Raw genomic sequence first — 57,671 nt, 5'->3', positions numbered from 1 at the left:
ATCGATCCGGAAGTTACGTCATAGAATCTCATCAAAAGTTTAACAATCGTTGTCTTTCCAGCGCCCGTTGGACCTACAATCGCAATCTTTTGACCTGGCTTAACGTCGGCACTGAAATCATTAATAATCGTTACATCTGGATCATATCCAAAATTAACATTTTCAAAGGAAACATGACCTTCTACCTTACTTACATCAATAACGGTATCTGCATCTTCAACTTCTTCAGGTTCTTCTAAATAGTTAAAGACACGTTCCGCAGCAGCAAGAGATTGTTGGAACGTAGAAGATAAGTTACCCAATTGCGCAATCGGGTTCATAAAACTTCTCATATATTGAATGAAAGACTGAATATCCCCTACACTAATAATTCCGCCGGAAGCAAAATAACCACCAAGAATACTTACCACAACATAACCGAAGTTCCCAACAAAGTTCATAATTGGGTGAATCATCCCGGAAAAGAAACTACTCTTCCAAGCTGCATCGTAAAGATTATTATTGTGATCATCAAATTCTGCAATTGACCGTGCTTCACCATTGTATGCTTTCACTACAACATGGCTTCCATACATTTCTTCAATATGACCATTAAGGGATCCTAGATATTTTTGTTGATTTCTAAAGAACACTTGTGATTTCGACATAATGAAGAAGATAAGTCCAAAGGAGAGTGGTAAGACCAATAATGCCGCTAAGGTCATTTGCCAGTTAATCGAGAACATCATGTAGAGAATCCCTACAATCGTCGTGATGGATGTAATAACTTGAGTAATACTGCTTGTTAAGTTCTGATCGATGACATCGATGTCATTGGTAACAAGGGAGAGCACTTCTCCTGTTGTCGTTCCATCAAAATATTTTAACGGTAGTTTCTCGATTTTTTCATGCATACGTTTACGAAGGTTGTATGTTAAGTCACGTGATACACGTGCCATAATCCACCCTTGAATATAACTAAAGAGTAAACTTGCAAGATAGATACCAAGTAGCCATAACACGATTCCTTTGATTTTATCAAAATCAACCGAGCCAACTCCCTGTACTTTCGCCATTAATCCCTCAAATAAAACGGTCGTTGCTTGACCCATTACTTTTGGACCCACAATCGCGAAGATTGTGGATAACAACGCAAAGATAATCACAACAATCATTTTTACACTGTATGGTTTAATGAGTGCAATCATTTTTTTAAGAACTGCTTTAGAATTTTCTGGTTTCGAAGGTTTTACTGAAGCTTTATTTTGATTCATAGTTTAATTCCTCCTCCGATAATTGTGATGATGCGATTTCATAGTAAGTTGGACAGGTTTTCAATAACTCGTTATGAGTCCCCTTACCAACAATTCGTCCCTCATCTAAAACGATTATTTGGTCTGCATCCATAATTGTGTTGACACGTTGGGCAACAATAAGCAGGGTCGCATGATTTAAGTTTTCATGAATTGATTTACGTAGAAGTTGATCTGTTTTAAAGTCTAAAGCTGAGAAGCTGTCATCAAAAATAAAGATTGATGCATCTTTTACAAGTGCTCTCGCAATACTTAGACGTTGTTTTTGACCACCTGATACGTTTGTACCACCTTGGGCAATTTCATAATCAAGTCCATCTTTTTTATCAAGGATGAAATTTGCTTGCGCAATTTCAAGTGCCTTCGTTACTTCTTCATCTGTTGCATCTTCTTTACCGTAGACAAGATTTGATTTTGCGGTCCCTGTAAGAAGCACACCTTTTTGAGGTACATATCCGATTTCTTCACGTAAATCATGGGTTGATACATCTTTAACATCGACTCCATTCACCTTAACGGTACCCGAAGTGACATCATAGAATCGTGGTACTAGGTTAATTAAGGTAGATTTACCGGATCCGGTTGAACCGATAAATGCAGTTGTCTCTCCTGGTTTTGCCACGAAGTTTATATCATGAAGTACATATTCATCCGCATCACCATATTTAAAGTCTACATTCTCAAATTCAACGAGTCCACGTTCTGAAGCGTTAAATGTTTTTGCTTCAATTGGCTCATGAATTGTATTTTCTGTATTAAGCAATTCATTAATACGATTCAATGATACAACAGCACGTGGTACAAAAATAAACATCATTGCGATCATTAAGAATGACATAATAATTTGCATTGAATATTGCATGAACGCCATCATATCCCCAATTTGAAGGATTCCTTCAGAGATTTGATGTGAACCAAACCAAATGATGGCAAGCATTGTCGCATTCATAAGGAAGTTCATCAGCGGCATCATCAATGACATCACACGGTTGATGAAGAGCGCAAGATCAGCACGTTCCGAGTTTGCTTTATCAAAGCGTTTATTTTCAAAATCTTTGTTTCCAAATGCACGAATAACCATAACACCACTTAGATTTTCTCTAAAAACTAAGTTCAATCGATCTACAAATTTTTGCATAACCTTAAACTTAGGTACCGCCACAAAGTAAATAACAACTAAAAATGCGAGGAGGGCAGCACATGTTACGACGATAATCCATGTCATCGATGTATCTCGTTGAGAAATCATAATAATTCCACCAATTGCCATAATTGGCGCGTAGAAGAACATCCGAATTCCCATTGTTATCATCTGTTGAACTTGTGTTACATCATTGACAGTTCGAACGACCATCGATGATGATGAAAACTTATCAAACTCTTCCGAAGAAAAGCTTTGAACTTTCTCAAAAATTTCTTTACGGAGATTTTTAGAAAAACCAGATCCGATTTTAGCAGATACGAATGCTACCGCAATGGTTGCAATCATACCGATAATCGTAATTCCGATCATTCCGCCACCTTTTTTTAAGATATATTGATTTTGCATTGTTGGAATGTCTTTTCCGAGTTCTTCATAGAACATTTTCGCGAAAACGACACCCGTTTGTTCTTTCAAACTGTCTTCCATCCCGGCAGCCTTTTCATATGCTAATGCTTTGGTTGCAGGATCCATGTATTGAAACATTGGTGTTAAAGCATACATTTGTTTGATGTCAAAATCATCTGTGATTTGACCACTCAATGCAGGCATTTCTGATCCTGAACCTTCGCCAAGATTCATTAAGGTCCAAACACTCTCACCTACAAGAATATCTGTTGCTTCGCGATCAATATTTTGTTTAATAACATATCGATCACCACTCATCTCATATGATGATGAGAATGCTTTACCTTGTTCTTGTGGCAATATCGCTACAATTAAGTCATGACCATCTTTGCTTATTTCATCGGGACTTGCATGTTCAACACCATTTTGTTGAATACCAACATTAACGATATGAGACATGTAATTTGGTAACTTCAAATCCGCGAAAGCTTGGACAAACAAGAACGCAATTGAAATGAGTATTGCACCTAAGAATGGTTTTAAATTTTTTAGGACTCGTTTCATATACTAACCTCTTTCTTATCTATGCATATCTTAGCACATCAAAGTTTAGGTTATTTTATTAAACCCTCACATTAAAGATGTTTCAAAAATATTACATATTGTAGTTCATTATCGATATAATGAACAATGTTCATTTATTAGTATATTCCTATTTTTTTTATTGTGCAATACATTTACTTAAAAAAATATATAAATATTTATACAAATCCGACTTTCATAAATTGATAAAAAAAATAGACGGCTTTACCGTCTATTTTAAACTTCCATCACTTTTAAATGTATACTTTTTCCCATTAATGGTCTTTGAACCTGTAACCATCATTCCTGAGTTATCAAGGTAGTACCATTTGTTTGAGACTTTCTTCCAACCTGTTGCCATTGCACCGGATTTCTCAAGGTAGTACCATTTGTTTGAGACTTTCTTCCAGCCTGTTGCCATTGCGCCGGATTTCTCAAGGTAGTACCACTTGTTTGAGACTTTCTTCCAGCCTGTTGCCATTGCGCCGGATTTCTCAAGGTAGTACCACTTGTTTGAGACTTTCTTCCAACCTGTTACCATTGCCCCGGATTTCTCAAGGTAGTACCACTTGTTTGAGACTTTCTTCCAACCCGTTACCATTGCACCAGATTCATCAAGATAGTACCATTTATTCGAGACTTTCTTCCAACCTTTCGCAACCGCTCCGGATTTCTCAACATAGTACCACTTATCGTCTTTCTTATTCCAGCCTTCTTTTAGCGTTTGATTTTTTTCTGGTTTTGCTTCATCCACCGGTTTTTTCTGATCTATTGGTTTCTTCTGATCTATTGGTTTCTTCTGATCACCCGGTTTCTTCTGATCACCCGGTTTCTTCTGATCACCCGGTTTCTTCTGATCACCCGGTTTCTTCTGATCACCCGGTTTTTCTACTTTAATAGGACTTTCAGGTTCAACCTTGCCATCTCCCTCCCCTTTTTGGAAAGATTTAGCGATTGAATCAAGTTCTAACTGAATGCCTTTAATTTCCACCATCGTTCGAGCATTTTGAATCATATTTAAAAAGGCGTCTCGATTCACGAGTTTTACTTCTTTATTCTTTACTTTTTCTCCTTGTACGAATTGAGAATCAAAGATATTAGATTCTAAGTAATCGCGAAGATTTTCTTTTTCTGCCTCAACTACGGTTTGATACGTTCTATAAAATCTCTGAAACACATCTTGTTTTCGAATATCACCTCCCCTTTGAATATACAACTCAAGAAGTTCGTGGAATTTTTTATATTTTTCTTTCGAATCTTGAGTTGTTTTTAGAGATTCAACTAATTCATTAGCTTGTTCAAAATCTGGATAAACATCGCGTAGCATTTGAATTTGTCGATTTCTTCTCAATGTAGAGAGTTCTAAGAGTAATGGATTTACTTCTTTTTCCATAAGATTTTCAAGGCGTTTGTAATCAATAAACTCGCTCACACCTTGTGCTAGCACACGGCTCACTTCCACAATTTTATCTTGAATGTTTGAAGCTTGGTATTCTAAGAATGACTCGTGGGTCTCTGGAAGGAGACTCACTTCAAAAGAAAGGTCATGAATCGTTCTCAATCGACTTCTTAACGGGACGATGAGCGCTTCAAGTGGTGCTCTTCCTTCAACCTTATTCTCGTACTTAACAAGTGTACGGTGTGATGTTTTATGGTTCACGAGCAAATCAATATAAGCTTCATCCAATTCCGGAAATGTTAATTTCCCAGAATCTTCAAGATACTTTGCCTCTTGCGTAAACTTATAGTAGCTCAACTCTGCAGCAATACGCTGAATTTCTTGTTTGAGTGCTAAATGGATTCCGTACAATCCATTTTCTTCAGATTCAATCTCTTCAATCAATGAATTAATGTCATTGTTGATTGACTCAACATCACGATGATATTGTGCCTCATTGATTAAAAAGGGCTTTATTTTTTGAATCACTAATTTTTTAGTTTGTTCTTTATATACTTCGATCATTTCTTGAATCATATCATCATGAATTCCAGGTATGATTGGAAGTGTTCCGATTTGAGTTCCTGCTATAGGCTCAACTAAAAAATTGGGCGCATCTGCAAACGCTGTTTGTAATGGCATTGCGGTTAAAAGTAAGCATGACATAAGGCTTACTTTCGGAAATAGGTGTTTTTTCTTTTTCATAATTTATCCCCCTCTTGATTTCCACTTGAAGAATAATATATGATGGCATAATTTGTAAATACATTCTGAAATATACTCTTTTCAGTAGTAAATTTAGTACTATAAACAATACTTTTTGAAAGAAAAACCACCCTTTCGGATGGTTTTTAATTAGAGATTATAGATTATATTCATTAATTTCAATTCAGTCTCTGTAAGATGTAACGCGTATTGACTCTCACGATACGGTGTCCCAAATGCACAATCTGATACCATTACAATCGGCGGCATTTGTACACGTTTATAGACTGCCGTATTCATCGTCTTAAGAACCCATTTTAAATCATCGATAAACATTTTACCATTTTCTAAACCGTATGATGTTAAATACTTCCCGAGTTCCGACTTATAAATCGATTGATCGAGATATGATTTAAGTATGGCTTCCAACTGTCCATGCATGAGGGCATTGACCAACGCATCATGGTATCCCCATTTCATGGGATCAAATTGATCTTGCGCAAGTTCCGCACTCGGTGCAAACTCCCAATCGACACAATCTTCCATTTCGGTAGGAATCAGATTTTGAGGAACAATTTCTGTACCTGCAATACGATTTAAAGTACGACCAATCATACCGACTTCCATTTTTGTGAGATCACCTAAAATGGCGAGTGCACCGATTGCATCTCCATAAAGGGTTGCATATCCAAGTGCCACTTCAATCTTATTACCATTATTCATCACAACACCATTTTCAAGACTTGAGATGGTCATGAGCGTATGGCCTCTAAGTCGTGCTTGAACATTTTCAAATGCGAGTCCTTGTACATCTTTGTAGCCACCAAACGCCATACTCTCAACCGTTGCATCGGTCATTGCAGCAATTGGGATTTCCAAGAACTTAAATCCTAAAACGTTACTGAGATGATATGCATTATTTTTGGTTATGTCGCGATTGAACTGGCTAGGCATTGTTACCCCCACCACACGATCTTTCCCTAATGCCTTAACAAGTAACGCAATGGACACACTACTATCCAATCCTCCCGAAACACCAACAATCCACTTTGGTCCATAGGGTAGTGCTTCTTCATCAAAGTAACGAATTGCTGAAATCAATGCATGATACATCTTATCGTCATCGTCGGGTGTATTTGATGCTTGAGAATTTAAATCGAATAGATCAAGTGTCTGTTTAAAATTAGCATCCAAATATGTCACCGATTCAGGAGATACAATCATACTTCCACCATCAAACAGTACAACATTCTTGCCGTTATTTTGCATCCCTGTCGCATTCACATAAATAAAAGGTATGTCCAAATTCTGTCTTTTAATTTCTGCTAAGCGCATGGATTCCTTATTTTTGTGCCATGGTGAACATGAGATGTTAATCATGAGATCGGGACTGTGTTGCATCATTAACGCGGTAGGTTTTAAATCACTTGCATCATCCCACAAATCTTCACAGATTTGGATACTAATACGATCACCCTTAAAAATGAACGGTTCAAAGTTGTGATTTCCAGGATCAAAATATCTTTTATCGTCAAAAACACCATAGTTAGGTAGAAGGTGCTTTGTATATACACCTTCGGATTCATGGTTTGCACGTTTAACCCATTCGCCTTGATATGCGAAAAAAGCCGCATTATAGAGTTTATCTTCTTTTTGGTAAAGATTTCCCCAAACAATCCCTATCTCTTGTGATAAGCAGCGTATACGGTCGTTATAGACCATCATCTCATCGATACTTGCTTGATTATTCATGCGATCGCCAATGAGATAACCGCCTACCGCTAATTCTGGGAACACAACCAGATCTGCTTTACCAATCGATTCTTCTACAATTGCTTGAATAGCTTCAAAATTTTCCTGTGGTTGATTTGCTTTTACTCTTAATTGTGCAATAGCAATTTTCATTTTCTCGCCTCCAATTGTCGATAGCGTTCATAAGCAAACACACTGCATGCACCAACACTGCTTAATGAAACGCGCGCATCGTAATCAATACGTACATGAACATCACTAATTTCTAACACACTCTTCGAAAGACCTCTTAAAGCACCACCTAAACAGATGCATACACGATCTGGTAAATTATAGTTTAAAAGTGACTCGCTCTCATCTCCGCGATATGCTGCTGCCATTACTACATTCTTAGCTTGGATCGATTTCAAGTCAGAACTTAAATCATCACTTTGAAGCCACCATAACGATTCACTTGCGCCGGCACTGGCACGAATTAGCTTTGCTTCATGTTCATAAAAATCATAATTTGGAGTAATAATACCGTCAAATCCAAGGGATGCGACGGTTCTACAAATTTCTCCAAGGTTAAATGGATCAGTAACGCCTTCAATACACATTAATGAAAGGGTCTGTTTCGGTAGATGACTTAGGGAATCACTGCTTCGCTTCCCACATGAGACAAGATAGCCACCATGCGTTTTATTCGACGCAAGCAAATCCATCTCATCACGAGATAATCGTTTAATTATAATCCCCTCAGCGATACGCTCAACATATCGTGATTCCTTGTCATTGTGTTTATCCAAGATTGCTACATATTCAATCTCACGTTTTCGCTCTTTAAGTATTGCCTTAACACTAATTTTTCCTGATACAATCATAATTTCTCCTTGACGCGTCATAACCACTTGACTACGACTTCTACCTTAATTATACAACAATCCCAATTAGATATACGAATACTTATCCCTGTTGGATAAAAAAAAACAACAAAGATTGCTTTCTTTATTGTTTCTTGACGTATATTAAACTTGAAAAAAAGCCCATCCACAGTAAATGAGGAGTATATCTAAAAAGGTTCCAGTTATACCAATTGCGTTGAGCAATGTCGTAAATTCTGGAATTGATAAAACATTCAAGCGATATCCAAAAACACAAATAATCACAAAGGATAGTACTACTTTTCCCACCCATCGATTATTCTTCTTTTGAAGCGGAGCTAAGAAATAACCAATCACAAGCATCAACACCATCCAAATTGTCGTTGCAATGCCCTCTAATGAGGATGGTAAAACAGAAATAAGAAATTTATAAACAATAGCACTGGCAAGAATCACCAATAAAGCAGACCATGTTCGTTTCATTCCACAACCCCCTCACATTTAAGTCTCAAATACATCCCAATCAGTAAACCAAATGACGGAACCGCTGAGGAAATAATCCATAAAATGGACGACCAATGAATGCGCATTAACTTCTCAGAGAATGTCCCCATTAATGGATTTACAAAACTATAAATCATCCATATGACACGACTTGATTCAAAAAACGATAGAATATAGAGCACGATAAAGGTTATAAAGAGGATCATAAATAAAACGATTAATGCAAAGTCAACACTCTTTAAAATTCGACTCTTATTTTTAATTGCAATGACAATTAGGTATCCAGGAATTGCATATACCAGAAATCCATAGATCGATACAATAATAATTTGAAAAATCATCGGAAGATTTGCCAAAAGTTTTGAGAGTGGATGAAGCGAATTATAGGCAAAAAGATGTATTGTGCCTAAAAGAACATGAATCATTAGAATAATTCCTAAAAACTTATAGTCCCCTTGCTTAAAAAATAATTTAAGTCGCGTAAAACCACTTGGCTTAGCATCCGTTGTTTGTGTTTGTTCCATAAATATCTCCTACTTCGTATTACGTGCTTTTAAAAACATACTATCTCCAAATGAGAAGAATCGGTATTTTGAATCAACTGCATGTTTATAGGCATGATCGATTGCTTCTTTACCCATAAATGCACTTACTAACATAATTAATGTTGATTTTGGTAAGTGAAAATTAGTAATGATTGCATCCACTGCTTTCCATTCATAACCAGGATAAATAAAGATTTCACTATTACCTTGGCATTCTTTGAACGTGCCGTACTTTGACATCACAGTTTCCAATGTTCGAACTGAAGTTGTACCCACTGCAATTATGCGGCGGCCATCTTGTTTCGCATCATTTAAAATCTCTGCTGTTTCTTGAGACATCGTATAGGCTTCACTATGCATTTTATGTTCAAGAACATTATCGACTTTAACCGGTCTAAACGTACCCAGTCCAACATGAAGTGTTACAGGGGCAATTGTAATTCCCTTAGTTTCAATTGCTTCAAGCAACTCCGGTGTAAAATGAAGCCCCGCAGTGGGTGCTGCCGCACTCCCTTGAACGCGAGAATATACCGTTTGATAACGCTCTTTATCTTCCATTCGTTCGTGAATATATGGTGGTAGTGGCATTTGTCCAAGTTCATCTAAGATTTCTAAGAATATTCCGTCAAAGACCAGATCAAAATTTCTTAAACCTTCTTCTCCAACATGTGTACAAACTGCTTTTAATTTTCCATTACCAAAACTTAATTCGGTACCCAACTTAACAACCTTTGCATTTCCGACAAGACACTCCGCCGTCTTTCCCTCAAATTTTAAAATTAAAAGTTCAACATGAGCACCTGTTTCAGGCTTTTCACCAAACAGACGTGCTGCAATAACGCGTGTATCGTTGAGGACTAAAACATCCCCTTCATTTAAATAATCAATAATATTATAGAAATGTTTATCTTCCAAGTTCATACCATCAACAACAAGCAGTCGCGATTCACTTCGCTTTTCAGCAGGAGTTTGCGCAATCAGTTCCTCTGGCAAATCAAAATCAAAATCATTTACATTCATAGTTTACTCCTTGGTTTGTATCGTATTACATCTTCACTATTTTACCATAAAGACCGTGCTCTGACACGATTTTGTGCAATTCACAAAATTGCATAAAAAAACTTGATTCGAATGAATCAAGTTTTTAGTTTGATTACCATCCAGGATGGTCATCGCCTGTAATTCCATAACTTTCATAAACTTGATCACGAAGTTCAAGCAATCGATCTTCTTTAATGGCTTCACGGATATCTTCCATGAGTTTTAATAAGAATCGCAAATTATGAATGGATAAGAGTCGCATACCAAAACCTTCATTACAACGAATTAAATGTCGTAAATAGGATTTCGAATAATTTTGACAGCATTCGCAATCACAGTTTTCATCAAGTGGCGAAAAATCATACTCCCACTTTTTATTTTTAATATTAACACGACCGGTTGAGGTCATTGCAGTACCATGTCGAGCAATTCGTGTAGGCAATACGCAGTCAAACATATCAACACCTCGCAATACACCTTCAAATATCGCATCAACACTTCCGACACCCATTAAATAACGGGGTTTATCTTCCGGTAAGAAATCAATGGTGTGGTCAATCATTTGCCACATAACATCTTTGGGTTCGCCAACACTTGTTCCCCCAATTGAATAACCTGGGAAATCCATTGCAACTAATTCTTTGGCACAATGTTCACGAAGGTCTGCATACTTACCACCTTGAACAATACCAAATAACGCTTGCGTCTCGGGATTTTGATGTGCTGCTTTACCACGAGCAGCCCAACGAATTGTGCGCTCAACCGAATTTTTCATATACTCATAGGTTGCAGGATAGGGAGGACATTCATCAAAACTCATCATAATGTCTGGCCCTAATGCATTTTGAACCTGAATTGCTTTTTCTGGTGTTAAGAACAGTTTTTCACCACTAAGATGGCTTCTAAACTCAACACCCTCTTCAGAAATTGTACGAATCTTACCCAGTGAAAACACTTGGAATCCGCCACTATCTGTTAGAATGGGTCCATTATAATTCATAAATTTATGAAGTCCACCTGCTTGGCGAACTACTTCTTCACCCGGTCTTAGCCAGAGATGGTATGTGTTGCTTAGAATCACTTGAGATCCTATATTTCGTAAATCTTCTGGTGAGAGAAATTTCACACTTGCAAGGGTCCCTACTGGCATAAACATTGGTGTTTCTACTGTTCCATGGTGCGTCTCAATAGTTGTAAGACGCGCCTTGGATTCATTTGATTTTTTAATTAAAGTCAACTTCAATGGTTTATTACCTAAACTCATATTATCGATCTCCTTGATTAATCAATATCTGAACGTCCTGCTCGTTTACGATCGATTGCTTTTAAATAACGTTTGCGTAATCGTAGGAAGTTCGGTGTTACTTCAACAAGTTCATCATCACGAATGAACTCGAGAGCATATTCAAGTGTCAATGGAATCGGTGGTGTTAGCTTCATCGCTTCATCACGTCCTGAACTACGAACAGCTGTTGCTTTTTTATTTTTTGTTGGATTCACATCCATATCAGTATCACGAGCTGCAATACCTAAAATCATTCCTTCATAAACATCTGTTTGTGCGCCAATAAAGAATTGACCACGTTCTTGAAGGTTGAAGATTGAGTATGTCATTGATTTACCTGTTTCAGTTGAAACCATTGAACCATTTGAACGTTGTGAAATTGCACCCTTCATAGGTTCATATCCATGGAATTGACGAATCATCGTTCCTTCACCATGAGTCATATTAATAAAGTCACCACGGAAACCAATCAGACCACGTGTTGGAACATTCCAGAATTGTTTTACCATTCCACGATCTTCTTCCATATTTGTGAGTTCACCTTGTCGCAAACTAATTTGGCTGATCATTGTTCCTGAATATTTTTCTGGCACTTCAACAATAACTTCTTCAATCGGTTCACATTTACGTCCATCAATTTCTTGTGTAATAACACGAGGTTTACTGATTGCAAGCTCATAGCCTTCACGACGCATGTTTTCAATTAAGATTGATAAGTGAAGTTCTCCACGACCTGAAACTTTAAATGAGTCTGCGGATTCCGTTGCTTCAACACGTAACCCCACATTCACTTCAAGTTCTTTTTCAAGACGTTCTTTAATATTACGTGATGTAACATATTTACCATCTTTTCCTGCAAATGGCGAAGCATTAACCATGAAGTTCATGGATAGTGTTGGTTCTTCAATAACAATTGGAGGCAATGGTTCAACATGATTGACATCACATAACGTATTACCAATTGAAATATCATCAATACCTGAAACAAGTACAATATCTCCAGCATAAGCTACGTCTGTTTCGACACGTTTTAACCCATCATATGTAAAGATTTTAGAAATATTTTGACGTTTCGTACTTCCATCATTGTCCGCTACAACGACTGCTTGTCCACGTTTAACTTGACCCTTCGTAATACGGCCAATTCCTAAACGTCCAACATACTCATCGTATGCAAGTGAAGAAATTTGGAATTGTAATGGATCGTTGTCATAATCTGGGTAAAGTGGTGTGTGTTCCACAATGGTATCAAACAACGGTTTAATGTTTGTTCCTTCTTCTTCAAGTGTCTTCTGAACAATATATTTTTTCGCAATACCATAAAGAATTGGGAATTCTAATTGTTCATCCGTAGCATCGAGGTCCATAAAGAGTTCATAAACTTCCTCGATTACTTCTTCAACACGACGATCTGGCTTATCAATTTTATTAATTAATAAGATTGGTTTCAGACCGGCTTCAAGTGATTTTTTAAGTACAAAGCGTGTTTGTGGCATAGGGCCTTCTGCACTATCCACAAGGAGAATAACTGTATCTACGGTTTTAATGATACGCTCGACTTCACTTGAGAAGTCGGCGTGACCTGGTGTATCAACAATATTAATTTTGATGTCACCATAATTTACACTACAGTTTTTGGAATAGATTGTGATACCACGTTCACGTTCGATATCATCGCTGTCCATAACTTGATCTAGAACAACTTGATTTTCATGGAAAACACCAGCTGATTTAAGCATTGCATCAACTAATGTAGATTTTCCCGCATCAACGTGCGCGATAACTGCTATATTTATAATTTTTTTCATATACATCGTCTCTTTTCCTATAACTGTATCATTATACATGAATTGAACATGAAATGACAGAAAATGCACTCTTCATGCTCATTTTTTGCGTATAAGTTCACTTAAACGCTTACATAAAAACACCATGTTAACGATAAACATGGTGTTCATTATTATAAATTAGATTGTGAAACAATCTCTCTTAACATCTCTGCAGATTCTTGGAGTGCTTCAACCTCATTGGAACTGTACGGAACTTCAATAACATGCTTAACACCCGTTCGTCCCACAACTGTTGGGACAGAAATATAAACATCTTCAATACCATATGCCCCGTTTTGAAGGCTTGAAACGGTTAAAATCGAATTCTCATCACGTAAAATCGCATTCACAATACGCGTTATCGCAAGTGCTACGGCATAGTTTGTATAACCTTTACGATCAATAATTTCATAAGCAGCAGTCTTCACATCGTGTGTAACTTTTTGACGTGTTTCTTCCGTAAACTCAATCCCCACATTCTCACAGTATTGATCAATGGTTAGCCCCGCTACAGTCGTTAAGGACCACGTAGCAATTTCACTATCACCGTGTTCTCCAATAATATTTGCGTGAATATTTCGTGCATCCACTTCAAATTTATTCGCTAACATCGATTGGAAACGTGCTGTATCTAAAACCGTTCCCGAACCAATTACGCGCTCTGCTGGAAAACCAGAAAGTTTATAAGTAATATGTGTCAAAATATCGACCGGGTTTGAAACCACAAGTAAAATTGCGTCTGGATTATACTTCACGATATTTGGAACTAATTCTTCATAAATTTTAATGTTACGATTCACAAGATCAATCCGTGTTTCTCCTGGTTTTTGTGCCAGTCCAGCTGTAATAATTACAATATCGGAGCCCTGAGTCTCTGGATAATCCCCAGCAATTATTTTAACTGGAGAAACAAACACACGACCTTGGTCTAAGTCCATTGCCTCACCTTGAGCTTTTTCTTTGTTAATATCAACGATTACGATTTCAGATGCAATATTGCTGTTCATTAACGCAAAAGCTGTTGTCGAACCTACAAAACCTGCACCAATAATAGAAACTTTATTTGTTTTCATCATATCACTCCTTTTTTTATATAATACCACACCTCTCAATTCTACTTGGCATATATAATCAAATTCGGTATGATATTTATAAAAGGAGTGCTCATTATGTACAATAAATTTTATAAAAGGACGATAACAGAACGCCGTAATGTTTTGGAAAATCAAAACCGTTATGACGATGATCTCGATATTCCACTCAGTTCGGAAATTTATGATCATATGATTGAAAATGCAATCACAACTTATGAAATTCCAATGGGTTGTGCTCCAAATTTTTTGATAAATAATCAAGACTATGTAATTCCTATGGTGACCGAAGAACCCTCTGTAATTGCAGCTGCAAGTAATGCCGCCAAAATTATGCAATGTAATGGTGGCATTCATGCTCGTATTTATAAACGCAATATGATCGGACAAATTGCATTCGCAAATCCTCAAAGGCAAACAGAAATGATACAATATTTGGAAGATAATCGTGATCGATTATTTACAATTGCTCGTGATGCTTATCCTTCAATTGTGCAGCGAGGCGGTGGTTTGCGTCACATTCATACCGCGTATCTAAATAAACCCAATAAGACACCTTTTTTGATTGTTTATTGTACCATTGACACGCAAGAAGCAATGGGCGCAAACATGATGAACACAATCTTAGAGGCAATCGGTAATCATCTTGAGTCTGTTTTTGATGAACATCCGTTGATGTCCATCCTTTCAAACCTTGCAACGGAATGTCTGGCTGAGGCCCGTGTCGTTATTGATCCAAAAACGCTTCGTTATCCAGACGATATTGCACTTCGCATTCAACAAGCAAGTCATCTTGCTGAAGTTGATCCTTACCGGGCTACAACACACAACAAAGGCATTATGAATGGTATTGATGCCGTTGTAATCGCAACCGGAAATGATTGGCGAGCCATTGAAGCAGCGGTTCATAGTTATGCATCAATGAGTGGAAGTTATCAACCCCTTGCAACATGGAATATAAATTCAGACAATATGATTGAAGGCATTATTAAACTTCCGCTTCCAATTGGTACCGTTGGAGGTTCTATTGCAATTCATCCCAAAGCTCAATTAAGCCGGAAAATTTTAGGATATAAGAATGCAGAAGAACTGATGATGATTCTTGCCTCTGTCGGTTTAGCACAAAACTTTGCTGCACTTTATGCCCTTACAACCGTAGGAATTCAAAGTGGACATATGAAACTTCAAGCGAAATCACTCGCTTTAGCTGTTGGTTGTCCATCCGAAGATGTTGAACGTCTTGTATCGAAATTACTTCAAGAACCGAAATTAAATCAGGACGTTGCGAAAAAATTACTGCAAGAACTTTAAGAAAAGAAGCTCAATTGTGAGCTTCTTTTTAAATAGGACGTTTTAAGGTAAAAACTGGCTTCATTGCTGCGAATTGATTTCCCGCTAGACGAGCAATCGGACCAAGTTTATTTACATCAAGATACCCTTGCTTCCGATCAAAAATTGAATCATCAAAATCTAAATGGATTACTTTAAGTAAAAACAGATCTGTACATACACCCCTTGCATCTTTTATTTCTTGATGACTAAATAATTCTGTTTCAAGTTTAATTTTTGTATCTTTAAGACTTGGAGTCTCAATCATCACACTTGATTGTGTTTCGAGATTAAGCTTTGTTACTTCACTTTCACCATAAGATAGAATCATCGAACTCTCATTCATTGCTTCCGCATTCTCGTAATTTGCGATATGAACCACGCACTCGCGTGTTTGTAAGATATTCTTACTGGTATCTTTAAGCTCTCCGTTATTCCGATTAATTGCAACGGAAACAATTGGAACTTCGGTTGAAACAAGACTAAAAAAACTGAATGGTGCAAGGTTGATTGAAGCATCGGTGTTTCGGGTTGTAATCCATGCAATAGGACGTGGAACGACACTGCCTGTTAAAAATTTATAACGCTCTTTCGCACTTAAATCTTGTGTTTTAAATTTCATAAAAATCTCGGGCTTGTTTAATTTCTTCTGGAATTAATTGATGGCCATGGTGCGTGTGAAAGTGTGTTGTGAAAATGTTAGATGCGTTCAGTTTTTCAATCATCAATTCAATATCTTGAACATCAGTATACGGATCCCCTTCACCACTGGTTATCAATACTCGGGTTGGTAAATTTTGTGGAAATGGAATCGCGGGTTGTACATGCATTGGATGAAATAACAGTGCATTTTTAAAGAGCGTAAAATTCATTTTTAGTAAGTTTAACGTAATATTCGCACCATTTGAATATCCTACAACGGAAACGCACTCTAATGATCGATCATAATTTTTAAGTAATTTTAGAATCTCATTTCTTAAATTCGTTGTTTCCTGTTCCAAACTTTCGAGATCGAATGTTTTCATATCGATACGTCTGAAATATCGATTCATTCCATCTTCCACAATATTCCCTCGAATGCCGATATATGTAGCTTCTGGATCGATATAACGTGCAATCTGAAACATATCCTCTTCCGTTCCACCCGTTCCATGTAAACCTATAATCGTCCGCTCTGAAGTTCCTGGTATCATCTTATGAATCATACAATCCCTCTTTCCCTATTTTTTTAAGAAGTGTTTGTAATGTCGCCTCTTCCTCGGGCGAAAGTCTGTCGAAACATTTTCGCATTTCCTGTTCATGCGTTCGATAGATAATTTCGATTTCTGAAAGTCCCTTATTGCTTAACATAACATAGTTTATTCTTCGATCACGTTCGTCTTTCAAGCGCATAACGAGACCTTTCTTTTCTAATAGATCCACAACATATGTCATACTACTGCCTGGCACAAGTACGGTATCACAAAGAGCCTGAGTCGTGAGCTTTCCTTTATGATAGAGTGCTTCTAGAGCTTGAAACTCGTTCACATTAATATCAAAATCCTTAATACTCTCCTTAACGTGATCTAAGATATTCTGATGTGTTCGGAAAAGTATGGTAAGTGTTTTAAGCGATGACATTAAAACACCTCTTTCTTGAATTCACGCGTACTGCGTACAGTATCAAAATTTTTAATTTGTGATTCAATATAGTCACGTTTTGGACGAAGACGTGGTGGTAATGTTAACATCTCTCCCAGAACTTCATACGATTCTTCGTCATCAATAAACCCTGGACCATCTGTTGCGAGCTCGAAAAGGATATTTGGAAGAATGCGGATATATAGCGAACCAAAATAGAATCGTTCAACATAACCCGAACTTGGAATCCCCATTTCCGATAACTCACGATACCATTTCATCAAATCTTCTTTCTCATCAACTCTAAAAGCAACATGATGCACCCCACCATAACCTTGAACGGCATTTCCTTGCGTTAAATTCTCGCGGACGATAATTGATCCACCATTGCCGCCATCGCCCATCTCATAAAGCGTTAAGGTATCCTCGGTCTTCATCTTTCGCATCCCAAATACTGTTGAAAGAACTTGATGCGTTAATTCAAGATTAGAAACATCCATAAACATCGGTCCAAGCCCTGTAATTGCATAAGCATCAGGAACTGGTCCTTTATACCATGGCTCTCCGGAAGGAATTCCTATATTTGTTTCATCTGAAACTAAAGCATAGCGTTGACCATCAAAATCTTCGAACGTGATTGATTTTTTACCAAAGAACATTTGGTCTGATTCAAATGGAATTTCATAGTTGGTAAAGCGTTTCTCCCAGTAAGAAAGTGCATCATTCGACGCAACTCTAAAACTCGTTCTTGATAACTCATTCGTTCCCCGTTGGGATTTAGAAATATTTGGAAAATCAAAAAAAGTCATATTTGTCCCGGGATTGCCTCGGTCGTCTGCAAAATATAAATGATAGGTATGAATGTCATCTTGATTAATATTTTTCTTAACAAGTCGCATTCCTAATATATATGTATAAAATTTATAAATCTCTTCAGCACTGCTTGTAATTGCAGTAACATGGTGTAATCCTTTTAACTGTTTCATAACTACCTCCTGGTTGTACTACTATATTATTTCTAATTCGAAATAATATCAATGATAATGCCCAGGTAATAATAAAAAATGAACCCCTAAGGGTTCATTAAACTTCTTTTTTGCGATATATTTCTCTCTTCACCACGATTGATCCTGGCTTATTGAGTAGATTATCAAGATAATCATAATAAGCACCCGGTGTAATAACACCACTCATTTGAAAAAGTTTCATACCCGTCGATTGAATAACATAATCCGCAATTAAGACACAGTTTGTGGTAAAAACATTATAGGTCTTAAATTCACCTTCTTTAAACTTATAATAATCAACAGAAGCTCCCGCATCAATCAAATTCGTAAGATGATGTTCTTTTTTAGTATCCAAATTATAGGGCCACTTAAAATAGTATGCAGACTTAAACAACTCATCCAAACGCTTTTCAACGAATTCACGTTATTCCGTTGACAACTCACAAATAAATCGAAAAACAGTTGTATCGTCATCCACCGCATACTGAACATAATCAACTTCGCTACCCACAATCATAACACCATCGCCATATGCCATAGACTTAGCACGATTAAATGGATCATGTGCACCATAAGAATAAATAACACCGTTATATCCAATATCTAAATGACCCATACGATTATAACCATGATCTTTCGCATAGATATAGATCGAGATATAGTTTCCTTCTGTCTTCACAACCTTATCGATAACGGCATCGGGATTGCTTTGAACTAATTTACGGGTCTCTTTTACAAGAAAATATGGATTCATTGCGGCTAGAAAAACCGGTGCCGATAAACGAACACTTGTTTGATGGCGCCATAAAACGCGAGCCGAAGATAGAATCGATACGATACCAAAAAAGATTACATAAGCACCAATTTGAATATTCATTAAAAATCGATTTGAGACGCCTCGTGTCAATAACACAATCCCCATAACCAAAGACACAATCGACGCAAAGAGCTTGAAGAGTTTATTTTTTTGCTTTTCATGAATTGCGACATAAAACTCAAGACCATGAACCACCGCATTAAACAGAGCCCAAATACCAAAAAACAATGCCATAATTTCGATATAAAGGGCTTCTTTATATATAATTAAACCAAGAAAAACACCCGAACCGAGCGCAATAAGTGCATCTGATATACTGCGATTCTTTACAGATCGATATAAGAATAGTACAAATGTTGCAGCTAACATGGCCACAAACATCCAATAGATTAATGACCATAAAATTTTATCTCTAAATATAAATAAAACACCAACTATGACTGTAAAAACACCTAATAGAAGTTGGAAGATCAACGTTATCTTATCTTTTTTAGAAAGCGATTTAGTATAAGTTTCCATAATTGTCCTCTTCACATTTTTTCCCACGTTTATTATACCATTTATTCTTGATTTCCGCCCTGATTCCGTATATCATATAAGTAACAACTTGGAAAATAATGTAAGTTGTTACCGCAATTCATTGTCTCTCTTGAAATTTACTTCATGATTTCCTTCTTAACCACTTATGAAGTAAATGATAATGAAACGCACTATCTCTCTAAGAAAAGAGCACCGAGCTCTTTTCTTTTTATGTTATCGTGTATACTATCATTATGAACTTTACAGAACGACTCATGGGCTGGTATCACGAACATAAACGTGAATTACCATTTAGATCTCAAAAAGATCCTTATAAAATATGGGTAAGCGAAATCATGGCCCAACAAACACAAATCGCTACCATGATCCCCTACTACGATCGCTGGATTCAACGATATCCGAATGTGGAAAGCCTCGCTAAGGCTGAGATTGATGAAGTCTTAAAAATGTGGGAAGGCCTTGGTTATTATCGACGTGCACGAAATCTCCATGCAGGAGCGCAATTCGTTATGGAACATTACCAAGGTAAACTTCCAGCTGATAAGAAAGAACTCATGAAAATTCCCGGAATCGGTGATTATACCTCTAGTGCCATCGCCTCAATTGCTTTCAGTCTTCCTGAAATTGCAATCGATGGAAACGTAAAGCGTGTAATGGCACGATATCTTAACTATACCGAAAATGTCAATACACGGGCGTGTCATAAGTATTTTGAAGCCTTTCTGAAGGAAGAGTTACTCCTAAACGGAGCTGACCCCAGCGATTTCACGCAAGCCCTTATGGAACTTGGAGCACTTGTTTGTACCCCAAGTAATACGACATGCGAAGGCTGTCCATTTAAAGAAATGTGTGCTTGTTATCGTGGAGAATGTGTGGGTACAATACCCTTCATCCCAAAAGCGAAACCCGTTCCAATTTATGAAAAATCCGTTATTATTTTTACCAAGGATGATAAAATTTTAATTTCTGATGATCATGAAGATGGGCTTATGGAAGGACTGTTACGATTACCTCAAATTGATGGGGTAATGGATTTGAATCCTGTGCTCACTTTGAAGCATAAGTTTTCCCATTTACAGTGGAATATTTCTGTTTTTATCGTTGAGAATATCCAAGACGTAAATCAAAATTGGTACTTTGTTCCACTCGAAGAATTAAAGAATCTAGCAATTATTACAGCTCATAAAAAAATACTCAAAAAACTAAACTTATTATAAAGAAAAGAACACTCATCGCTGTGGAGTAGTAAACTAAAAGTAGACAAGTAAAAAAGACTTGTCTACTTTTTTTGTGTAATAATAAAATCAGAGATAAAACGGAGGTATTAATGATGGGAAGACCCAAAGGTGGATTAAATAATAAATGGACTTATGAGGATCGTATTAAAGTCGTTACACGTCATATTGATGAACATATAAGTGCTGCGAAACTATCACAAGAAACAGGAATACCTAAAGGAACGATTAATGGTTGGATTGATCGATTCATGCGCGATGGTAAAGAGGGTTTAAAAAACAAGAAAAAGACAGGAAATCATTTTTCTGCGCTTCATACGAGTAAATCATTAACTGAGATCGAACGACTTCAACTCGAAATTCTAAAACGAGATATTGAGATTGCACGATTAAAAAAAGGGTACCAGGTGAAAGGAGTTGGTGTAAACAAGGAGTTCGTTACTTTAAAAGACAAGAATTCCAAATAGCACATGACTTATCTTTTAAACATCCGATTACGTTCATTCTTAGATTTATGAATTTGAACCGATCTGGTTATTACAAGTGGTTAAAGCATAAGGATGATCTCAATATTTATGAACAAAAAAGAGCGATTCTTAGCTTTGTGATTAAAGACTGGCATCGCCGTTTTCCAAGTTATGGTTATCATGATATCGCTGCAGTCATGAGAAAGCAAAGTGATTTAGGGATTGAATTTTCCGATAATTTAATCCACAAGTGTTGCAAGTTTTTAAATATTAAATCAAAAGTTAAACACTATTCCTATAAAAAACCTGGAACACAAAGTCGAATTTATCCTAATATTATAAAGAATCAATGGAAGGCAACCAAACCTTTAGAAATTATTGTTTCAGATATGACACATATTCGAAACAAAGGGATTAATTATGAATGGACTTTAATGGTTGATACTTTCAACAATGAAATTATAAGTTCTGCATTATCGCGTACAACTGGTGATCCTAAGCCTTACTACAAGTGTCTCGAGGATCTCCTTGCGCTACTTAAGGATAATAAAAAAACAGCTCCCACGATTCTTCACACAGATCAAGGAGCTGTCTACCACTCTAAAGCTTTCGCTAAAGCGCATGAAAATTATAACATAATTAGATCTATGTCGCGAGCTGGAACACCTACAGATAATCCAATTATCGAATCATTAAATGGATGGATTAAAGCAGAAATGGCGTGTGATTATCAATACTGGTCCGTAGATAACTTTGAAAATTTTATCGAAGAATATGTACATTATTTCAATTTTGAAAGACCTGCTTACTGTTTAAATTACAAAACCCCTATCCAATATAAAATGGATAAGGGTTTCTAGTCTTTTATTAATGTCTACTTTTGTTTGACAACTCCACATCGCTGAGTGTTCTTTTCTTTATAAGGATTGATACTTTTTAACTCATTGCTGTAATTACAAAGTTTAAAATAAATAGAATTGCACTACCATAGACGATTGGATGAACCTTTGATGCACGTTTCATTGAAACTTCTACTACAATGTAAGCAATAAAACCACATGCAATACCATTTGAAATACTATAGGTTAATACAGTCATGATTACTGTAAAGAAAGCTGGTACAGCTTTTTCAAAGTTAGCCCATTCAATATCTGCGAATGAAGCACTCATCAAGATACCAACAACGATTAATGCCGGAGCAGTCGCTGCTGGCGGAATTAAACTAACAACTGGCGCTAGAATAATACTTGCTAAGAAACACGCTGCTGTAACGACAGAGGTTAAGCCAGTGCGTCCACCCGCTCCAATTCCGGCAGAACTTTCAACAAATGTTGTAACATTTGAAGTTCCAAGAACTGCACCTGCTGTTGTCGCAATCATATCTGCAAATAATCCACGTTCCAATTTTGACTTCATACCACTTCCTGATTCTAATGAATCTTGGTCTTCTTGAGAAAAAATTCCTGAACGACGACCTGTACCAATAAAAGTACCAATGGTATCAAATGTATCGGTTAATGAGAATGCAAAGATGATTGGAATAATTTTTGTTAAATTGTAATTTGTGAAGAGGCTAATAAGACCTTCTTGACCTAATGCTTTTCCAAAAATTTCCCCAAATTCTTTAAAAATAACTGAGAATCCAACAGTTGATTGAGCCGCTCCTCCAAGCTGAACAACACCCATTGGAATACCGATAACGGTAGTTGCAAGAATACCGATTAAAATAGCACCCTTAACTTTTTTAAGCATTAACACAATAGTAATAATAAGGCCAATTACTGCCAACACGATACTTGGATCCTTGAATGTTGTGATTGATGGGACTGCTCCAAATTCAATAAATTTGATATTTAATAATCCAATATAAGCGATAAACAATCCAATTCCGGCACTGATTGCAAGTTGTAAAGTTTCAGGAATCGCTTTAATGAGATGCTTACGGATATTTGTAACGGTCATAAACATATTTAATAAACCGCAAATAAATACCATTGCGAGTGCTTCGTATGGTGTAAATCCCCCTACTAAAACAACTGTATACGTAAAGAATGCATTCAATCCCATACCCGGAGCTTGTGCATAAGGGATATTCGCGAATAACCCCATGATGAGTGTTCCAATTACAGATGCAAGAATTGTTGCAATATAAACCCCATTATAAGGCAACCCTGACTCAGATAATATTTGTGGATTCACAAAAAGAATATATGCCATTGCAAAGAATGTTGTTATTCCTGCCAGCACCTCCGTACCCACTGTTGTATTATTTTCCTTGAGCTTAAAGAATTTTTCCATTTTATCTCCTCTCCTTAGCTTTCTTTTGATTAAAAAACCAAATAAAAAAAGATCGGGAGAAAACGATCTTGCGAGTTTTCACCACGATAGTCGATGTGTTTACGGTACATCGGTAGATACTACCCAACCATATTATGGGTATTATATTTGGTTATTAATACATTGATAGTATAGGTTAGTTTAAGTACCAATGTCAACCACCATTTTTAAAAGGCTCCTATCATGGATCATTGATTCAATAAAAAACAACGAATGAACTATCCGTTGTGCGTTTTGTTTCCATTAATCCTGCGCGTTATCTTGAACGTTATCCTCTTTGCGTGCTTTTAGAATTGCAGTTGCAGAGCGTTCTGCCAACTTATCCATATTGGGAACATAGTTACCATTCCTCATTTTTCCTCGATCATCTGCCCCACGATATAATCCATAGAGCGCAACAAATATTCCAAACCACAAAAGCACCTCGTTGTTTTGTAAACCGATTCCTAATAGGAGAATCGCAATTCCTGAAAGTTGTAATCGTATTCCATTGTCCGTCATAGCATCCTCTTTTCTAGTACAATTATACAATTTATTTACATTAATACAAATGTATTCTGCACACGTGATACAATGATATCTATGAGGTGAGTACATGTACGAAATTATACAACTAAATGAGTCTAGCCTAGAAGAATTGGTAGAGGTAATCAATAATTCTTTTTCAGACTATGTTTTAAAAATAAAACTAACCGAGCTACAGCTCAAAAATAAACTGGAAAGCGTCCAAGCGAATCTAACCTATTCGTTTGGAGCTTTATACGAAGGTAAGTTAGTCGGCTTTATTATAAATGCAACAGATGATAGTTTAGCCTATAATGTTATGTCTGGCGTTGTTCCAAGTCACCGCCGTAAAGGTGTCTATACCCAAATGTTTGATGCAACAATTTCTTTTTTCAGTCTTTATGGTATTGACACATACCAACTTGAGGTTCTTCAGTCCAATGAAGAAGCAATTAAACTCTATACAAGAATGGGTTTTGAAAAAACTGTGTCCTACGCATGTTTTAGAGGAAATGTAGCGAATCAAGGAATTTCTGACAATGTGCGGGTTAATCTTGGCTCGAAATCAGATGAACTGAGTTATCTTTGGCACTTTGATCCATCGTTTTCAAATATGCACTATAACGTAAACGAACATAAGACCTATCGTATTGAAAAACAATCAATCGAGGCATTTATAACAGTCTCTACTACTGGCGGTGTACGCCATTTTGGCTATAACGATAAATCTCAATTCGTCGAACTCTTAACGCATGTCAGCTCAATTCATGATACTCTTATTATAAATAATATTGACTGTAATTCACATGAAGTAATTGAGTGCTTAATTGAACTTGGTTTTGATTTATATATGCGGCAATTCCAAATGGAACTTCATGTTTAAAAGATTATGCTTGGATTTGTAACTTAGAGTAGCGCGCGAAGGCGTGCACGACATATTTGGTTATTTATCCATAGTTTTGAATGAGATATTTTCATCAGTAGTTTCTCAGTGGACCATACTAATGGAAATGTCTCTTTTTTTATGGTTTTGTATGGTTATACTAGCCTGTGCCATTCCCATTCTCATTTCTTGCCACCAACGATCCTTTAAAGTTTTATTCTTAAGTTTAGTGTCATTAATTGATTACTTACTGATGCAGACACTATCGTATTTGAATAAAAGCTTGAATGTGAGATGTTTTGAATTGCAGGTGTCCAGTGAATTGGGAACATTACATGACTGTTTGTATAATCTCAATAGGGTCATTGCAAGTTCATCATAGCGTGTAATCACTTATCACAGGTATATTTGCACAGCAATTGCTTTGTGCTCATAGAAGGGCTACAAATATCTCACTTATGGATGCTAAGTACATTAATATGTAAATCTGATTGATCATAAAAAAAAGACACTCTAAATAGAGTGTCAAATTACCTGGCGATGAACTATCTTCACTAGCGCTTGGCTAGATATTGTCGCCGCTAAAGTGCTTAACTTCTGTGTTCGAGATGGGAACAGGTGTGACCACTTCGCTAAAACCACCAGATCTTAGTGCTTTAGAGAGATGAACTCTCAAAACTGAATAACAGAAATTTGATCTTTTTCGAATCGTTGTATCTTTTGTGATTAAAACCTCGACCTATTAGTATCAGTCAGCTCCACATATCACTATGCTTCCACCTCTGACCTATCAACCTGATCGTCTCTCAGGGGTCTTACTACTTACGTATGGGAAATCTCATCTTGGAGTTGGCTTCGTGCTTAGATGCTTTCAGCGCTTATCCAGTCCATACTTAGCTACCCAGCGATGCCCTTGGCAGAACAACTGGTACACCAGCGGTATGTCCATCCCGGTCCTCTCGTACTAGGGACAGCGCTCCTCAAATTTCCTACGCCCACAACAGATAGGGACCGAACTGTCTCACGACGTTCTGAACCCAGCTCGCGTACCGCTTTAATGGGCGGACAGCCCAACCCTTGGAACCTAATTCAGCTCCAGGATGCGATGAGCCGACATCGAGGTGCCAAACCTCGCCGTCGATGTGAACTCTTGGGCGAGATTAGCCTGTTATCCCCAGGGTAGCTTTTATCCGTTAAGCGACGGCCCTTCCACGCGGAACCGCCGGATCACTAAGCCCGACTTTCGTCCCTGCTCGACTTGTAGGTCTCGCAGTCAAGCACCCTTCTGCCTTTACGCTCGTCGATTGATTTCCAACCAATCTGAGGGTACCTTTGGGCGCCTCCGTTACTCTTTAGGAGGCGACCGCCCCAGTCAAACTGCCCACCTGACACTCTCCCGGTACCGGATCACGGTACGCGGTTAGAACTTCAAACATACAAGAGTGGTATCCCAATGGCGACTCCACATATACTAGCGTACATGCTTCATAGTCTCCCACCTATCCTGTACATGTAGGCTCAAAGTTCAATATCAAGCTACAGTAAAGCTCCATGGGGTCTTTCCGTCTAGTTGCGGGTAACCGGCATCTTTACCGGTACTAAGATTTCACCGAGTCTGCTGCCGAGACAGCGCCCAAATCGTTACACCTTTCGTGCGGGTCGGAACTTACCCGACAAGGAATTTCGCTACCTTAGGACCGTTATAGTTACGGCCGCCGTTCACTGGGGCTTCAGTTCAATGCTTCGAACGAATTCTAACATATTCCCTTAACCTTCCAGCACCGGGCAGGTGTCACCCCCTATACTTCGTCTTGCGACTTTGCAGAGAGCTGTGTTTTAGTTAAACAGTCGCTTGGGCCTCTTCACTGCGGCTCTTACGAGCACCCCTTCTCCCGAAGTTACGGGGTCATTTTGCCGAGTTCCTTGGCAACAGTTCTCTCGCTCACCTTAGGATTCTCTCCTTGCCTACCTGTGTCGGTTTTGGTACGGGCCAATACATAATTAACGCTAGAAACTTTTCTTGAGAGCTGGCATCAGTTACTTCGCTACTTCCTCACGGGTTCACTCCTCATAACGCCTTTGCTTTGCATGGCGGATTTGCCTACCATACAGCTCCTTCGCTTAAACCAGCACTTCCAGTCGCTGGCTTAACCTAGCCTTCTCTGTCATTCCTTCACTTATGTATCGGGTACAGGAATATCAACCTGTTGTCCATCGACTACGCTTTTCAGCCTCATCTTAGGTCCCGACTTACCCAGGGAGGACGAGCCTTCCCCTGGAAACCTTAGGCAATCGGTGTGTCAGATTCTCACTGACATCTCGCTACTCACACCGGCATTCTCACTTCTATACACTCCACTGCTCCTTACGGTACAGCTTCAACGCAGTATAGAACGCTCCCCTACCATTTATTGAAACAATAAATCCATAGTTTCGGTATCATACTTAGCCCCGGTACATTTTCGGCGCAGGGTCACTCGACTAGTGAGCTGTTACGCACTCTTTAAAGGATGGCTGCTTCTGAGCCAACCTCCTAGTTGTCTGTGCATCCCCACATCCTTTTCCACTTAGCATAAATTTTGGGACCTTAACTGATGGTCTGGGCTGTTTCCCTTTCGACTACGGACCTTATCACCCATAGTCTGACTGCCAACTACTATCCACTGGCATTCGGAGTTTGATTATATTCAGTACCCCGAGATGGGGCCATCATACATTCAGTGCTCTACCTCCAGTGGCCTTACATTGACGCTAGCCCTAAAGCTATTTCGGGGAGAACCAGCTATATCTGAGTTCGATTGGAATTTCTCCGCTAGCCACAACTCATCCGCCAGCTTTTCAACGATGGTCGGTTCGGTCCTCCATTTGGTTTCACCCAAACTTCAACCTGGTCATGGCTAGATCACTCAGTTTCGGGTCTACCACAATGTACTATATCGCCCTATTAAGACTCGCTTTCGCTTCGGCTCCGTCTCTTCAACTTAACCTCGCACATTATGAGTAACTCGCCGGTTCATTCTACAAAAGGCACGCCATCACCCATTAACGGGCTCTGACTTCTTGTAAGCATACGGTTTCAGGATCTATTTCACTCCGCTTCCGCGGTTCTTTTCACCTTTCCCTCACGGTACTGGTTCACTATCGGTCACTAAGGAGTATTTAGCCTTACCGGGTGGTCCCGGTTGATTCCGACAAGGTTTCACGTGCCTCGCCGTACTCAGGATACCACTAGAGTATCTTACGCTTTCGTCTACAGGGTTTGCACCTTCTTTGACTGGCCTTTCAATGCCATTCGACTAGCTTCGATATCCCACGTTGTGGTCCTACTACCCCATCACGAAGATGGTTTGGGCTTTTCCCGTTTCGCTCGCCACTACTCAGGGAATCACTTTTGTTTTCTTTTCCTCTTGCTACTAAGATGTTTCAGTTCGCAAGGTTGCCTCATCATAAACTATGTATTCATTTATGTGTAATACTGCATAACCAGTATTGGGTTTCCCCATTCGGATACCCCCGGATCGTTGTGTACGTACCACTCCCCGAGGCATTTCGCTGTTAGTCGCGTCCTTCATCAGCTCTTAGTGCCTAGGCATCCACCGTACGCCCTTACATATTTAATCACATGTAATTTCGCGCCCTAATTCTTAAAATCAGGTTTTTTTTACGCTTATCGCTTGATAAGCTGTGTGTTTGCTTTGATTGCTTACTTAATTGCTTAAGTTACTGTTTTTGTTTAACTTGATGTAAATCTAGTTTTATACAACTATTCGAAAAGATCATGTTGATAACATTTATTTCTTTGTCTATCTCTTTTTCTTTTCTGTTATTCAGTTTTCAAAGATCATTTTTCTTGAGATTCCAACGGACTCTCAAAACTAAACAGGAAACTTTAGGTGTCAACTTCACGTCTTTCTAATTACTCCTTAGAAAGGAGGTGATCCATCCCCACCTTCCGGTAGGGATACCTTGTTACGACTTAACCCCAATCATCGATCCTACCTTCGACGGCTCCCTCCTAGTAAACTAGGTTAGGCCACCGGCTTCGGGTATTACCAACTCTCATGGTTTGACGGGCGGTGTGTACAAGGCCCGAGAACGTATTCACCGCGGCATTCTGATCCGCGATTACTAGCGATTCCGACTTCATGGAGTCGAGTTGCAGACTCCAATCCGAACTGAGACGTACTTTCTGAGATTCGCTCCGCATCGCTGCTTCGCTGCCCTCTGTATACGCCATTGTAGTACGTGTGTAGCCCAGATCATAAGGGGCATGATGATTTGACGTCATCCCCACCTTCCTCCGGTTTATCACCGGCAGTCTCTTTAGAGTCCCCAACTTAATGCTGGTAACTAAAGACAAGGGTTGCGCTCGTTGCGGGACTTAACCCAACATCTCACGACACGAGCTGACGACAACCATGCACCACCTGTATCCGCCATAACTATTACACATCTCTGTGCTTTTGCGCGGTATGTCAAGACCTGGTAAGGTTCTTCGCGTTGCTTCGAATTAAACCACATACTCCACCGCTTGTGCGGGCCCCCGTCAATTCCTTTGAGTTTTACGCTTGCGCGCATACTCCCCAGGCGGGATACTTATTGCGTTAACTACAGCACTGAATTTCTCCAACACTTAGTATCCATCGTTTACGGCGTGGACTACTAGGGTATCTAATCCTATTTGCTCCCCACGCTTTCGAGCCTCAGCGTCAGTTACAGGCCAGTTAGCCGCCTTCGCCACTGGTGTTCCTCCATATATCTACGCATTTTACCGCTACACATGGAATTCCACTAACCTCTCCTGCACTCTAGTCTACCAGTTTCTATGGCATCACGGGGTTAAGCCCCGAACTTTAACCATAAACTTGATAAACCGCCTGCGCTCCCTTTACGCCCAATAATTCCGGATAACGCTTGCCACCTACGTATTACCGCGGCTGCTGGCACGTAGTTAGCCGTGGCTTTCTGGTAAGGTACCGTCATATAAGAAGCATTCCCTCTTCCTATCGTTCTTCCCTTACAACAGAGCTTTACAACCCGAAGGCCGTCTTCACTCACGCGGCGTTGCTCGGTCAGGGTTTCCCCCATTGCCGAAAATTCCCTACTGCTGCCTCCCGTAGGAGTCTGGGCCGTGTCTCAGTCCCAGTGTGGCCGGTCACCCTCTCAGGTCGGCTACGCATCATCGTCTTGGTAAGCCGTTACCTTACCAACTAACTAATGCGCCATAAGCCCATCTCGTTGTGATGTATCCCATCTTTAATTAATCTAAGATGTCTTAGATTAACGTATCCGGTATTAGCAGAAGTTTCCCTCTGTTATCCCAGGCATCGAGGCAGGTTGCTTATGTATTACTCACCCGTTCGCCACTAAGTTCCAAGGAGCAAGCTCCTCTTCACTTCGTTCGACTTGCATGTATTAGGCACGCCGCCAGCGTTCATCCTGAGCCAGGATCAAACTCTCCATTTGATTCTTTCTCTTTTTAACTCTGACGAGTTTTGTTTATTTATTTATCCGTATTTCTTTTTGAAATTGACGTTTCCTGTTTAGTTTTCAAAGACCATTTTCTGCACTCGGTTTCCCTTAGCGCTTGTATATAATACCACCCTCTTTATCCACCGTCAACACTATTTTCACTTTATTTTGACATTTCTTCTTTTTTTAGGTCTTTTCCGCCTTTTCGTGATTTTCACGGTTCATTCCACCCGTTTTTACCCCGTTTTTGATTCATTCCTCAGCCCTTTTATCTGCATTTTAATCGATAATTTCGTGATGTTTCTTTCGTGGATCCATACTTTCGAGGCTTTAGTTCATCGAAAACAGACCGACTTTCTACGCATTTATTTTCATCCTTATTTTAAAGAAGCAACGTTTAATAGATTTCATCGTAAATGCATCGCGTGTTGCATGGAGATGCATAAAAAAAAGACACTCTAAATAGAGTGTCAAATTACCTGGCGATGAACTATCTTCACTAGCGCTTGGCTAGATATTGTCGCCGCTAAAGTGCTTAACTTCTGTGTTCGAGATGGGAACAGGTGTGACCACTTCGCTAAAACCACCAGATCTTAGTGCTTTAGAGAGATGAACTCTCAAAACTGAATAACAGAAATTTGATCTTTTTCGAATCGTTGTATCTTTTGTGATTAAAACCTCGACCTATTAGTATCAGTCAGCTCCACATATCACTATGCTTCCACCTCTGACCTATCAACCTGATCGTCTCTCAGGGGTCTTACTACTTACGTATGGGAAATCTCATCTTGGAGTTGGCTTCGTGCTTAGATGCTTTCAGCGCTTATCCAGTCCATACTTAGCTACCCAGCGATGCCCTTGGCAGAACAACTGGTACACCAGCGGTATGTCCATCCCGGTCCTCTCGTACTAGGGACAGCGCTCCTCAAATTTCCTACGCCCACAACAGATAGGGACCGAACTGTCTCACGACGTTCTGAACCCAGCTCGCGTACCGCTTTAATGGGCGGACAGCCCAACCCTTGGAACCTAATTCAGCTCCAGGATGCGATGAGCCGACATCGAGGTGCCAAACCTCGCCGTCGATGTGAACTCTTGGGCGAGATTAGCCTGTTATCCCCAGGGTAGCTTTTATCCGTTAAGCGACGGCCCTTCCACGCGGAACCGCCGGATCACTAAGCCCGACTTTCGTCCCTGCTCGACTTGTAGGTCTCGCAGTCAAGCACCCTTCTGCCTTTACGCTCGTCGATTGATTTCCAACCAATCTGAGGGTACCTTTGGGCGCCTCCGTTACTCTTTAGGAGGCGACCGCCCCAGTCAAACTGCCCACCTGACACTCTCCCGGTACCGGATCACGGTACGCGGTTAGAACTTCAAACATACAAGAGTGGTATCCCAATGGCGACTCCACATATACTAGCGTACATGCTTCATAGTCTCCCACCTATCCTGTACATGTAGGCTCAAAGTTCAATATCAAGCTACAGTAAAGCTCCATGGGGTCTTTCCGTCTAGTTGCGGGTAACCGGCATCTTTACCGGTACTAAGATTTCACCGAGTCTGCTGCCGAGACAGCGCCCAAATCGTTACACCTTTCGTGCGGGTCGGAACTTACCCGACAAGGAATTTCGCTACCTTAGGACCGTTATAGTTACGGCCGCCGTTCACTGGGGCTTCAGTTCAATGCTTCGAACGAATTCTAACATATTCCCTTAACCTTCCAGCACCGGGCAGGTGTCACCCCCTATACTTCGTCTTGCGACTTTGCAGAGAGCTGTGTTTTAGTTAAACAGTCGCTTGGGCCTCTTCACTGCGGCTCTTACGAGCACCCCTTCTCCCGAAGTTACGGGGTCATTTTGCCGAGTTCCTTGGCAACAGTTCTCTCGCTCACCTTAGGATTCTCTCCTTGCCTACCTGTGTCGGTTTTGGTACGGGCCAATACATAATTAACGCTAGAAACTTTTCTTGAGAGCTGGCATCAGTTACTTCGCTACTTCCTCACGGGTTCACTCCTCATAACGCCTTTGCTTTGCATGGCGGATTTGCCTACCATACAGCTCCTTCGCTTAAACCAGCACTTCCAGTCGCTGGCTTAACCTAGCCTTCTCTGTCATTCCTTCACTTATGTATCGGGTACAGGAATATCAACCTGTTGTCCATCGACTACGCTTTTCAGCCTCATCTTAGGTCCCGACTTACCCAGGGAGGACGAGCCTTCCCCTGGAAACCTTAGGCAATCGGTGTGTCAGATTCTCACTGACATCTCGCTACTCACACCGGCATTCTCACTTCTATACACTCCACTGCTCCTTACGGTACAGCTTCAACGCAGTATAGAACGCTCCCCTACCATTTATTGAAACAATAAATCCATAGTTTCGGTATCATACTTAGCCCCGGTACATTTTCGGCGCAGGGTCACTCGACTAGTGAGCTGTTACGCACTCTTTAAAGGATGGCTGCTTCTGAGCCAACCTCCTAGTTGTCTGTGCATCCCCACATCCTTTTCCACTTAGCATGAATTTTGGGACCTTAACTGATGGTCTGGGCTGTTTCCCTTTCGACTACGGACCTTATCACCCATAGTCTGACTGCCAACTACTATCCACTGGCATTCGGAGTTTGATTATATTCAGTACCCCGAGATGGGGCCATCATACATTCAGTGCTCTACCTCCAGTGGCCTTACATTGACGCTAGCCCTAAAGCTATTTCGGGGAGAACCAGCTATATCTGAGTTCGATTGGAATTTCTCCGCTAGCCACAACTCATCCGCCAGCTTTTCAACGATGGTCGGTTCGGTCCTCCATTTGGTTTCACCCAAACTTCAACCTGGTCATGGCTAGATCACTCAGTTTCGGGTCTACCACAATGTACTATATCGCCCTATTAAGACTCGCTTTCGCTTCGGCTCCGTCTCTTCAACTTAACCTCGCACATTATGAGTAACTCGCCGGTTCATTCTACAAAAGGCACGCCATCACCCATTAACGGGCTCTGACTTCTTGTAAGCATACGGTTTCAGGATCTATTTCACTCCGCTTCCGCGGTTCTTTTCACCTTTCCCTCACGGTACTGGTTCACTATCGGTCACTAAGGAGTATTTAGCCTTACCGGGTGGTCCCGGTTGATTCCGACAAGGTTTCACGTGCCTCGCCGTACTCAGGATACCACTAGAGTATCTTACGCTTTCGTCTACAGGGTTTGCACCTTCTTTGACTGGCCTTTCAATGCCATTCGACTAGCTTCGATATCCCACGTTGTGGTCCTACTACCCCATCACGAAGATGGTTTGGGCTTTTCCCGTTTCGCTCGCCACTACTCAGGGAATCACTTTTGTTTTCTTTTCCTCTTGCTACTAAGATGTTTCAGTTCGCAAGGTTGCCTCATCATAAACTATGTATTCATTTATGTGTAATACTGCATAACCAGTATTGGGTTTCCCCATTCGGATACCCCCGGATCGTTGTGTACGTACCACTCCCCGAGGCATTTCGCTGTTAGTCGCGTCCTTCATCAGCTCTTAGTGCCTAGGCATCCACCGTACGCCCTTACATATTTAATCACATGTAATTTCGCGCCCTAATTCTTAAAATCAGGTTTTTTTACGCTTATCGCTTGATAAGCTGTGTGTTTGCTTTGATTGCTTACTTAATTGCTTAAGTTACTGTTTTTGTTTAACTTGATGTAAATCTAGTTTTATACAACTATTCGAAAAGATCATGTTGATAACATTTATTTCTTTGTCTATCTCTTTTTCTTTTCTGTTATTCAGTTTTCAAAGATCATTTTTCTTGAGATTCCAACGGACTCTCAAAACTAAACAGGAAACTTTAGGTGTCAACTTCACGTCTTTCTAATTACTCCTTAGAAAGGAGGTGATCCATCCCCACCTTCCGGTAGGGATACCTTGTTACGACTTAACCCCAATCATCGATCCTACCTTCGACGGCTCCCTCCTAGTAAACTAGGTTAGGCCACCGGCTTCGGGTATTACCAACTCTCATGGTTTGACGGGCGGTGTGTACAAGGCCCGAGAACGTATTCACCGCGGCATTCTGATCCGCGATTACTAGCGATTCCGACTTCATGGAGTCGAGTTGCAGACTCCAATCCGAACTGAGACGTACTTTCTGAGATTCGCTCCGCATCGCTGCTTCGCTGCCCTCTGTATACGCCATTGTAGTACGTGTGTAGCCCAGATCATAAGGGGCATGATGATTTGACGTCATCCCCACCTTCCTCCGGTTTATCACCGGCAGTCTCTTTAGAGTCCCCAACTTAATGCTGGTAACTAAAGACAAGGGTTGCGCTCGTTGCGGGACTTAACCCAACATCTCACGACACGAGCTGACGACAACCATGCACCACCTGTATCCGCCATAACTATTACACATCTCTGTGCTTTTGCGCGGTATGTCAAGACCTGGTAAGGTTCTTCGCGTTGCTTCGAATTAAACCACATACTCCACCGCTTGTGCGGGCCCCCGTCAATTCCTTTGAGTTTTACGCTTGCGCGCATACTCCCCAGGCGGGATACTTATTGCGTTAACTACAGCACTGAATTTCTCCAACACTTAGTATCCATCGTTTACGGCGTGGACTACTAGGGTATCTAATCCTATTTGCTCCCCACGCTTTCGAGCCTCAGCGTCAGTTACAGGCCAGTTAGCCGCCTTCGCCACTGGTGTTCCTCCATATATCTACGCATTTTACCGCTACACATGGAATTCCACTAACCTCTCCTGCACTCTAGTCTACCAGTTTCTATGGCATCACGGGGTTAAGCCCCGAACTTTAACCATAAACTTGATAAACCGCCTGCGCTCCCTTTACGCCCAATAATTCCGGATAACGCTTGCCACCTACGTATTACCGCGGCTGCTGGCACGTAGTTAGCCGTGGCTTTCTGGTAAGGTACCGTCATATAAGAAGCATTCCCTCTTCCTATCGTTCTTCCCTTACAACAGAGCTTTACAACCCGAAGGCCGTCTTCACTCACGCGGCGTTGCTCGGTCAGGGTTTCCCCCATTGCCGAAAATTCCCTACTGCTGCCTCCCGTAGGAGTCTGGGCCGTGTCTCAGTCCCAGTGTGGCCGGTCACCCTCTCAGGTCGGCTACGCATCATCGTCTTGGTAAGCCGTTACCTTACCAACTAACTAATGCGCCATAAGCCCATCTCGTTGTGATGTATCCCATCTTTAATTAATCTAAGATGTCTTAGATTAACGTATCCGGTATTAGCAGAAGTTTCCCTCTGTTATCCCAGGCATCGAGGCAGGTTGCTTATGTATTACTCACCCGTTCGCCACTAAGTTCCAAGGAGCAAGCTCCTCTTCACTTCGTTCGACTTGCATGTATTAGGCACGCCGCCAGCGTTCATCCTGAGCCAGGATCAAACTCTCCATTTGATTCTTTCTCTTTTTAACTCTGACGAGTTTTGTTTATTTATTTATCCGTATTTCTTTTTGAAATTGACGTTTCCTGTTTAGTTTTCAAAGACCATTTTCTGCACTCGGTTTCCCTTAGCGCTTGTATATAATACCACCCTCTTTATCCACCGTCAACACTATTTTCACTTTATTTTAAGTTTGTTCTTAAATAATTTGTATATGTGATTTTAAAGGTTTGTTTGGGTGCTTTTAAGCAATAAAAAAAGGGGAATATCCCCTTTAAACCACTTAATCATTTATTTTTATTTCTTTCAAGAGTCTTAAACTGTTTAAAATCACTAGAATTGTACTTCCTTCATGACCAACTACACCAAGCGGAAGTGATATGCGGTCAAAGAAGTTGGAGATGACTAATAGAAGAATGACACCAATTGCGAAGCCAACATTTTGAATTACAATCTTTCGAAGTTTTAAAGAGAGTTCGATAGCATATCGGATTCCGGTGATATCATCTTTAACCAGAATAATATCTGCAGCCTCCATTGCTATGTCGGTTCCACTTCCCATTGCAACCCCAATAGTTGCATTCGCAAGCGCGGGCGCATCGTTAATTCCATCTCCGATCATTACAACGGTTCCATATTCTCGTTCCAAATCACGAATAATAGTTGCTTTTTCATCCGGAAGACATTCCGCAATAATTTTTGAGACGCCAATTTGAGATCCAATATGCTCTGCTGTTTTCTGGTTATCACCTGTAATCATGACTGTCTTGATATTATTTTTGTTTAACCAACGAACCAAAGATAACGCTTCGGGACGGATTACGTCCGTCAGACCAAGCACACCAATAACATCTCCATCTTGTTGGACGTATACAAGACTATTCCCTTTTTCTGCAAATTCAAGTCCTTTGTCTGTAACAATTTGATCTTCTGAAGTCATATGGTCGAGTTTACCGATTCGATATTCTTTTCCTGCATAAACCCCTTTAATTCCATACCCTGCAATTTCTTCAACATTGTTTGCTGATGGATACTCTTCGATTTTTAATTCATTATAAAGACCTGTTACTACCGCACTCGCAAGTGGATGCGTTGAGTACTGTTCAATTGCAATGATCGCTTCACCGACCTCACGCGCATCAACATCATCAATATAGAATATATCAGTTAACGATGGTACACCCTGCGTTAATGTTCCGGTCTTATCAAAAGCAACTGCTTTTGCATCCATCATGTTTTCAAAATGGATACCGCCTTTTACCAATATACCGCGCTTTGCACCGTTTGAAATTGCCGATAAGGTTGCTGGTGTTACCGATGCAATAAGGGCACATGGTGATGCAACAACCAATAAAATCATTCCACGATAAAATGCCTCTTGGAACGATTGACCCATTGTGAGGATAGGAATAAGAATTACCAATAAAACAACAACCAATACAATACGTGCATAGTAATCTTCAATACGCTCAATAAAACGAGCTGTCTTTGACGGATATTGTTGTGCTTCTTCAACCATCTTCACAATTTTTTGAATAAGTGTATCGTTAACCAAAGTATTAACTTCAATGGTTAATGGATTCGAAATGTTGAGTGTTCCTCCAAAGACCATGTCTCCAACACTCTTTTCTTTAGGCATTGATTCACCTGTAATTGCCGCCTCTTCGATACTGCTTTGACCTTTGTAAATCATTGCATCAATTGGAACGGTTTCTCCAACAGCAACAATGACCTTATCGCCAATCTCTAACGCTTCGACGGGTACAACTTCAGTACTTCCATTTTTATTCATTCGTGTAGCTTCTGTTGGTTGCAGTTCCATTAAAGAACGAATTTCACGTTGACTACGGTCAAGGGTTAGCTCTTCTAGCGCTCCTGATAAAGAAAAAATAAATATTAAGACTGCACCTTCCATATAATAGCCGATTAAACATGCTCCAATAGCAGATAGAATCATTAAAAGTTCCACATTCAAATGTTTATTTTGAACTGTATCTGTAATCCCTTCTTTCGTTTGGTTATAGCCACCAATCGCAATTGCCAAAATTAATAGTACGTTGTTATTAAGTATTGCTCCTAGCAACAACAGAATCCCACAGATTATGGTTTCTTTTAAACTTAATAATGTTTCTTTCCACATAACTAACCCTCCAATAATAATGATAATGATTATCAATATATGTATATTATACCATCTTGAATTGATAAATCCACTCATAAGGTATAAGATTATTCATTCTTTAAATAAAATAATTCACAAGGTTGAATAAAAAAATAGAGCACATAAGCTCTATTTAATTTTATATTTATTAGGGTTCGTACCTAAATGTAGGTTTTCATTGTGATTATTCACAACATCTACTTCAGCATTTGTTAATTCAAAATCAAAAATATCAAAGTTTTCTTCCAATCGCTCAAACGATTGCGTTTTTGGGAATACGATCCAATCTGTTTGTATCTGCCATCTTAATGTAATCTGTGCAGGTGTTTTATGATACTTCTGCGCTAACTTGACAATGGCTTCACTTTCAGAAACTTTATTACGAGCAATTGGCATCCATCCTTCGCACGCGATATTATGTCGATCGCACACTTTTTTTAATTCTTCCTGAACTAAATATGGATGACGTTCAATTTGATTTACCATCGGAATAACCGTCGCTTCTTCTAACAAAATTTCTAACTGTTCTACATTAAAGTTCGAAACGCCGATTGCCTTAGCTCTCTTATTCCTATAGATTTCTTCAAAAGCACGCCATGTATCACATGAGGCTGGCTGTGGCCAGTGGATTAAATAAAGATCAACATAGTCCAAACCAAGCTTTTTTAACGATAAATCAAAAGCCTGAAGTGCCGATTCATAGCCTTGATCCTCATTCCAACACTTTGTCGTAATAAAAAGTTCTTCTCGTGGAATTCCAGAATCTTTAATCGCACGTCCAACTTCCACTTCATTATTATAAATCATGGCAGTATCAATATGACGATATCCAAGTTCAAGCGCTTTTAATACAATTTGATATGCATCATCTTCCACCAAGCGATATGTTCCCAAGCCCAACATCGGCATCGTAGTTCCATTACGCAACGTTTTAAATTTCATGAGAGTCCTCCCAATTCTTCCTTAATTCGTTCCCAGAGTGTTTTTTTCTTTACGAGCGCTTTTATGTCATCCTTATGTTTTTCAACAACAAGATCCGCACGATCCATGGTAAAACGACCTTTACCAAGTTCAAAAACCCACACATCATCGAGCGGAACATTTATATGAATATCCGCTTTCTTCACAATATGATAATCTTCTTCAATCCGCATCAGATCCATGCAACGTGTCGCAATAGCCATCAGTGAATTATATTCATGAAATGACTCATTAGAATGCATCGTTACAGCGATTGTTTTGTCAGCACCATATGCCTCTACTAATTCGAGTGGCAGGTTCATTCGCACACCACCATCTACCAGCATATATCCCTGGTATTCCATTGCTGCTATCACAAACGGAAATGAACACGATGCACGCACCGCTTTAGCCAACGGAATATCCGTAACAATCTCCCACATTGGATCAAGCGTTTTAAATTCATTGGGATGTGAAACAAAGCAGATGATTTTCCCCGTGGTTAAATCAACAGCTGGAATCGCAAGTGGAATTTTCACCTCTGAAATATTATGTACCCCGATTTCATCAAGAACTTTTTGAAGTTCATCTTCGAGTTCTTGTCCATCCACATATCCACCCGTAAGTTTTTCTTTTGAAAATGGAAGTAATTTAAGGCTTGGCTTTGAGAAAATATGCTTTTCTTTAATATTTCGCTCTAATTTCAAAACAATATCCGTCAATTCATCGGAGGTTAATCCACAGGATACCAGAGCAGCAATTACAGAACCCATTGATGTTCCTGACACCATATCAATTTTTATGTTCTCTTCGTTTAATGCTCGAATAACAGGAAGTTGAGAAATTGATTTAACACCGCCTCCTGATAAAGCTAATCCTATTTTATTCATATTGACACCTCTATCCTTATTATACTATAAAATATTCGATCTATTCGATAAACGCATGAAATTGACACGGCGACGCTGAAGTGTCGTATAATAGTTTTAATTAAAGGAGCCACTATGACACAAATATTATTAATACTTATTATTGTACTTTTACTTATCCTTATATATTTGCAATTAAGTTTTCAACGAAATCCTACGAATCTTGACGACATTACCAATCAGGTCTCACAACTTAAAGATTTGGTAACACATCAAGCAAACAACGCAATGAATCAAATGGTTGCACTTGATTTTGAAAGTCGAGAGAAGACCTCTGATAAGTTTAATCAATTTACAGACCGAATAGATATCCGTTTTAATGACCTAACACAAAGAAATATTGTATTTGAAAAAGAGGTCAATCGCGCTTTAATCCTCTTTCACGACAAAATGAATCTTCAATTGGATCAACAGTTTACAAAACTCACAGAGAGTGTGGAAAAAAGATTACTGCTTATGGACGAAAAAGTAAACCAATCACTGGATCAGGGATTTAAAAAAACTAACGACACCTTCACAAATATCGTGGAGCGATTAAGTAAGATTGATGAAGCCCAAAAGAAAATTGATGCCCTTTCAGTTGAGATTGTTTCATTACAAGATGTTCTTACCGATAAAAAAACACGCGGAACTTTTGGAGAAGTGCAGCTGCATCAAATTTTAGCGTCAATTTTCGGGGATAAAAATGATCGAATTTACCAAATGCAGTACAACTTATCACCAGGCATACGACCTGATGCAGTTCTTTTTGCACCCGAGCCACTTGGTACACTAGTTATCGACTCCAAATTCCCACTTGAGAATTATCGACGTATGATTGATAAATCTTTGGACCCAAACCAACGACAAAATGCAGAACGACAGTTTGTTCTTGATTGCAAGAAGCATATTGATGCAATTTCGAATAAATATATCATTTCGGGGGTTACTTCGGATCAAGCATTAATGTTTGTTCCTGCCGAAGCTGTGTTTGCTACCATTAACGCTTATCATTCGGACATCTTGGAATATGCACAAAGAAAACGTGTGTGGCTGGTTTCACCAACAACACTTATGAGCACACTGACGACAATTCAAACTATCCTCGTAAATCTCGAACGCGAAAAATATGCAAGTGTCATCCACGATGAACTCAATCGCTTGCACACTGAATTTGACCGTTATCGTTTGCGATGGGATAATTTAAGTAAACATATCGAAAATGTCAATCAAGATGTCAAGGATTTACACATCACATCTCGTAAGATATCCAGTCGCTTTGAGTCAATTTCTGGTGTGGATCGCGAAGCCCTCTCACAAACACAGATTGATAATCAACAATCGCAATGATAACTTTTATTGGTAGGGCATTTATGGGCGCCTTACACCCTTTCTGTCCTAATTTATTGTAGGATACACATGATGATGTTTTTACACGTCTAATAATTATGAAGGAGAATATTGAATATGAAATTAATTGCTTATGCTGTCCGCCCCGATGAAACGGAAGCGTTTGAACGTTATGCTAAAGAAATGAACATTGAATTAAAAGTTGTTCCTGCGCAACTTAGTAAGGATAATGCGTTAGAAGCTAAGGGTTATGAGGCAGTGGCTTTTCTCGGTAACTGCGATGCAAGTCGAGGCGTTCTTGAGATTCTTGCGCAGGGCGGGACAAAATACATCGCATCTCGTTCGGCTGGGTTTAATAATGTCGACATGGATGCCGTTCGCGATCTCGGTCTAAAATTCTCAAATGCAACGTACTCCCCCAATTGTGTTGCCGATTTTGCGGTAATGTTAATTCTAATGTCATTACGTAATATGAAAGCAATCATGAAACGTACAGAAATCAAGGATTATTCTTTAGCCGGTCTTCAAGGAAAAGAGATGCATAACATGACATTTGGTGTTATTGGAACCGGACGTATCGGATGTATTACTGCACGTAACCTCTCAGGGTTTGGTGGCCGTATTATTGGATATGACCTTTATGAAAATGATGCCATTAAAGATGTTTTAACTTATGTGGATCTTGAAACACTTCTAAAAGAAGCGGATGTCATTACACTACACGCACCGCTCTTTGAATCAACACACCACATCATCAACGACAAGCATCTTGCGCTTACAAAACCTGGTGTAGTAATTGTCAACTGCGCACGTGGAGAATTAATTGATACAGATGCACTCATTAAATATGTTGAAAACGGTCATATTGGTGCTGTAGGTCTTGATGTTCTTGAAGGCGAACTCGGCATCTTCCATAAAGACCACCGCTTATCCACACTGACAAATCACCAACTAACGTTATTAGAAAGTCATAAGAACGTTATTATCACACCGCATTGTGCTTTCTACACAGATCAAGCTGTATCGGACATGGTCGAGGTTGCCTTGCGCTCTTTGGATTCTTTTGTTAAAACAAATGAAAGTTCATGGGAGATTCAATAAATTCTATTTCTGAAAAGGATTAATCTATATGGAGTAGTAAACTAAAAGTAGACAAGTAAAAAAGACTTGTCTACTTTTTTTGTGTAATAATAAAATCAGAGATAAAACGGAGGTATTAATGATGGGAAGACCCAAAGGTGGATTAAATAATAAATGGACTTATGAGGATCGTATTAAAGTCGTTACACGTCATATTGATGAACATATAAGTGCTGCGAAACTATCACAAGAAACAGGAATACCTAAAGGAACGATTAATGGTTGGATTGATCGATTCATGCGCGATGGTAAAGAGGGTTTAAAAAACAAGAAAAAGACAGGAAATCATTTTTCTGCGCTTCATACGAGTAAATCATTAACTGAGATCGAACGACTTCAACTCGAAATTCTAAAACGAGATATTGAGATTGCACGATTAAAAAAAGGGTACCAGGTGAAAGGAGTTGGTGTAAACAAGGAGTTCGTTACTTTAAAAGACAAGAATTCCAAATAGCACATGACTTATCTTTTAAACATCCGATTACGTTCATTCTTAGATTTATGAATTTGAACCGATCTGGTTATTACAAGTGGTTAAAGCATAAGGATGATCTCAATATTTATGAACAAAAAAGAGCGATTCTTAGCTTTGTGATTAAAGACTGGCATCGCCGTTTTCCAAGTTATGGTTATCATGATATCGCTGCAGTCATGAGAAAGCAAAGTGATTTAGGGATTGAATTTTCCGATAATTTAATCCACAAGTGTTGCAAGTTTTTAAATATTAAATCAAAAGTTAAACACTATTCCTATAAAAAACCTGGAACACAAAGTCGAATTTATCCTAATATTATAAAGAATCAATGGAAGGCAACCAAACCTTTAGAAATTATTGTTTCAGATATGACACATATTCGAAACAAAGGGATTAATTATGAATGGACTTTAATGGTTGATACTTTCAACAATGAAATTATAAGTTCTGCATTATCGCGTACAACTGGTGATCCTAAGCCTTACTACAAGTGTCTCGAGGATCTCCTTGCGCTACTTAAGGATAATAAAAAAACAGCTCCCACGATTCTTCACACAGATCAAGGAGCTGTCTACCACTCTAAAGCTTTCGCTAAAGCGCATGAAAATTATAACATAATTAGATCTATGTCGCGAGCTGGAACACCTACAGATAATCCAATTATCGAATCATTAAATGGATGGATTAAAGCAGAAATGGCGTGTGATTATCAATACTGGTCCGTAGATAACTTTGAAAATTTTATCGAAGAATATGTACATTATTTCAATTTTGAAAGACCTGCTTACTGTTTAAATTACAAAACCCCTATCCAATATAAAATGGATAAGGGTTTCTAGTCTTTTATTAATGTCTACTTTTGTTTGACAACTCCAATCTATATTAATCCTTTTTCTTAACGTTTACCCTAACAATATATACCAAAAGGAGATTATATGAGTATATTTATCTTTGATATGGATGACACGCTCTACGATCAAATTATTCCATTTAAAAAAGCGCTCGATGACGCTGGATTTATTGACGTAAAAGATGTCCGTTCGTTATACATTCAAAGTCGTATCTACAGTGATTCTGTGTTTGAAGCAACCCAAAATGGCACAATGACAAACCTCGAAATGAGACGTTTTCGAATTCAAAAACCTCTCGAAGATATTGGAATCCAAATAAGTCCTGCCGAAGCAGATTTTTTTCAAGAACGCTACGCATATCACTTGGATCACCTCGAACTGCATCCTGCCATTCATGATTTGTTCACTATCCTTAATAGTCGCAACATACCTTTTTATGTCTTAACGAATGGCCCTTCTGAACATCAATGGAAGAAAATTAAAGCCTTACGTTTGGAAGATTACATGCCTCATTCCCAGATCATTGTTTCCGGGGATGTCGGATATTATAAACCTTCCCGGGAAATATTCCAAGTTATTGAAGCACAACAAACTGGCTCTCTAATTATGATCGGCGATTCCCTCACAAACGACGTTCTTGGCGCAAGAAATGCAGGATGGGAAGCTGTTTGGTTTAATCATCGGCGTCGTGATGGTTATTATGATGGTCTCACTCTATTTTCATTTAGTCAGATAAAGTCGTATGTTTTAAATTCCATAAATAAAGAAGCTGTGGGACTGACCTCGGTTAATGGGACTCCTTAATAAGAACAGTCAATCCGCACGGAGTTCAATTTGGATCAAGAACGTAATCGTTTAAGTCTTGAAAGACCGAGCACTGATGAATCTTTGATGATGTTCAACACATTCTCAGTACACAAAGAAGGAAGAAAGAATCATTAAAACAGTATGAATATCACTCTCAACGATGGTTATCAGATAACATCACGCATATTGAAACGCGATACGTATCCTCTGGGAAAGAACACGGTTTCAAGCATTAGGCAGTATTTTAATCTTCAATGTTGAGTCACGAAAAACTGGGATTTATATCTTCGGTACATTACCGCAAGTTACAAATCCCAGTTTATTTTTTTAGAGTCCCCGTCTCGTTCCTCTTTTATTTTCTTTTGTCGATATGAACAATCTTTTTATTTTGAATATAATGCCGAGTAATACGTTCGCTAAGGGTTGATAGAAGTACGTACTTCGAAATCCCTGTAATGTTTTCTAGTTGCGCACAGGTTCTATGTTCACCTATCAGTTCAACGACATCACCCAAACAAACATGTTCATCAATTCGTATCATCGTCTGATCCATACATATTTTTCCTACAATCGAATACGGTCTTCCATTAATATACACCGGAACTAAATTATTTCTTACATCGAAACAATCAGCATAGCCTATTGGCATGGTTCCGAATAACTCTTTGGTCTCCACTTCATAGGTGTAATCATAACCAATTGACTCCCCTGCCTCGACCTCATCGATATGCAATATCGTGGAATGCAGAGACAGCACTGGTTTTAATACTGGCATATCCACTCGATACCCGTAGACCGCAAGTCCCATACGAAAACCATTTATGACTGAACTGTTTTTAATAATTGAAACCGGTGCATTCCCAACATGAACCCATTTAAAATCACGGTTCGATGTGGTGACAATTTTTTCAAAACGTGCTAATTGTTCACGTCCTTTTTCAAGATTTTCAGGGCTTGGAAAATGGGTGTAAATTCCTTCCAGTGAAACCTCACTCGATAGAATTTCTTCAATTTCTTGATTGTGTTTTATTCCAATTCGGTTCATGCCTACATTGATTTCTAAATGCAACCGCAGGTCGAGGTCTAACGTTTGAACTTTACGAAACCATTCAATTGAAGGGATGGTGTATACGAATTGCTCTTGATGATTTGATGCAATGAAATTTGGATCAACATAACTGAAAATTAGAATGTCATGAAGGATTCCTTTTTCAACCAAACGTTGCGCCTCGTCGATTGATGAAACACAAATAAACGGGAGATTTTCTTCGATCATGATGCGACTGCATTCAACATCACCATGACCATAAGCATTTGCTTTTACAACACCAAAAAGCGACTTCCCTGTCACTTCTTTTATTTTATTAATATTGTATGAAAGATTGTCGAGATTTATCGTTGCAATCGTCTCTCTACCATCCATTAAATGATCCTCGAATAATTATAACTTATATAAATCGCTAGCAAACGATATGCAATCCATAAAACGGAATGAATCTCGTTTTGTGCTGCATACTTAAAGATAATTTGATAACTACTTAACTCGAAAAGGCCCGCAATTCCCATAACGGTCACGACATCACTAATGATGATTGCCAACAAAGTAAACAAGGCTGCGATAATCGAAAATTTCATTTGGACGCCACGACCAAATTTCTGAATCGCAAGTGCAATAAGATACCCAACACCTACAATAACTAATGAGAAGTTCGCAACTTTATTTCTAAAAATTCCTGATACAATTCCTAAGACTACTGCCGAAACTACCCCAACAAGTAGTGCTACATTAAATCTTTGTTTCTGTGTTAATGATCGTGTATTAAAGATTTCCATAATGGTTTCGTTCTCCTTTATATCATTTTATGATTAACATAATTAATAAAGTTATCATAAGCAATCGCATTTGTAAATTTTTCACCCAAGGTATTTTCGATTTCCAGAAGTAAATTTTGTGTTTTTGAAGCGTCTTCTAGATACTTGATTTTAGTTGCAATCCCATCAAAATCTGAACCAAGTCCAATTTGCTGCTCACAACCCATTTCTACTAAGTATTCTATATGACGCACTAAATCAGAAATTTCGGTTTCTTTTTCGTCATCGGTTACAAAAGCATCATAGTACACGACATGAATTGGAAAACCCCCTTCAAGCATACGTCTGATTTGATTATCATTTAAATTACGCCGATGGCTCGCAATAGCCTTCACATTTGAATGACTTGCAATAACATGCTTTGCACTATTAAGTACGTCATCAAAACCTTTTAAACTAATATGAGATACATCTACAAACAAATTTCGTTCATTGAGTTCTTCCACTACATTAAATCCAAAAGCAGTCAGACCTGCGCCACGTGGCTCACCAATTCCATCACATGCTAGATTCGCATCATTCCATGTCATCCCAATGGAGAGAACCCCCTCATCCAACAAATGCTTTACTTTTTCCATGTCATTTCCAACACAATCAAGACCTTCTAAAGTTAAAAATGTACCAATTTCATCCGACCCTAGTTTCTCGATATCACTAAAAGATCTTATTTGAACGACATGAGGTATTGTAAGCACACGATGTTTATATGCATCAATCTGTTCGAGAGCAATTTGATATTTATCATTAAAGTTTAAATCGGGATCTATAAAGATTGCCATCGCTTGAACTTTCGTATTGCTTGCTTTTAATTTTTCATAATTGACATCTAATTCATTTGAATCTTTAAAATTAAGTGATTGATCCTGTTGGAGTTTCAAAAGCACATCACAGTGCCAATCAATGATTTTATATTTTTTTGTCATACGCGAGTCTTTCTCCCCCATCTTTTAAAGTTATTCTACCACAAAGTTGGTATCCTGTTTTCATCAACAGTGCATTCATAGCAAGATTGTTTTTATGCGTATCGATTCGAACCACGGAAAAGCCTGCTTTTCCACAAGTGTTTTCTATCTGTTTAAGAGCATGTGTCGCAATTTTCTGACCATAATATGCTGGATGAATCGCAATTCGATGGATTACCGCATAGGGACCTTCTTCATTCCATTGCCCCTCTTCAATCGTATCATAATTTTCATCATCACCCAGTTGAAGCATCAAGGTTCCTACCAAATCTTGTTCCTTGAGAATCACAAAGCCATTCTCATTTTTGATATCGTTTCGTATGGTATCTTCGTTTGGATACCCATTTTGCCATTGATCAATACCTTTATCGCGAAACATCGCTTTAGCTTGTTCAATAATATGCATGATCTCGGGTAAATCACCAATTTTAGCTTTTCGTATCTGTATTGTCATCATAATCCCTCTTGTTTTCCTAGATATCTCGATTGAAATTCTTTCATAAATAAAGAATACTCTTAACCCTTAGATTTTGTTATAATTAGAGTATGAAAAAAACAAAAAATTATTTACTTTGCATTGCTGGTGCAATAATGTTTGCACTCTCTGTTAATCTATTTATTATTCCTGCCCAGATTTATAATGGTGGTATGGTGGGGATCGCGCAGTTATTGCGGGATGCCCTCCAATACGTCTTCAAATTTGAATTTGGTTTTGACATTGCTGGAATCGTAAATTTATTTCTTAATATTCCTTTGCTTATCTTTGCATGGTTCAAGTTTTCGCATTCTTTTGTGCGTTATACACTTGTCACTATTGTAACACAAGCAATCTGTTTTACATTAATTCCTGTTATGAGTCAGCCAATTGTAGATGATGTTTTTATTTCAATTATCATTGCGGCTGTGCTTGGTGCCTTCGGTGCCTCACTTTCATATCGCGCCAAAGGGTCCTCGGGTGGTTTGGATGTAATTGGTTTTTATTTATCTCAAAAAAAGAAAGGAAGTTTGGGTTCATTATATTTAATGGTGAACTGTTCAATTTATCTTGTGTGTTTAATTGTTTATAATGCACAAACCGCACTTTATTCGCTCGTGTACTCCTTTATCTTTTCCTTCTGTCTTGATAAGTTCCATGAACATAATATTGAGGTAAGTGTAATGGTATATACGAAAAACAAAGATATCAAACGTGAAATTATTGAAGTTATCCATCGTGGCGTAACGTATTGGGATGGCTATGGTGCATATACCGGGAGTCAAATGGATGTATTTGTAACCATTGTTGCGCAAAGTGAAGTTGTTGAATTAAAACAACTTATTCGAAAACATGATCCCAATGCCTTTATCATTGTCACAAAAAATTTAAAAGTAGACGGAGGATTTGAAAAACGTCTCATCTAGGAGGTAAGTATGTTTGTTCCAGAATATAATGGCAACTTAAGATCGCACATTATTCGTGTGCCTGAATCGATTCAGGAAGCAAGTGGAATTAAATTATTTGGTCGTACAATTAAGTCATTTTTATTCACGACTGATGTCGCAATTATTCGTAATTGTAATGCCGATGCAGTTATCGCAATTTATCCTTTTACACCCCAACCAATAATTACACACGCAATTAAAAACGTTGCGGATGTTCCCGTCTTTTCTGGAATTGGTGGTGGCACTACCCGTGGACTTCGCGTTGTAGGTCTTGCAGTTGACGCTGAACAACAAGGTGCAACAGGTGTTGTCCTAAATGCTCCAACTACAAATAAATTAATACGTCTTGTGAAACAAGCGATTGAGATTCCGATTATCATCACCGTTCTTAACGAAAATGAAGATATTCAGGCACGTCTTGATGCCGGTTCAACAATCCTAAATGTATCCGCGGCAGCGCGCACACCTGAAGTTGTTGCGGCAATTCGAAAGAATCATCCGCAAGTACCAATTATCGCGACTGGTGGCCCTACGGAAGAATCATGTCGGAAAACCATACAAGCTGGCGCAAACGCTGTATCCTTTACACCCCCAAGCACAGCCGATATGTTTAAAGACTTGATGGCTACCTATCGAGAGTAAGCATATTACATAATAATTCAGCCAGAGTGTGATAACATAACTTAAAAGAGGTGACACAATGAAATTAGAAGTATCAAAAGAAGCAGCAGAGTGGTATATTCGCGAACTGAATCTTAAAGCAAACGACAGCGTTAAATTTTTTGGAAAGGTTTATGGTCCTCACGGTGGTTTCTCATTTGCTTTGGCAATTATGGAACCAAGTAGACCACTGGAAATGATCAAAGTAGAAGGCATCAACTTTTATGTTGAAAAGTCAGATGACTGGTTTTTTGCCGATAAAGACCTCAGTATTACGTTTGATAAAGAACGTGATGAACCAAAATACGATGTCACAATTATAGAGGGGTAACCCTCTTTTTTTTACTTTCTTCTAGATATCATAGACTTTTAATATTTTATGATAAAATAATCTTAGAGGTGAGTTTATGTCACGAAATGAAGTTATTATTAATAATCAAAAATTTAAAGTGCCCACAGACTTTGTAAATCAAACCAAAAATTTCATTGCTTTAATGCTTTTATATGATTGCGCAGTACGCGAAATCACCACCAAACTTGAAATTTTGGACAGAGAACTTGGAACACTTACGACCCGAAATCCAATTACAACCATAAAATCACGCGTTAAAAAACCACAAAGTATTGTGGAAAAGCTACTTAGACTTGAAGTCCCTTTGAATGTGGATTCAATCCCTCAGCACTTAAATGACGTTGCAGGTGTTCGGGTAATCTGTTCATACATTGATGATATCTATATTGTCGCAGATATGATTTCAAATCAAGATGATATCCAAGTCCTTGAAATTAAAGATTATATTCAATTTCCTAAAGAGAACGGTTACCGCAGTCTTCATTTAATTGTGGAGGTTCCCGTCTTTCTTTCAGATGGAAAACATTACGCAAAAGTAGAAATTCAAATTCGTACAATTGCCATGGATTTTTGGGCTTCATTAGAGCACGAAATTCGTTACAAAAAAGATCATCGCCATCTTGAATTAGTATCCGAAGAACTTTTCGACTGTGCAGAGACGATTGCAAAAACAGATCAAAAAATGCTTGATATTCGAAATTTAATTGACGATGAAAATTCAAAGAGTAATTTTTAGAACGCTTATGCGTTCTTTTTATTGTTTTCTGGGTGTTCTTTTATTCATTTAATGCTTTTTATTTAAGAAAAATTAAGTTATATTTATGAAAAAGGAAGTGATTTATGCGTAATCAAACAAACCGGCTTTTCTTATATTTAAGTATTTTACTTATTGGCTCTGCATTTGTTCTTGATTCACCCGCAACCATTTTTTCTGGAATGATTCAGATCATTGTTCAGTCAGATATTTTGATTACCGATTATTTCGCAATCGGCGGCGTTGGTGCAGCTTTATTTAATGCTGGTCTAATCACGCTTATTTCCGTTTTAATCATTATGTATTCTGAGACCGAGTTTTCAGGCTCGGTCATAGCCTCAATTATGCTTATGTTAAGTTTCGGATTGTTTGGTAAAAACATTGTCAATATTATTCCGATACTCATTGGTACTTATCTTTATGCGCTTGTAACCAAAGAAGCTTACAAAGATATTGTCCATATCTCTTTACTGGCGACAAGCTTTTCTCCAATTGTTAGTGAATTAATGTTTGTCGTCAATCTCCCTCTATACTTACGGCTGATTCTAAGTATTACAGTTGGACTTTCAATTGGTTTTACGATTAAACCCGTAGCACGCTCTCTATATAAAGTTCACGATGGTTATAGTCTTGCGAATATTGGGTTTGCGGTTGGAATTATGAGTACCCTCTATGTTTCGATTATGAAATCGTATGGCTATGTCCCTTATAAGCGATTAATCGTAACGACAGAATACACAATTCCCTCTGCCGTTGTATTGTCGATTTTGTTTCTCTTGCTTTTCTATATCGGTTGGCTCAGTGATCATGACGCTTTTAGAAAATACCGCCAATTACTTCGTGAAACCGGTCATGGGGATAATGATTTTTATAAAAAATATGGCCTCGGTGCCGTTTTAATTAATATGTCCGTGAACGGATTCTTAGCTTTATTCTTTGTGCTCGTGGTTGCGAAAGGTGCACTTAACGGACCGAATATTGGGGGCATCCTTACCATCATTGGGTTTTCAGGGGCTGGGAAGCATTGGAGAAATATCACCCCGATATTTATTGGTGTGTATCTTGGCGGTCTTACGAAAAGTTGGTCATTAGATCAGCCTGCCGTTTTACTTGGCGCCTTATTTAGCACCGCGCTGGCTCCAATAGCTGGTGACTTTGGATTTATTTGGGGTATTGTCGCTGGATTTATAAATTCCTCAGTTGTTTTAAATTCCGGTTCGTTACATGCTGGTATGAACCTCTATAATACGGGGTTTGCTGTAGGTATTGTAGCAGCGGTAATGGTTCCTGTGCTACGCTTATTTATCCCTTTAAAAGAACAACGTTTTAAGTGATGCACTCTTAAATATGTATTGCTTTGAAGTTGGTGACACCAACTTCTTTTTTTGTGCTAAAACGTATCTGTTCGGTATGATTGTGATATAATTCTAAAAAGGAGTGACACATATGAAACAATTAGAATTAAAAGATTTTTTGAATTATACTTATTTGGCTTCACTTACAACAAGTCCTGCTAAGAAACACATGGCATTTATTAAATCGGTTGGACGTTATGATGAAAACGATTATGTTCACGATCTCTATCTTTCCGACGGATTAACACACAAACGAATTTTTGATTTAGGAAATGATTCACGTTATTTTTGGGAAACGGATAATACCCTTTTACTCCCTTTAGCGCGCTTAGAATCTGAAAAAGAAGCAATAAAAGCTAAACATTCAGTCTTTTATCGTTACGATATTCACTCAGGTGAACTGAATCATGCCTACACGTTTAAATTTCCAGTAGGATCTTTGAAAGTCATTGATGAGAATCATTTATTACTTTCAGGAAGTTTAAGTGTCACCGATCATGTATTCCTTGATGGCGATGATGATGCGCGATCAAAATATAACACAGAAGTAGAATCCAGTTCATTTTTCGAAGTCTTCGAAGAAATCCCTTTCTACTCAAATGGCGGCGGTTTTAACCAAGCCAAACGAAGTCAGTTGTTTATTTATACGATTGATGAAGACCGTTATGTCGCCCTCTCAGATAAAAACGAAGATATTTCACTCTATCATTTTGATAAAGAAAAACAATGCATGATTTATGCTCGTGAAGTTGCAACAGGTAAACCGGATTTCTATCAAGATATCTATCTTTATGATTTTACGAAAAATGAAGAGACAGCACTGTATACGCAACATAATTTTTCATTCAGTTCCGTATTTATGATTCATCAAACAATTTATGCATTCGGTAGTAATTTAAACGATTATGGTATCAATCAAAATGGCGATCTCTATCAAATTACCCACAACGCACTTATCAAGGTTCAAGATTTCGGTTTAAGTGCCTGGGGGTCCATTGGAAGTGATGTCCGCTACGTAGATTCCATTACAAGTCGTGTTGTTGATGATGTGTATTATTTTGTAGGAACATATCGTGATCGAACAGTGCTTTATAGTTTTGATGGAACATCCATCAAACGTGCATTTGATGCACCCGGTAGTCTTGATGGTTGGATTAAATATAATGATGAGTTTTACGGTATTGGTCTTTACAATAATAATCTTCAAGAACTTTATCGACTTGACCTCGCTAACAATGCAGTCACAATGGTTTCGGAATTTAATCAGTCTATTTTAAAAGATACCTTCATCGCAAAACCCGAACACTTTGAATATACTCATGATGGTCAGTTGCTTGATGGTTGGGTCCTTTTACCTCAAGATTACGACCCAACTTCATCATATCCCGCCATCTTAGATATTCATGGCGGACCAAAAACTATTTATTCTGATGTTTTCTATCATGAAATGCAAGTTTGGGCAAATAAAGGTTATATTGTCTTCTTTACAAACCCACGCGGCGGTGATGTCTATGGAAATGAATTTATGGATATCTTTGGTCGTTATGGTGATGTTGACTATGCTGATCTGATGAAGTTTACAGATATCGTCTTGGATCGCTACGCTATTGATCCGAAGCGCGTCGGGGTAACTGGAGGTTCTTATGGCGGATTTATGACAAACTGGATTGTTGGTCATACAAATCGCTTTAAATGTGCAGCAACCCAACGCTCAATTTCAAATTGGATTTCATTCTATGGGACTTCAGATATTGGATTCTATTTCGCTGATGATCAAACGGCAGCAGATCCCCTTGAAGATACTGAAAAGATGTGGAATCAATCACCACTAAAATATGCTCGCAACGTGAAAACACCGTTACTCTTTATTCACTCTGATGAAGATTATCGCTGTCCAATCGAACAAGGTATGCAATTCTTCACATATCTCAAAGAAAATGGCGTGGATACGCGTTTTGTTTGGTTGCGTGGAGAAAACCACGGACTTTCACGTAATGGTAAACCAAAAGCTCGTATCAAACGACTTGAAGAAATTACCAACTGGATGGATAAATACTTAAAACTGTGAGGTCTTTAAATGTTTGGTAGTCTAACTCTAAAGAATTTTAGATGTTATAAAGATTTGCGAATCGAGTTTAAAAACAAACGTGGTACTGTAAAACCGCGTATCTACATTTATGGTGATAATGCCTCGGGTAAATCATCACTCTTGCTTTCCTTTGCGTTTTTACGAAAAATGAATAACGGTCTTTACCTAAATCATTTACTTGAAACACGTGATCATCCAAAATATGATCATCCTTCAATTGAATATTTCAACCTTCGTGAGGAGGCAAAACGTCACTACCGTATTTTCGCACAAGACAATATGGTTTTAGCGTATGAAATGATCCTTGATGGCCAGGTATTTGTTTACGAAATTGTTTTCAATCAATATCAAGAAATTGTGAGTGAAAGCCTCTTTAAACGCATTAATAATCGAGCTATCATTATTTTTACGGCATCGCCTACAGACTTTTCATTTGGACGAGGTATGATTCTAACCAAAGACATTCCAGTAATCCAAAATCTCTATGATACGTATTACGGTGAACACACCATGTTGTCAATTTTAAACTTCATTATTGAACGTCAATCCGTTTATAAAATTGCGATTAAGTATACGTTGCTCGATGTATGTATGTTTATCCGTCGTATGCATATTGGTGTTGAACCCTATTACGATCATCAAGCATATTTTAATTTCTTTACTGATAACAATATCACCCCTTTTACAGGAACCCATGATCCAATTGGCAAGCTCGCTTTCGAAAAGGCTCAGCCCTTATTAAGTAATATGTTGGTGACACTTTTTCCTAATGTCATTGAAGCATATTATGCCTTTACCCATAAGGGAAAAGATTTATGGGATTATGAGTTAAAAGTCGTAAAGAAAGGAATAGAAGGGAATTACACCATCCCCTATGGGGATTTCCCTTCGGGAACTTATGATTTTGTGAATAAGATTTTTGCCCTTTTTGATGCATTGATGGGCAGTACGTTAATCGGTGATGATTTCGATTTGTCACTTCATACTTTCCTCGTGCAGCATATTATTCAGTACTATATGCCACAAATTGAAGGGCAAACATTTTTAACCATGGATAAACTTTCAACTATGAACATCGTTGATCCTGCAAGCATTTATATTTGCAGTGCAAATTCTGATTTAAGTTATACTGTAAATTGTATTGAAGATATTGCACCGACCCAAGCCAATCACAACGTGCGAAACCGTTATGAACAAGGCGTGTATGGTGAACTCCATCGTCCTCAGTTTGTGAAAAATGATGAGTATTTCGTAGAGTTTAAGAAGTGGGTACAGCAGGTGCACCGTGTAATGTATAAAGAAGACTTGTTTTAGTCTCTATGAGGTGAATTATGAAAATCGGTTTTATCGGCGTTGGTAATATGGCTAACGCGATCATAAATGGTATTGAGAATAAGGATTCGATCTATATTAGTGGAAGAACCTACGAGTCAACTTGTGATAAAGCATCTGCACTCGGCGTCCATGCATGTAAATCAAATCGTGACTGTGCGCAAAGTGTCGATTTACTATTTCTATCTGTTAAACCGGAAATGTTTGAAACAGTACTCAATGAAATTAAGCCCGTATTAGATCATCAAACCTTAGTTTCAATTGCGGCTAAAAAGACCCTTAAGGATATTGAATCCTTATCTGGTCCCATACCAATCATAAGAGTTATGCCTAACTTGAATGTTGCGATTCAACGTGGGATCTCTGCAGTTTGTCATAATACGATGGTATCTCCTGAAGCTTTAACTGAAGTTCAAGATATTTTCGATGCACTCGGTGGGTTTGTATCCATCCCTGAATCACAATTTAGTGGTTTTATTGGGATAGCTGGGAGCTCTCCTGCATTTGTATTTAAATTTATCGATGAACTTGCGAAGTCAGTACTTGAAGAAGGCTTTGATTATGAGACCGCCCTTAGAATTACCTGTGCTGCAGTTTCAGGAAGTGCAGATTATTTAAGTCAAAGTGGCGAACCGGCAGATGTCCTTGTTGATCGTGTATGTTCGCCTGGTGGCACAACAATCGAAGGTGTTCGTGCACTTGATACGCATGGATTTGCTGAGGCAATTCACGCTGCTTCACACGCTACAATTCTTAAAGATAAACAAGGATAAAAGAGCCAAAGGGCTCTTTTTCTATTTTCTAGACAATTTCATCTTGTGTGCTTTGGATTCCTATTGTATCCTTTGTTTAGATAGATTCGAGGTATCATGATGATTATACAAATAACGACATATTGTTTGATTGCTTTGTGTTTTGGTTTATTAAGCACGTATTTAATGAATCAGGAACATCAGAAACAATCCTTTTGGCTTAATCTTTTAGGTTATGGCATTCTTGTTAATGCTGTAACGATATTATTCATACGCTTTGGTTTGGAGAAGCCTCAAGTTTTATTAAGCAGTGCTTATACTTTAAGCTTTGCACTTAAGTTTGTGCTTGTTTCAATTCCTGTAGGATTACTCTTCATGTTTCTTCAAGCGATTATCAATAATACGATTATTTTTATTCCTGGAGAATATGTTCGTGCACGGAGTTACCGTATTGTAAATAGTATTCTTGTCATACTAATTGTGATCGGTGTTGCATTTTTCTTCTTTTCACGTTGGTTTACAGCTTTCTTTGGTGCACTCACACCTGAGCAGTTCATCTTTAACCTTATCTCACCAGTCAAAGGAACCGGAGATAGTGTTATGGTTCAATTATTAAAACCAATCGTAAAGACTGCTCTGGTTGCTATTATATTTGTTCTTGTCCTCTTAAACAAAAAGGACTTACATATTTTTAGAAAACACCGACGCGAAGTATTTACCGCTCAGCAATTGCGTACATCAACTTTAATCATTGGAATTGTAGTTGCTTTATTGGGGACTGTGTATGGCGTAAAACGATTACGACTGGATGAAGTCGCAACTTCAGTTGCAAGTAAATCTCCCTATATTGAGTCAAATTACGTCAAACCGAGCGATGATATACTTCATTTTCCAGAAAAAAAACGCAATCTAATTCATATTTATGTTGAATCTGTGGAGAACTCTTACCTACCTAAAGAATTAGGTGGACACATGGATGTGAATTTGATGCCAGAGATGACTGAACTTGCGAAAGAGGGGATGAGTTTTTCTCACAATGACACCTTTGGAGGACCCTATCAAACATATGGATCCGGATGGTCTGTCGCAGCAATGGTTAATATGGGAATGGGAATTCCTTTAAAAGTTCCAGCAGAAGGTCAAGACTACGGTAAATCGGGATATTTCTTACCGGGTGCTCGCGGTATTGGAGATATTCTTCATGATCAAGGATACGAACAAACCATTATGTTTGGGGCTGATGCTGATTTTGGAGGGCTTACAACTTACTTTACTTCTCACGGTGGGTTTAATATATTCGATTTAAACCATGCGCGAAGTGAGGGACTTATTCCGCAAGACTATCAAGTATGGTGGGGCTATGAGGATGATAAACTGTATCGCTT

General features: G+C 38.8%; 45 protein-coding genes, 6 rRNA genes and 1 riboswitch (2 of these 52 cut by a window edge). Of the genes, 19 read left to right on the top strand and 32 right to left on the bottom strand.

Annotation, left to right across the window (positions count from 1 at the left end; genetic code table 11):
* The 11 genes from AAG186_RS00525 to AAG186_RS00475 all read right to left on the bottom strand — a co-directional run.
* Positions 1-1,253: the 5' portion of an ABC transporter ATP-binding protein gene (locus tag AAG186_RS00525; protein ID WP_342621775.1), read on the bottom strand. It extends 553 nt beyond the left edge of the window; the window shows 1,253 of its 1,806 coding nt (coding positions 1-1,253); the start codon lies at positions 1,251-1,253; its stop codon lies off the left edge, out of view.
* Positions 1,240-3,405: an ABC transporter ATP-binding protein gene (locus AAG186_RS00520; RefSeq protein WP_200542498.1), complete on the bottom strand. Its 2,166-nt coding sequence runs from the start codon at positions 3,403-3,405 to the stop codon at positions 1,240-1,242. Before AAG186_RS00520 ends, AAG186_RS00525 begins: the two co-directional genes overlap by 14 nt.
* 250 nt (positions 3,406-3,655) lie before the next feature.
* The gene (locus AAG186_RS00515; protein ID WP_342621773.1) at positions 3,656-5,566 is read right to left on the bottom strand and encodes a hypothetical protein; all 1,911 of its coding nucleotides are present in this window, start codon (positions 5,564-5,566) and stop codon (positions 3,656-3,658) included.
* A 150-nt stretch (positions 5,567-5,716) separates the two neighbouring features.
* The gene (nadE, locus tag AAG186_RS00510) at positions 5,717-7,471 is read right to left on the bottom strand and encodes an NAD(+) synthase (RefSeq protein WP_342621772.1); all 1,755 of its coding nucleotides are present in this window, start codon (positions 7,469-7,471) and stop codon (positions 5,717-5,719) included.
* Positions 7,468-8,202 carry an RNA methyltransferase gene (locus AAG186_RS00505; protein WP_244660364.1) on the bottom strand — a complete coding sequence of 245 codons (735 nt, stop codon included), beginning with the start codon at positions 8,200-8,202 and terminating at the stop codon, positions 7,468-7,470. Before AAG186_RS00505 ends, nadE begins: the two co-directional genes overlap by 4 nt.
* A gap of 123 nt (positions 8,203-8,325) precedes the next feature.
* Positions 8,326-8,664 carry a hypothetical protein gene (locus AAG186_RS00500; protein WP_125163809.1) on the bottom strand — a complete coding sequence of 113 codons (339 nt, stop codon included), beginning with the start codon at positions 8,662-8,664 and terminating at the stop codon, positions 8,326-8,328.
* Positions 8,661-9,209, bottom strand: coding sequence for a hypothetical protein (locus AAG186_RS00495; protein ID WP_342621769.1), 549 nt, complete (start codon positions 9,207-9,209; stop codon positions 8,661-8,663). The genes AAG186_RS00500 and AAG186_RS00495 overlap by 4 nt, the downstream gene beginning before the upstream one ends.
* 9 nt (positions 9,210-9,218) lie before the next feature.
* Positions 9,219-10,250, bottom strand: coding sequence for a tRNA preQ1(34) S-adenosylmethionine ribosyltransferase-isomerase QueA (gene queA / locus AAG186_RS00490; protein ID WP_342621768.1), 1,032 nt, complete (start codon positions 10,248-10,250; stop codon positions 9,219-9,221).
* Between the two features lie 133 nt (positions 10,251-10,383).
* Positions 10,384-11,535: a tRNA guanosine(34) transglycosylase Tgt gene (tgt, locus tag AAG186_RS00485; protein WP_342621767.1), complete on the bottom strand. Its 1,152-nt coding sequence runs from the start codon at positions 11,533-11,535 to the stop codon at positions 10,384-10,386.
* 17 nt (positions 11,536-11,552) lie between these two features.
* The gene (gene typA / locus AAG186_RS00480) at positions 11,553-13,364 is read right to left on the bottom strand and encodes a translational GTPase TypA (RefSeq protein WP_161637575.1); all 1,812 of its coding nucleotides are present in this window, start codon (positions 13,362-13,364) and stop codon (positions 11,553-11,555) included.
* Between the two features lie 152 nt (positions 13,365-13,516).
* Complete coding sequence (locus tag AAG186_RS00475; protein WP_161637576.1) at positions 13,517-14,458, bottom strand: L-lactate dehydrogenase; 942 nt, start codon at positions 14,456-14,458, stop codon at positions 13,517-13,519.
* A gap of 96 nt (positions 14,459-14,554) precedes the next feature.
* On the opposite strand from AAG186_RS00475, the gene AAG186_RS00470 reads away from it, so the two are divergent.
* Positions 14,555-15,787 (top strand): hydroxymethylglutaryl-CoA reductase, degradative, encoded by a 1,233-nt coding sequence (locus tag AAG186_RS00470; protein ID WP_331836491.1) that lies wholly within the window; start codon positions 14,555-14,557, stop codon positions 15,785-15,787.
* A gap of 28 nt (positions 15,788-15,815) precedes the next feature.
* Here the strand turns inward: AAG186_RS00470 and AAG186_RS00465 are convergent, their stop codons facing one another.
* The 6 genes from AAG186_RS00465 to AAG186_RS00440 form a co-directional block, all read right to left on the bottom strand.
* On the bottom strand, positions 15,816-16,427 hold the full coding sequence (locus AAG186_RS00465) for a flavin reductase family protein (RefSeq protein WP_331836492.1): 612 nt from the start codon (positions 16,425-16,427) through the stop codon (positions 15,816-15,818).
* On the bottom strand, positions 16,417-17,010 hold the full coding sequence (locus tag AAG186_RS00460) for a dienelactone hydrolase family protein (protein WP_331836493.1): 594 nt from the start codon (positions 17,008-17,010) through the stop codon (positions 16,417-16,419). The genes AAG186_RS00465 and AAG186_RS00460 overlap by 11 nt, the downstream gene beginning before the upstream one ends.
* Entirely contained in the window at positions 17,000-17,425 is a 426-nt protein-coding gene (locus tag AAG186_RS00455; protein WP_342621764.1) for a MarR family winged helix-turn-helix transcriptional regulator, read from the bottom strand. The genes AAG186_RS00460 and AAG186_RS00455 overlap by 11 nt, the downstream gene beginning before the upstream one ends.
* Entirely contained in the window at positions 17,425-18,411 is a 987-nt protein-coding gene (locus AAG186_RS00450; protein ID WP_342621762.1) for a ring-cleaving dioxygenase, read from the bottom strand. Before AAG186_RS00450 ends, AAG186_RS00455 begins: the two co-directional genes overlap by 1 nt.
* 97 nt (positions 18,412-18,508) lie before the next feature.
* Positions 18,509-18,787 carry a hypothetical protein gene (locus tag AAG186_RS00445; protein WP_342621760.1) on the bottom strand — a complete coding sequence of 93 codons (279 nt, stop codon included), beginning with the start codon at positions 18,785-18,787 and terminating at the stop codon, positions 18,509-18,511.
* A gap of 69 nt (positions 18,788-18,856) precedes the next feature.
* A complete protein-coding gene (locus tag AAG186_RS00440) occupies positions 18,857-19,768 on the bottom strand; it encodes a hypothetical protein (RefSeq protein ID WP_342621759.1) in 912 nt (303 codons plus the stop codon).
* A 254-nt stretch (positions 19,769-20,022) separates the two neighbouring features.
* On the opposite strand from AAG186_RS00440, the gene mutY reads away from it, so the two are divergent.
* The 3 genes from mutY to AAG186_RS00425 all read left to right on the top strand — a co-directional run bounded on the left by mutY (position 20,023) and on the right by AAG186_RS00425 (position 22,351).
* On the top strand, positions 20,023-21,006 hold the full coding sequence (gene mutY / locus AAG186_RS00435) for an A/G-specific adenine glycosylase (RefSeq protein WP_125164895.1): 984 nt from the start codon (positions 20,023-20,025) through the stop codon (positions 21,004-21,006).
* A 110-nt stretch (positions 21,007-21,116) separates the two neighbouring features.
* On the top strand, positions 21,117-21,491 hold the full coding sequence (locus AAG186_RS00430; protein ID WP_181950053.1) for a helix-turn-helix domain-containing protein: 375 nt from the start codon (positions 21,117-21,119) through the stop codon (positions 21,489-21,491).
* Positions 21,413-22,351: an IS3 family transposase gene (locus tag AAG186_RS00425; protein WP_342622099.1), complete on the top strand. Its 939-nt coding sequence runs from the start codon at positions 21,413-21,415 to the stop codon at positions 22,349-22,351. Before AAG186_RS00430 ends, AAG186_RS00425 begins: the two co-directional genes overlap by 79 nt.
* Positions 22,352-22,427: 76 nt before the next feature.
* On the opposite strand, the gene AAG186_RS00420 is transcribed toward AAG186_RS00425, so the two are convergent.
* Together AAG186_RS00420 and AAG186_RS00415 are read right to left on the bottom strand one after the other, a co-directional pair.
* A complete protein-coding gene (locus AAG186_RS00420; protein WP_331836499.1) occupies positions 22,428-23,789 on the bottom strand; it encodes an NCS2 family permease in 1,362 nt (453 codons plus the stop codon).
* A 66-nt stretch (positions 23,790-23,855) separates the two neighbouring features.
* Positions 23,856-23,958: riboswitch (purine riboswitch) on the bottom strand.
* Positions 23,959-24,071: 113 nt separating this feature from the next.
* Entirely contained in the window at positions 24,072-24,329 is a 258-nt protein-coding gene (locus AAG186_RS00415) for a hypothetical protein (protein ID WP_342621757.1), read from the bottom strand.
* 94 nt (positions 24,330-24,423) lie between these two features.
* On the opposite strand from AAG186_RS00415, the gene AAG186_RS00410 reads away from it, so the two are divergent.
* On the top strand, positions 24,424-25,215 hold the full coding sequence (locus tag AAG186_RS00410) for a GNAT family N-acetyltransferase (RefSeq protein WP_161637585.1): 792 nt from the start codon (positions 24,424-24,426) through the stop codon (positions 25,213-25,215).
* Positions 25,216-25,747: 532 nt separating this feature from the next.
* Here AAG186_RS00410 and rrf (AAG186_RS00405) read toward each other — a convergent pair.
* The 9 genes from rrf (AAG186_RS00405) to AAG186_RS00365 all read right to left on the bottom strand — a co-directional run bounded on the left by rrf (AAG186_RS00405) (position 25,748) and on the right by AAG186_RS00365 (position 40,095).
* Positions 25,748-25,861 (bottom strand): 5S ribosomal RNA (rrf, locus tag AAG186_RS00405).
* Positions 25,862-25,937: 76 nt separating this feature from the next.
* A 23S ribosomal RNA gene (locus AAG186_RS00400) occupies positions 25,938-28,835 on the bottom strand.
* A gap of 307 nt (positions 28,836-29,142) precedes the next feature.
* Positions 29,143-30,681, bottom strand: a 16S ribosomal RNA gene (locus AAG186_RS00395).
* Between the two features lie 483 nt (positions 30,682-31,164).
* Positions 31,165-31,278: ribosomal RNA gene (gene rrf, locus AAG186_RS00390) — 5S ribosomal RNA — on the bottom strand.
* A 76-nt stretch (positions 31,279-31,354) separates the two neighbouring features.
* A 23S ribosomal RNA gene (locus AAG186_RS00385) occupies positions 31,355-34,252 on the bottom strand.
* Positions 34,253-34,558: 306 nt separating this feature from the next.
* Positions 34,559-36,097: ribosomal RNA gene (locus AAG186_RS00380) — 16S ribosomal RNA — on the bottom strand.
* The 16S, 23S and 5S rRNA genes sit together here, the layout of an rRNA operon.
* A 270-nt stretch (positions 36,098-36,367) precedes the next feature.
* Positions 36,368-38,224 carry a heavy metal translocating P-type ATPase gene (locus tag AAG186_RS00375; RefSeq protein ID WP_161636944.1) on the bottom strand — a complete coding sequence of 619 codons (1,857 nt, stop codon included), beginning with the start codon at positions 38,222-38,224 and terminating at the stop codon, positions 36,368-36,370.
* Positions 38,225-38,374: 150 nt separating this feature from the next.
* Positions 38,375-39,187, bottom strand: coding sequence for an aldo/keto reductase (locus AAG186_RS00370; protein ID WP_125163822.1), 813 nt, complete (start codon positions 39,185-39,187; stop codon positions 38,375-38,377).
* Complete coding sequence (locus AAG186_RS00365; RefSeq protein ID WP_331836506.1) at positions 39,184-40,095, bottom strand: patatin-like phospholipase family protein; 912 nt, start codon at positions 40,093-40,095, stop codon at positions 39,184-39,186. The genes AAG186_RS00370 and AAG186_RS00365 overlap by 4 nt, the downstream gene beginning before the upstream one ends.
* 114 nt (positions 40,096-40,209) lie before the next feature.
* On the opposite strand from AAG186_RS00365, the gene AAG186_RS00360 reads away from it, so the two are divergent.
* The 5 genes from AAG186_RS00360 (at position 40,210) to AAG186_RS00340 (ending at position 44,733) form a co-directional block, all read left to right on the top strand.
* Positions 40,210-41,463: a DNA recombination protein RmuC gene (locus AAG186_RS00360; protein ID WP_161636942.1), complete on the top strand. Its 1,254-nt coding sequence runs from the start codon at positions 40,210-40,212 to the stop codon at positions 41,461-41,463.
* Positions 41,464-41,580: 117 nt separating this feature from the next.
* A complete protein-coding gene (locus tag AAG186_RS00355) occupies positions 41,581-42,564 on the top strand; it encodes a D-isomer specific 2-hydroxyacid dehydrogenase family protein (RefSeq protein WP_342621752.1) in 984 nt (327 codons plus the stop codon).
* 118 nt (positions 42,565-42,682) lie between these two features.
* Positions 42,683-43,057 carry a helix-turn-helix domain-containing protein gene (locus tag AAG186_RS00350; protein ID WP_181950053.1) on the top strand — a complete coding sequence of 125 codons (375 nt, stop codon included), beginning with the start codon at positions 42,683-42,685 and terminating at the stop codon, positions 43,055-43,057.
* Positions 42,979-43,917: an IS3 family transposase gene (locus AAG186_RS00345; RefSeq protein ID WP_342622099.1), complete on the top strand. Its 939-nt coding sequence runs from the start codon at positions 42,979-42,981 to the stop codon at positions 43,915-43,917. The genes AAG186_RS00350 and AAG186_RS00345 overlap by 79 nt, the downstream gene beginning before the upstream one ends.
* A gap of 96 nt (positions 43,918-44,013) precedes the next feature.
* Positions 44,014-44,733 carry an HAD-IA family hydrolase gene (locus tag AAG186_RS00340; RefSeq protein WP_342621751.1) on the top strand — a complete coding sequence of 240 codons (720 nt, stop codon included), beginning with the start codon at positions 44,014-44,016 and terminating at the stop codon, positions 44,731-44,733.
* A gap of 355 nt (positions 44,734-45,088) precedes the next feature.
* On the opposite strand, the gene alr is transcribed toward AAG186_RS00340, so the two are convergent.
* Genes alr through AAG186_RS00320 form a run of 4 tightly spaced genes read right to left on the bottom strand, consistent with a single transcriptional unit; the run spans position 45,089 to position 48,027 of the window.
* Complete coding sequence (gene alr / locus AAG186_RS00335) at positions 45,089-46,159, bottom strand: alanine racemase (RefSeq protein WP_125163826.1); 1,071 nt, start codon at positions 46,157-46,159, stop codon at positions 45,089-45,091.
* A complete protein-coding gene (locus AAG186_RS00330; RefSeq protein ID WP_125163827.1) occupies positions 46,159-46,569 on the bottom strand; it encodes a hypothetical protein in 411 nt (136 codons plus the stop codon). The genes alr and AAG186_RS00330 overlap by 1 nt, the downstream gene beginning before the upstream one ends.
* A gap of 17 nt (positions 46,570-46,586) precedes the next feature.
* The gene (locus tag AAG186_RS00325) at positions 46,587-47,531 is read right to left on the bottom strand and encodes a membrane dipeptidase (RefSeq protein WP_161636939.1); all 945 of its coding nucleotides are present in this window, start codon (positions 47,529-47,531) and stop codon (positions 46,587-46,589) included.
* The gene (locus tag AAG186_RS00320) at positions 47,515-48,027 is read right to left on the bottom strand and encodes a GNAT family N-acetyltransferase (RefSeq protein ID WP_161636938.1); all 513 of its coding nucleotides are present in this window, start codon (positions 48,025-48,027) and stop codon (positions 47,515-47,517) included. The genes AAG186_RS00325 and AAG186_RS00320 overlap by 17 nt, the downstream gene beginning before the upstream one ends.
* A gap of 89 nt (positions 48,028-48,116) precedes the next feature.
* Here AAG186_RS00320 and AAG186_RS00315 point away from each other — a divergent pair, with 89 nt between their 5' ends.
* The 9 genes from AAG186_RS00315 to AAG186_RS00275 all read left to right on the top strand — a co-directional run.
* Positions 48,117-48,971 carry a YitT family protein gene (locus AAG186_RS00315; RefSeq protein ID WP_342621749.1) on the top strand — a complete coding sequence of 285 codons (855 nt, stop codon included), beginning with the start codon at positions 48,117-48,119 and terminating at the stop codon, positions 48,969-48,971.
* Between the two features lie 9 nt (positions 48,972-48,980).
* Complete coding sequence (locus AAG186_RS00310) at positions 48,981-49,634, top strand: hydrolase (RefSeq protein WP_342621747.1); 654 nt, start codon at positions 48,981-48,983, stop codon at positions 49,632-49,634.
* A 58-nt stretch (positions 49,635-49,692) separates the two neighbouring features.
* Positions 49,693-49,983 (top strand): HesB/YadR/YfhF-like protein, encoded by a 291-nt coding sequence (locus AAG186_RS00305; protein WP_013852418.1) that lies wholly within the window; start codon positions 49,693-49,695, stop codon positions 49,981-49,983.
* A gap of 76 nt (positions 49,984-50,059) precedes the next feature.
* Positions 50,060-50,740, top strand: coding sequence for a GTP pyrophosphokinase family protein (locus AAG186_RS00300; protein ID WP_161636936.1), 681 nt, complete (start codon positions 50,060-50,062; stop codon positions 50,738-50,740).
* 104 nt (positions 50,741-50,844) lie between these two features.
* Positions 50,845-52,092 (top strand): DUF1576 domain-containing protein, encoded by a 1,248-nt coding sequence (locus AAG186_RS00295; protein WP_342621745.1) that lies wholly within the window; start codon positions 50,845-50,847, stop codon positions 52,090-52,092.
* A 112-nt stretch (positions 52,093-52,204) separates the two neighbouring features.
* Entirely contained in the window at positions 52,205-54,181 is a 1,977-nt protein-coding gene (locus tag AAG186_RS00290; protein ID WP_342621743.1) for a S9 family peptidase, read from the top strand.
* A 9-nt stretch (positions 54,182-54,190) separates the two neighbouring features.
* Positions 54,191-55,516 carry an AAA family ATPase gene (locus AAG186_RS00285; protein WP_200542947.1) on the top strand — a complete coding sequence of 442 codons (1,326 nt, stop codon included), beginning with the start codon at positions 54,191-54,193 and terminating at the stop codon, positions 55,514-55,516.
* A gap of 17 nt (positions 55,517-55,533) precedes the next feature.
* Positions 55,534-56,307 carry a pyrroline-5-carboxylate reductase gene (gene proC, locus AAG186_RS00280; protein WP_342621740.1) on the top strand — a complete coding sequence of 258 codons (774 nt, stop codon included), beginning with the start codon at positions 55,534-55,536 and terminating at the stop codon, positions 56,305-56,307.
* Between the two features lie 96 nt (positions 56,308-56,403).
* Positions 56,404-57,671 carry the 5' portion of a sulfatase-like hydrolase/transferase gene (locus AAG186_RS00275; protein WP_342621738.1) on the top strand. 547 nt of this gene lie beyond the right edge of the window, so only the first 1,268 of its 1,815 coding nucleotides appear in the window; the start codon lies at positions 56,404-56,406; its stop codon lies off the right edge, out of view.

It is taken from the genome of Erysipelothrix sp. P66 (assembly GCF_038682365.1).
Lineage (GTDB): Bacteria > Bacillota_I > Bacilli_A > Erysipelotrichales > Erysipelotrichaceae > Erysipelothrix > Erysipelothrix piscisicarius.
Note: the sequence above shows the minus strand (reverse complement) of the source record. Positions and strands in the feature narration are given on the sequence as shown.

Bases quoted from the DNA above. Each gene is read 5' to 3' on its own strand.
- AAG186_RS00520 (WP_200542498.1), bottom strand. From the start codon at position 3,405: ATGAAACGAGTCCTAAAAAATTTAAAACCATTCTTAGGTGCAATACTC.
- AAG186_RS00515 (WP_342621773.1), bottom strand. From the start codon at position 5,566: ATGAAAAAGAAAAAACACCTATTTCCGAAAGTAAGCCTTATGTCATGC.
- nadE (WP_342621772.1), bottom strand. From the start codon at position 7,471: ATGAAAATTGCTATTGCACAATTAAGAGTAAAAGCAAATCAACCACAG.
- AAG186_RS00505 (WP_244660364.1), bottom strand. From the start codon at position 8,202: ATGACGCGTCAAGGAGAAATTATGATTGTATCAGGAAAAATTAGTGTT.
- AAG186_RS00500 (WP_125163809.1), bottom strand. From the start codon at position 8,664: ATGAAACGAACATGGTCTGCTTTATTGGTGATTCTTGCCAGTGCTATT.
- AAG186_RS00495 (WP_342621769.1), bottom strand. From the start codon at position 9,209: ATGGAACAAACACAAACAACGGATGCTAAGCCAAGTGGTTTTACGCGA.
- queA (WP_342621768.1), bottom strand. From the start codon at position 10,250: ATGAATGTAAATGATTTTGATTTTGATTTGCCAGAGGAACTGATTGCG.
- tgt (WP_342621767.1), bottom strand. From the start codon at position 11,535: ATGAGTTTAGGTAATAAACCATTGAAGTTGACTTTAATTAAAAAATCA.
- typA (WP_161637575.1), bottom strand. From the start codon at position 13,364: ATGAAAAAAATTATAAATATAGCAGTTATCGCGCACGTTGATGCGGGA.
- AAG186_RS00475 (WP_161637576.1), bottom strand. From the start codon at position 14,458: ATGAAAACAAATAAAGTTTCTATTATTGGTGCAGGTTTTGTAGGTTCG.
- AAG186_RS00470 (WP_331836491.1), top strand. From the start codon at position 14,555: ATGTACAATAAATTTTATAAAAGGACGATAACAGAACGCCGTAATGTT.
- AAG186_RS00465 (WP_331836492.1), bottom strand. From the start codon at position 16,427: ATGAAATTTAAAACACAAGATTTAAGTGCGAAAGAGCGTTATAAATTT.
- AAG186_RS00460 (WP_331836493.1), bottom strand. From the start codon at position 17,010: ATGATTCATAAGATGATACCAGGAACTTCAGAGCGGACGATTATAGGT.
- AAG186_RS00455 (WP_342621764.1), bottom strand. From the start codon at position 17,425: ATGTCATCGCTTAAAACACTTACCATACTTTTCCGAACACATCAGAAT.
- AAG186_RS00450 (WP_342621762.1), bottom strand. From the start codon at position 18,411: ATGAAACAGTTAAAAGGATTACACCATGTTACTGCAATTACAAGCAGT.
- AAG186_RS00440 (WP_342621759.1), bottom strand. From the start codon at position 19,768: ATGGAAACTTATACTAAATCGCTTTCTAAAAAAGATAAGATAACGTTG.
- mutY (WP_125164895.1), top strand. From the start codon at position 20,023: ATGAACTTTACAGAACGACTCATGGGCTGGTATCACGAACATAAACGT.
- AAG186_RS00430 (WP_181950053.1), top strand. From the start codon at position 21,117: ATGATGGGAAGACCCAAAGGTGGATTAAATAATAAATGGACTTATGAG.
- AAG186_RS00420 (WP_331836499.1), bottom strand. From the start codon at position 23,789: ATGGAAAAATTCTTTAAGCTCAAGGAAAATAATACAACAGTGGGTACG.
- AAG186_RS00415 (WP_342621757.1), bottom strand. From the start codon at position 24,329: ATGACGGACAATGGAATACGATTACAACTTTCAGGAATTGCGATTCTC.
- AAG186_RS00410 (WP_161637585.1), top strand. From the start codon at position 24,424: ATGTACGAAATTATACAACTAAATGAGTCTAGCCTAGAAGAATTGGTA.
- AAG186_RS00375 (WP_161636944.1), bottom strand. From the start codon at position 38,224: ATGTGGAAAGAAACATTATTAAGTTTAAAAGAAACCATAATCTGTGGG.
- AAG186_RS00370 (WP_125163822.1), bottom strand. From the start codon at position 39,187: ATGAAATTTAAAACGTTGCGTAATGGAACTACGATGCCGATGTTGGGC.
- AAG186_RS00365 (WP_331836506.1), bottom strand. From the start codon at position 40,095: ATGAATAAAATAGGATTAGCTTTATCAGGAGGCGGTGTTAAATCAATT.
- AAG186_RS00360 (WP_161636942.1), top strand. From the start codon at position 40,210: ATGACACAAATATTATTAATACTTATTATTGTACTTTTACTTATCCTT.
- AAG186_RS00355 (WP_342621752.1), top strand. From the start codon at position 41,581: ATGAAATTAATTGCTTATGCTGTCCGCCCCGATGAAACGGAAGCGTTT.
- AAG186_RS00350 (WP_181950053.1), top strand. From the start codon at position 42,683: ATGATGGGAAGACCCAAAGGTGGATTAAATAATAAATGGACTTATGAG.
- AAG186_RS00340 (WP_342621751.1), top strand. From the start codon at position 44,014: ATGAGTATATTTATCTTTGATATGGATGACACGCTCTACGATCAAATT.
- alr (WP_125163826.1), bottom strand. From the start codon at position 46,159: ATGGATGGTAGAGAGACGATTGCAACGATAAATCTCGACAATCTTTCA.
- AAG186_RS00330 (WP_125163827.1), bottom strand. From the start codon at position 46,569: ATGGAAATCTTTAATACACGATCATTAACACAGAAACAAAGATTTAAT.
- AAG186_RS00325 (WP_161636939.1), bottom strand. From the start codon at position 47,531: ATGACAAAAAAATATAAAATCATTGATTGGCACTGTGATGTGCTTTTG.
- AAG186_RS00320 (WP_161636938.1), bottom strand. From the start codon at position 48,027: ATGATGACAATACAGATACGAAAAGCTAAAATTGGTGATTTACCCGAG.
- AAG186_RS00315 (WP_342621749.1), top strand. From the start codon at position 48,117: ATGAAAAAAACAAAAAATTATTTACTTTGCATTGCTGGTGCAATAATG.
- AAG186_RS00310 (WP_342621747.1), top strand. From the start codon at position 48,981: ATGTTTGTTCCAGAATATAATGGCAACTTAAGATCGCACATTATTCGT.
- AAG186_RS00305 (WP_013852418.1), top strand. From the start codon at position 49,693: ATGAAATTAGAAGTATCAAAAGAAGCAGCAGAGTGGTATATTCGCGAA.
- AAG186_RS00300 (WP_161636936.1), top strand. From the start codon at position 50,060: ATGTCACGAAATGAAGTTATTATTAATAATCAAAAATTTAAAGTGCCC.
- AAG186_RS00295 (WP_342621745.1), top strand. From the start codon at position 50,845: ATGCGTAATCAAACAAACCGGCTTTTCTTATATTTAAGTATTTTACTT.
- AAG186_RS00290 (WP_342621743.1), top strand. From the start codon at position 52,205: ATGAAACAATTAGAATTAAAAGATTTTTTGAATTATACTTATTTGGCT.
- AAG186_RS00285 (WP_200542947.1), top strand. From the start codon at position 54,191: ATGTTTGGTAGTCTAACTCTAAAGAATTTTAGATGTTATAAAGATTTG.
- proC (WP_342621740.1), top strand. From the start codon at position 55,534: ATGAAAATCGGTTTTATCGGCGTTGGTAATATGGCTAACGCGATCATA.